Annotated in this window: 59 protein-coding genes and 1 pseudogene (2 of these 60 only partly in view); 23 read left to right on the top strand and 37 right to left on the bottom strand. The window is 72.1% G+C overall.

Translation table 11 applies throughout. The features are described 5' to 3' along the window. A protein-coding gene (locus Vlu01_RS16405; RefSeq protein WP_204000011.1) for an acyl-CoA-like ligand-binding transcription factor crosses the window boundary here: on the bottom strand, positions 1–233 show its 5' portion. Its footprint begins 382 nt before the window's first position; 233 of the gene's 615 nt are visible here — the first part of the coding sequence; it begins with the start codon at positions 231–233; the stop codon falls past the left edge of the window. A gap of 139 nt (positions 234–372) precedes the next feature. Between Vlu01_RS16405 and Vlu01_RS16400 the strand changes: the two genes are divergently transcribed. The 8 genes from Vlu01_RS16400 (at position 373) to Vlu01_RS16365 (ending at position 8,840) form a co-directional block, all read left to right on the top strand. Then, positions 373–714, top strand: coding sequence for a PadR family transcriptional regulator (locus Vlu01_RS16400; protein ID WP_204000009.1), 342 nt, complete (start codon positions 373–375; stop codon positions 712–714). Continuing rightward, the gene (locus tag Vlu01_RS16395) at positions 711–1,655 is read left to right on the top strand and encodes an HAAS signaling domain-containing protein (protein WP_204000007.1); all 945 of its coding nucleotides are present in this window, start codon (positions 711–713) and stop codon (positions 1,653–1,655) included. Before Vlu01_RS16400 ends, Vlu01_RS16395 begins: the two co-directional genes overlap by 4 nt. A gap of 71 nt (positions 1,656–1,726) precedes the next feature. Continuing rightward, positions 1,727–2,323 (top strand): LemA family protein, encoded by a 597-nt coding sequence (locus Vlu01_RS16390; RefSeq protein ID WP_204000004.1) that lies wholly within the window; start codon positions 1,727–1,729, stop codon positions 2,321–2,323. Positions 2,324–2,339: 16 nt separating this feature from the next. Continuing rightward, a complete protein-coding gene (locus tag Vlu01_RS16385) occupies positions 2,340–4,322 on the top strand; it encodes a M48 family metallopeptidase (RefSeq protein ID WP_204000000.1) in 1,983 nt (660 codons plus the stop codon). Between the two features lie 593 nt (positions 4,323–4,915). Beyond that, positions 4,916–6,130, top strand: coding sequence for a sensor histidine kinase (locus tag Vlu01_RS16380; RefSeq protein WP_239095941.1), 1,215 nt, complete (start codon positions 4,916–4,918; stop codon positions 6,128–6,130). Beyond that, positions 6,127–6,807, top strand: a complete 681-nt coding sequence (locus tag Vlu01_RS16375) for a response regulator (RefSeq protein ID WP_203999994.1) — start codon at positions 6,127–6,129, stop codon at positions 6,805–6,807. Before Vlu01_RS16380 ends, Vlu01_RS16375 begins: the two co-directional genes overlap by 4 nt. Positions 6,808–6,888: 81 nt before the next feature. Beyond that, positions 6,889–7,782 (top strand): ABC transporter ATP-binding protein, encoded by an 894-nt coding sequence (locus Vlu01_RS16370; protein WP_203999991.1) that lies wholly within the window; start codon positions 6,889–6,891, stop codon positions 7,780–7,782. After that, positions 7,779–8,840 (top strand): ABC transporter permease, encoded by a 1,062-nt coding sequence (locus Vlu01_RS16365; RefSeq protein ID WP_203999988.1) that lies wholly within the window; start codon positions 7,779–7,781, stop codon positions 8,838–8,840. The genes Vlu01_RS16370 and Vlu01_RS16365 overlap by 4 nt, the downstream gene beginning before the upstream one ends. Positions 8,841–8,954: 114 nt before the next feature. Here Vlu01_RS16365 and Vlu01_RS16360 read toward each other — a convergent pair whose 3' ends face one another. Beyond that, positions 8,955–9,578, bottom strand: coding sequence for a ribonuclease FAU-1 family protein (locus Vlu01_RS16360; protein WP_239095932.1), 624 nt, complete (start codon positions 9,576–9,578; stop codon positions 8,955–8,957). A gap of 11 nt (positions 9,579–9,589) precedes the next feature. Beyond that, a complete protein-coding gene (locus tag Vlu01_RS16355) occupies positions 9,590–9,733 on the bottom strand; it encodes a protein-tyrosine phosphatase family protein (RefSeq protein WP_204000109.1) in 144 nt (47 codons plus the stop codon). 7 nt (positions 9,734–9,740) lie between these two features. Between Vlu01_RS16355 and Vlu01_RS16350 the strand changes: the two genes are divergently transcribed. After that, the gene (locus tag Vlu01_RS16350; protein ID WP_239095931.1) at positions 9,741–9,941 is read left to right on the top strand and encodes a hypothetical protein; all 201 of its coding nucleotides are present in this window, start codon (positions 9,741–9,743) and stop codon (positions 9,939–9,941) included. Between the two features lie 87 nt (positions 9,942–10,028). On the opposite strand, the gene Vlu01_RS16345 is transcribed toward Vlu01_RS16350, so the two are convergent. The 3 genes from Vlu01_RS16345 to Vlu01_RS16335 form a co-directional block, all read right to left on the bottom strand. Further along, positions 10,029–10,778, bottom strand: a complete 750-nt coding sequence (locus Vlu01_RS16345) for a YebC/PmpR family DNA-binding transcriptional regulator (RefSeq protein ID WP_203999985.1) — start codon at positions 10,776–10,778, stop codon at positions 10,029–10,031. 222 nt (positions 10,779–11,000) lie between these two features. Beyond that, entirely contained in the window at positions 11,001–11,303 is a 303-nt protein-coding gene (locus Vlu01_RS16340) for a hypothetical protein (RefSeq protein WP_203999982.1), read from the bottom strand. Continuing rightward, positions 11,300–11,935, bottom strand: a complete 636-nt coding sequence (locus tag Vlu01_RS16335) for an NADPH-dependent FMN reductase (protein ID WP_203999979.1) — start codon at positions 11,933–11,935, stop codon at positions 11,300–11,302. The genes Vlu01_RS16340 and Vlu01_RS16335 overlap by 4 nt, the downstream gene beginning before the upstream one ends. A 103-nt stretch (positions 11,936–12,038) precedes the next feature. Between Vlu01_RS16335 and Vlu01_RS16330 the strand changes: the two genes are divergently transcribed. Continuing rightward, entirely contained in the window at positions 12,039–12,887 is an 849-nt protein-coding gene (locus Vlu01_RS16330; RefSeq protein ID WP_239095940.1) for a helix-turn-helix transcriptional regulator, read from the top strand. 290 nt (positions 12,888–13,177) lie between these two features. Here the strand turns inward: Vlu01_RS16330 and pdxT are convergent, their stop codons facing one another. The 6 genes from pdxT to pgsA all read right to left on the bottom strand — a co-directional run bounded on the left by pdxT (position 13,178) and on the right by pgsA (position 18,218). Further along, positions 13,178–13,783, bottom strand: coding sequence for a pyridoxal 5'-phosphate synthase glutaminase subunit PdxT (pdxT, locus tag Vlu01_RS16325; RefSeq protein ID WP_203999973.1), 606 nt, complete (start codon positions 13,781–13,783; stop codon positions 13,178–13,180). A 75-nt stretch (positions 13,784–13,858) separates the two neighbouring features. After that, on the bottom strand, positions 13,859–14,776 hold the full coding sequence (gene pdxS / locus Vlu01_RS16320) for a pyridoxal 5'-phosphate synthase lyase subunit PdxS (RefSeq protein ID WP_203999970.1): 918 nt from the start codon (positions 14,774–14,776) through the stop codon (positions 13,859–13,861). A gap of 199 nt (positions 14,777–14,975) precedes the next feature. Further along, positions 14,976–15,473 carry a hypothetical protein gene (locus tag Vlu01_RS16315; RefSeq protein WP_203999966.1) on the bottom strand — a complete coding sequence of 166 codons (498 nt, stop codon included), beginning with the start codon at positions 15,471–15,473 and terminating at the stop codon, positions 14,976–14,978. A 34-nt stretch (positions 15,474–15,507) separates the two neighbouring features. Next, positions 15,508–16,668 (bottom strand): glycosyltransferase family 4 protein, encoded by a 1,161-nt coding sequence (locus tag Vlu01_RS16310; RefSeq protein ID WP_203999963.1) that lies wholly within the window; start codon positions 16,666–16,668, stop codon positions 15,508–15,510. A 13-nt stretch (positions 16,669–16,681) separates the two neighbouring features. After that, a complete protein-coding gene (locus Vlu01_RS16305) occupies positions 16,682–17,560 on the bottom strand; it encodes a phosphatidylinositol mannoside acyltransferase (RefSeq protein ID WP_203999960.1) in 879 nt (292 codons plus the stop codon). Between the two features lie 25 nt (positions 17,561–17,585). Next, positions 17,586–18,218 carry a phosphatidylinositol phosphate synthase gene (pgsA, locus tag Vlu01_RS16300; protein ID WP_203999957.1) on the bottom strand — a complete coding sequence of 211 codons (633 nt, stop codon included), beginning with the start codon at positions 18,216–18,218 and terminating at the stop codon, positions 17,586–17,588. Positions 18,219–18,516: 298 nt separating this feature from the next. On the opposite strand from pgsA, the gene Vlu01_RS16295 reads away from it, so the two are divergent. Continuing rightward, the gene (locus Vlu01_RS16295) at positions 18,517–20,670 is read left to right on the top strand and encodes an elongation factor G-like protein EF-G2 (RefSeq protein ID WP_203999954.1); all 2,154 of its coding nucleotides are present in this window, start codon (positions 18,517–18,519) and stop codon (positions 20,668–20,670) included. A gap of 52 nt (positions 20,671–20,722) precedes the next feature. On the opposite strand, the gene Vlu01_RS16290 is transcribed toward Vlu01_RS16295, so the two are convergent. From Vlu01_RS16290 to thrS, 3 genes are all read right to left on the bottom strand, one after another. Further along, on the bottom strand, positions 20,723–21,724 hold the full coding sequence (locus tag Vlu01_RS16290; RefSeq protein ID WP_373307410.1) for an aldo/keto reductase: 1,002 nt from the start codon (positions 21,722–21,724) through the stop codon (positions 20,723–20,725). Between the two features lie 448 nt (positions 21,725–22,172). Continuing rightward, on the bottom strand, positions 22,173–22,685 hold the full coding sequence (locus tag Vlu01_RS16285; protein ID WP_204000097.1) for an HIT family protein: 513 nt from the start codon (positions 22,683–22,685) through the stop codon (positions 22,173–22,175). A 195-nt stretch (positions 22,686–22,880) separates the two neighbouring features. Next, positions 22,881–24,887, bottom strand: coding sequence for a threonine--tRNA ligase (gene thrS, locus Vlu01_RS16280; RefSeq protein WP_203999948.1), 2,007 nt, complete (start codon positions 24,885–24,887; stop codon positions 22,881–22,883). A 195-nt stretch (positions 24,888–25,082) separates the two neighbouring features. Here thrS and Vlu01_RS16275 point away from each other — a divergent pair, with 195 nt between their 5' ends. Further along, the gene (locus Vlu01_RS16275; protein ID WP_203999945.1) at positions 25,083–25,961 is read left to right on the top strand and encodes a DUF1775 domain-containing protein; all 879 of its coding nucleotides are present in this window, start codon (positions 25,083–25,085) and stop codon (positions 25,959–25,961) included. A gap of 5 nt (positions 25,962–25,966) precedes the next feature. On the opposite strand, the gene Vlu01_RS16270 is transcribed toward Vlu01_RS16275, so the two are convergent. Further along, positions 25,967–26,887 carry an ADP-ribosylglycohydrolase family protein gene (locus tag Vlu01_RS16270; RefSeq protein WP_203999943.1) on the bottom strand — a complete coding sequence of 307 codons (921 nt, stop codon included), beginning with the start codon at positions 26,885–26,887 and terminating at the stop codon, positions 25,967–25,969. Positions 26,888–26,961: 74 nt separating this feature from the next. Between Vlu01_RS16270 and Vlu01_RS16265 the strand changes: the two genes are divergently transcribed. Further along, a complete protein-coding gene (locus tag Vlu01_RS16265) occupies positions 26,962–27,651 on the top strand; it encodes a response regulator transcription factor (RefSeq protein ID WP_203999941.1) in 690 nt (229 codons plus the stop codon). A 17-nt stretch (positions 27,652–27,668) separates the two neighbouring features. Next, positions 27,669–29,084: a HAMP domain-containing sensor histidine kinase gene (locus tag Vlu01_RS16260; protein ID WP_239095930.1), complete on the top strand. Its 1,416-nt coding sequence runs from the start codon at positions 27,669–27,671 to the stop codon at positions 29,082–29,084. Between the two features lie 241 nt (positions 29,085–29,325). On the opposite strand, the gene Vlu01_RS16255 is transcribed toward Vlu01_RS16260, so the two are convergent. Both Vlu01_RS16255 and Vlu01_RS16250 read right to left on the bottom strand, forming a co-directional pair. Next, on the bottom strand, positions 29,326–30,351 hold the full coding sequence (locus Vlu01_RS16255; protein WP_203999939.1) for an adenosine deaminase: 1,026 nt from the start codon (positions 30,349–30,351) through the stop codon (positions 29,326–29,328). After that, a pseudogene (locus Vlu01_RS16250) lies at positions 30,348–30,809 on the bottom strand (class I SAM-dependent methyltransferase); the annotation flags it as partial. The gene Vlu01_RS16255 and the pseudogene Vlu01_RS16250, both read right to left, overlap by 4 nt. Positions 30,810–30,916: 107 nt before the next feature. Here Vlu01_RS16250 and Vlu01_RS16245 point away from each other — a divergent pair. Both Vlu01_RS16245 and Vlu01_RS16240 read left to right on the top strand, forming a co-directional pair. Further along, positions 30,917–31,900 carry an aldo/keto reductase gene (locus tag Vlu01_RS16245; protein ID WP_203999937.1) on the top strand — a complete coding sequence of 328 codons (984 nt, stop codon included), beginning with the start codon at positions 30,917–30,919 and terminating at the stop codon, positions 31,898–31,900. Between the two features lie 83 nt (positions 31,901–31,983). Beyond that, the gene (locus Vlu01_RS16240) at positions 31,984–32,178 is read left to right on the top strand and encodes a hypothetical protein (protein ID WP_203999935.1); all 195 of its coding nucleotides are present in this window, start codon (positions 31,984–31,986) and stop codon (positions 32,176–32,178) included. Between the two features lie 107 nt (positions 32,179–32,285). On the opposite strand, the gene Vlu01_RS16235 is transcribed toward Vlu01_RS16240, so the two are convergent. The 8 genes from Vlu01_RS16235 to Vlu01_RS16200 all read right to left on the bottom strand — a co-directional run bounded on the left by Vlu01_RS16235 (position 32,286) and on the right by Vlu01_RS16200 (position 38,142). Next, positions 32,286–32,489: a cold-shock protein gene (locus Vlu01_RS16235; RefSeq protein ID WP_011905669.1), complete on the bottom strand. Its 204-nt coding sequence runs from the start codon at positions 32,487–32,489 to the stop codon at positions 32,286–32,288. 286 nt (positions 32,490–32,775) lie between these two features. Next, positions 32,776–33,048 carry a DUF4235 domain-containing protein gene (locus tag Vlu01_RS16230; protein WP_203999933.1) on the bottom strand — a complete coding sequence of 91 codons (273 nt, stop codon included), beginning with the start codon at positions 33,046–33,048 and terminating at the stop codon, positions 32,776–32,778. Then, entirely contained in the window at positions 33,045–33,359 is a 315-nt protein-coding gene (locus Vlu01_RS16225) for a DUF3618 domain-containing protein (protein ID WP_203999931.1), read from the bottom strand. The genes Vlu01_RS16230 and Vlu01_RS16225 overlap by 4 nt, the downstream gene beginning before the upstream one ends. Continuing rightward, on the bottom strand, positions 33,356–33,808 hold the full coding sequence (locus tag Vlu01_RS16220; RefSeq protein WP_203999928.1) for a phage holin family protein: 453 nt from the start codon (positions 33,806–33,808) through the stop codon (positions 33,356–33,358). Before Vlu01_RS16220 ends, Vlu01_RS16225 begins: the two co-directional genes overlap by 4 nt. A gap of 147 nt (positions 33,809–33,955) precedes the next feature. After that, positions 33,956–35,167: a mechanosensitive ion channel family protein gene (locus tag Vlu01_RS16215; protein ID WP_203999925.1), complete on the bottom strand. Its 1,212-nt coding sequence runs from the start codon at positions 35,165–35,167 to the stop codon at positions 33,956–33,958. A gap of 125 nt (positions 35,168–35,292) precedes the next feature. Then, a complete protein-coding gene (locus tag Vlu01_RS16210; RefSeq protein WP_203999924.1) occupies positions 35,293–36,114 on the bottom strand; it encodes a DUF1206 domain-containing protein in 822 nt (273 codons plus the stop codon). Between the two features lie 61 nt (positions 36,115–36,175). Further along, positions 36,176–36,532: a hypothetical protein gene (locus Vlu01_RS16205; RefSeq protein WP_203999923.1), complete on the bottom strand. Its 357-nt coding sequence runs from the start codon at positions 36,530–36,532 to the stop codon at positions 36,176–36,178. A gap of 89 nt (positions 36,533–36,621) precedes the next feature. After that, positions 36,622–38,142, bottom strand: coding sequence for a glycoside hydrolase family 3 protein (locus Vlu01_RS16200; protein ID WP_203999921.1), 1,521 nt, complete (start codon positions 38,140–38,142; stop codon positions 36,622–36,624). 213 nt (positions 38,143–38,355) lie between these two features. Here Vlu01_RS16200 and Vlu01_RS27800 point away from each other — a divergent pair, with 213 nt between their 5' ends. From Vlu01_RS27800 to Vlu01_RS16190, 3 genes are all read left to right on the top strand, one after another. Further along, positions 38,356–38,478 (top strand): hypothetical protein, encoded by a 123-nt coding sequence (locus Vlu01_RS27800; protein WP_275409351.1) that lies wholly within the window; start codon positions 38,356–38,358, stop codon positions 38,476–38,478. 52 nt (positions 38,479–38,530) lie between these two features. Further along, a complete protein-coding gene (locus Vlu01_RS16195) occupies positions 38,531–40,162 on the top strand; it encodes a RecQ family ATP-dependent DNA helicase (protein ID WP_203999919.1) in 1,632 nt (543 codons plus the stop codon). Between the two features lie 86 nt (positions 40,163–40,248). Continuing rightward, positions 40,249–40,752, top strand: a complete 504-nt coding sequence (locus Vlu01_RS16190) for a hypothetical protein (protein ID WP_204000089.1) — start codon at positions 40,249–40,251, stop codon at positions 40,750–40,752. Between the two features lie 94 nt (positions 40,753–40,846). Here the strand turns inward: Vlu01_RS16190 and Vlu01_RS16185 are convergent, their stop codons facing one another. Both Vlu01_RS16185 and Vlu01_RS16180 read right to left on the bottom strand, forming a co-directional pair. Beyond that, entirely contained in the window at positions 40,847–41,611 is a 765-nt protein-coding gene (locus Vlu01_RS16185; RefSeq protein WP_239095929.1) for an ABC transporter permease, read from the bottom strand. Further along, positions 41,604–42,569, bottom strand: coding sequence for an ATP-binding cassette domain-containing protein (locus Vlu01_RS16180; protein ID WP_203999914.1), 966 nt, complete (start codon positions 42,567–42,569; stop codon positions 41,604–41,606). The genes Vlu01_RS16185 and Vlu01_RS16180 overlap by 8 nt, the downstream gene beginning before the upstream one ends. Positions 42,570–42,665: 96 nt before the next feature. On the opposite strand from Vlu01_RS16180, the gene Vlu01_RS16175 reads away from it, so the two are divergent. Further along, on the top strand, positions 42,666–43,472 hold the full coding sequence (locus Vlu01_RS16175) for a TetR/AcrR family transcriptional regulator (RefSeq protein ID WP_203999911.1): 807 nt from the start codon (positions 42,666–42,668) through the stop codon (positions 43,470–43,472). 9 nt (positions 43,473–43,481) lie between these two features. On the opposite strand, the gene Vlu01_RS16170 is transcribed toward Vlu01_RS16175, so the two are convergent. Genes Vlu01_RS16170 through Vlu01_RS16135 form a run of 8 tightly spaced genes read right to left on the bottom strand, consistent with a single transcriptional unit; the run spans position 43,482 to position 52,100 of the window. Then, positions 43,482–44,465 carry a DNA topoisomerase IB gene (locus Vlu01_RS16170; protein ID WP_203999908.1) on the bottom strand — a complete coding sequence of 328 codons (984 nt, stop codon included), beginning with the start codon at positions 44,463–44,465 and terminating at the stop codon, positions 43,482–43,484. Then, positions 44,449–45,402, bottom strand: coding sequence for a glycosyltransferase family 9 protein (locus Vlu01_RS16165; RefSeq protein ID WP_203999905.1), 954 nt, complete (start codon positions 45,400–45,402; stop codon positions 44,449–44,451). The genes Vlu01_RS16170 and Vlu01_RS16165 overlap by 17 nt, the downstream gene beginning before the upstream one ends. Then, positions 45,399–46,094 carry an SDR family oxidoreductase gene (locus Vlu01_RS16160; RefSeq protein ID WP_204000088.1) on the bottom strand — a complete coding sequence of 232 codons (696 nt, stop codon included), beginning with the start codon at positions 46,092–46,094 and terminating at the stop codon, positions 45,399–45,401. The genes Vlu01_RS16165 and Vlu01_RS16160 overlap by 4 nt, the downstream gene beginning before the upstream one ends. Before the next feature lie 17 nt (positions 46,095–46,111). Further along, positions 46,112–47,533, bottom strand: coding sequence for a PfkB family carbohydrate kinase (locus Vlu01_RS16155; RefSeq protein ID WP_373307409.1), 1,422 nt, complete (start codon positions 47,531–47,533; stop codon positions 46,112–46,114). 25 nt (positions 47,534–47,558) lie between these two features. After that, entirely contained in the window at positions 47,559–48,212 is a 654-nt protein-coding gene (locus tag Vlu01_RS16150; protein ID WP_203999899.1) for a D-sedoheptulose-7-phosphate isomerase, read from the bottom strand. After that, positions 48,212–49,429 (bottom strand): glycosyltransferase, encoded by a 1,218-nt coding sequence (locus tag Vlu01_RS16145; protein ID WP_203999896.1) that lies wholly within the window; start codon positions 49,427–49,429, stop codon positions 48,212–48,214. Before Vlu01_RS16145 ends, Vlu01_RS16150 begins: the two co-directional genes overlap by 1 nt. Beyond that, the gene (locus Vlu01_RS16140) at positions 49,420–50,391 is read right to left on the bottom strand and encodes a glycosyltransferase (RefSeq protein WP_203999893.1); all 972 of its coding nucleotides are present in this window, start codon (positions 50,389–50,391) and stop codon (positions 49,420–49,422) included. Before Vlu01_RS16140 ends, Vlu01_RS16145 begins: the two co-directional genes overlap by 10 nt. Then, positions 50,388–52,100, bottom strand: a complete 1,713-nt coding sequence (locus Vlu01_RS16135) for an HAD-IIIA family hydrolase (RefSeq protein WP_239095928.1) — start codon at positions 52,098–52,100, stop codon at positions 50,388–50,390. Before Vlu01_RS16135 ends, Vlu01_RS16140 begins: the two co-directional genes overlap by 4 nt. 218 nt (positions 52,101–52,318) lie before the next feature. On the opposite strand from Vlu01_RS16135, the gene Vlu01_RS16130 reads away from it, so the two are divergent. Continuing rightward, positions 52,319–52,765: an SRPBCC family protein gene (locus Vlu01_RS16130; protein WP_203999887.1), complete on the top strand. Its 447-nt coding sequence runs from the start codon at positions 52,319–52,321 to the stop codon at positions 52,763–52,765. Between the two features lie 92 nt (positions 52,766–52,857). Then, positions 52,858–53,625, top strand: coding sequence for a polyprenol monophosphomannose synthase (locus tag Vlu01_RS16125; RefSeq protein WP_203999884.1), 768 nt, complete (start codon positions 52,858–52,860; stop codon positions 53,623–53,625). A gap of 11 nt (positions 53,626–53,636) precedes the next feature. On the opposite strand, the gene Vlu01_RS16120 is transcribed toward Vlu01_RS16125, so the two are convergent. Then, complete coding sequence (locus Vlu01_RS16120; RefSeq protein ID WP_203999881.1) at positions 53,637–55,250, bottom strand: phytoene desaturase family protein; 1,614 nt, start codon at positions 55,248–55,250, stop codon at positions 53,637–53,639. A gap of 69 nt (positions 55,251–55,319) precedes the next feature. On the opposite strand from Vlu01_RS16120, the gene Vlu01_RS16115 reads away from it, so the two are divergent. After that, positions 55,320–55,748, top strand: partial view of an aldehyde dehydrogenase family protein gene (locus tag Vlu01_RS16115; RefSeq protein ID WP_203999878.1) — the start only. It continues 1,005 nt past the right edge of the window; 429 of the gene's 1,434 nt are visible here — the first part of the coding sequence; it begins with the start codon at positions 55,320–55,322; the stop codon falls past the right edge of the window.

Genomic DNA, 55,748 nt, shown 5'->3' with positions numbered 1-55,748 from the left:
CGCAGCACCCGCACGCGATCGACCTCGGTGTCGCCCACCAGGGCGTCGTCCTTGGTCGGGAAGTAGTTGAAGAACGTACGGGCGGAGACGTCCGCCGCCTCACTGATCTCCTCGACCGTCACCTGGTCGAGCCCGCGTTCGGCGACCAGCCGCAGCGCGGCGGTGGCGAGGGCGGTTCGGGTCTGCCGCTTCTTGCGGTCCCGTCGACCGAGCTGCGGGTCGTCGAAGGTCACGGCGAAACCTTAGGGCCAAACGTGCAGACCACGCAAAGTTTCAGACTGTGACGCTAGACCCGGTGAGCAACACCATGTCGGGCGAGGGACACTGTTGCCTCCTAGACAACACTGTGTGTCGCACAGTATGGTGTGACACATGGCCGTTGACGAAGTCCTACGGACACACCTCCAAGAGCTACGCCGAGGCACGGTCGTGGTGGCGAGCCTGGTCGCCCTGCGCCAACCCGACTACGGCTACGCACTGCTGCAACGACTGGCCGGGCACGGCTTCCCGGTCGACGCCAACACCCTCTACCCCCTGCTGCGCCGCCTCGAGGACCAGGGGCTGCTGACCAGCGAGTGGAACACCGAAGAGAGCCGGCCGCGCAAGTTCTACCGCACCAGTGACGCCGGCGAGCAGGTGCTGCGCCTGCTGCTCGACGACTTCGCCGCCGTGCAGGCCTCCCTGGCCACCCTGATCGAAGGAGACCCCCGATGACGAGCACCCTGACCGACCGTTATCTCTCCGCGACCCTGCGCTCGGTGCCGGTCGCACGACGCGACGAGATCGCCACCGAACTGCGCGCACTGATCGCGGACATGGTCGAGGGCCGGACCTCCACAGGCGAGGACACCGCGACCGCCGAGCGCGAGGTGCTCACCGAGTTGGGCGATCCGGCCCAGCTCGCCGCCCGCTACGCCGACCGTCGGCTCCAACTCATCGGCCCCACCTACTACCTGGCCTGGCAACGCCTGCTGATCCTGTTGCTCAGCTTCATTCCCGCCATCGCCGGGGTGACCGTCGGCCTGGTGGAGGCCACCGTCTCCGACAACCCGGCCGGCGCGATCGGCGCCGGGGTGAGCGTCGCGTTCAACGTCGCGGTGCAGGTCACCTTCTGGGTGACGGCCGTCTTCGCGGTGTTGGAACGTCTCGGCACCCCGCTGAACCTGCCCGCGTGGAACGTCGACCAGCTCCCGGACCGCCCCGTCGAACGGGACGTCACCCTCACCGACGTCTGCGCCTCGATCGTGTTCCTGGTCCTGCTCATCGCCTTCCTGCCGTGGCAGCACTTCCAGTCCGTGATGGGCGCCGGCGACCGGCTGCCGATCCTCGACCCGGCGCTCTGGTCGTTCTGGCTGCCGGCGCTCCTGATCGTCCTGGTCGCCAGCATCGGGCTGGAGCTGGCCAAGTACCGTGCCGGCCGGTGGACCTGGCCACTGGTCGCTGTCAACGCCGTGCTCAACCTGGCCTTCGCGGCGCCGGCGATCTGGCTGCTGATCACCGACCGGCTGCTCAACCCGGAGTTCGTCGACCAGTTCGCCTGGCTGCGCGACGGCGGTTTCGACACGGTCGCCCGGATCTCCGTCGTGTCGATCATCGTCATCACGCTATGGGACGTGGTCGACAGCGCGGTCAAGGCACGGCGTTCCGCGCGCTGAGCAGGAGCGGGTCTGGACCAGCGAACGTACGATGATCAGCGGAAGAACCGACACACACCGAGGGAGCGGCCGTGGAACTGATCATCGGACTGGTGTGCCTGGTGTTGATCGTCGTGGCGGTGCTCGCCTTCGGCGTGTCGATATACAACGGGCTGGTCCGGGCCCGCAACGCGTACCGCAACGCTTTTGCCCAGATCGACGTGCAGCTCGTCCGGCGGCACGACCTCATCCCCAACCTGGTGGAGACCGCCAAGGGCTACCTCAAGCACGAGCGGGAAACGCTCGAAGCGGTGATCAACGCCCGCAACGCCGCCGTCAACGCACAGGCCACCGCCGCCGCGACGCCCGGTGACCCGGCCGCGATGCAGCAGCTCAGCGGCGCGGAGAACGCGCTCAGCGCCACCCTGGGTCGGCTGTTCGCGCTCTCCGAGGCGTACCCGGACCTGAAGGCAAACCAGAACATGATGCAACTGTCGGAGGAACTGACCTCGACGGAGAACCGGGTCGCCTTCGCCCGCCAGGCGTACAACGATGCGGTGATGGCCTACAACAACAAGCGCGAGGTGTTCCCCTCCAGCGTGCTGGCCGGGATGTTCTCGTTCGGGCCGGCAGCGCTGTTCCAGCCGGACGACCCGCAGCAGCGCCAGGCGCCGCAGGTCTCGTTCTGATCGGGTCGGGCAGACGATGAACTTCTTCGAACGGCAGCGCCAGGTACGCCGGCTGTCGACCCGGCTGGTGCTGCTGTTCGTGCTGGCCGTGATCGGCATCGTCGTGGTGGTGAACCTCGCGGCATTGTTCGCCTTCAACGCCACCGCCGCCGATCCCGGTCAGCTCGCCGGCTTCATCGCGATGGTCACCGTCGCCACGGTCGCCGCGATCGGGCTGGCCGCCCTGGTGCGTACGCTCGCGTTGCGCGGTGGCGGCGGGAAGGTGGCCCGCGAGTTGGGCGGGGTGCCGGTACCGGCGAACACCACCGACCCGGAGCTGCGCCGACTGCGCAACATCGTCGAGGAGATGGCGCTGGCCTCCGGCGTACCCGTGCCCGAGGTCTACGTCCTGCCGGAGGAGACGGCGATCAACGCCTTCGCCGCCGGCTGGACCCCGTCGGACGCCGCCGTCGCCGTCACCCGGGGCGCGTTGCAGCGGCTCAACCGCGACGAACTCCAAGGGGTGATCGCTCACGAGTTCAGTCACGTCGTCAACGGCGACATGCGGCTGAACATCCGGCTGATGGGCCTGCTGTTCGGCATCCTCTTCCTGACCGTGATCGGCCGTGGGCTGGCCCGCGCCGGGGTGATCGGCGGCGGCCGGTCGCGGGGCAACAACAGCGGCGGCAGCGCCGCACCCCTGGCGCTGGTGGGTCTGGCCCTGCTGGTGGCGGGTTACGTGGGTGTGCTCGCCGGGCGACTCATTCAGGCGTCGGTGTCCCGCCAGCGGGAATACCTCGCCGACGCCTCGGCGGTGCAGTACACCCGCCAGACCCGGGGCATCGCCGGGGCGCTGAAGAAAATCGGTGGGCTGAGCGACGGGTCCGAGCTGAAGTCGCCGAAGCGCGACGAGGTGGGGCACATGCTCTTCGGCGAGGCGGCCCGTACGTCCTGGTTCGCCACCCATCCCCCGCTGGTCGACCGGATCAAGGCGTTGGAGCCGTCGTTCGACCCGGCCGAGCTTCGACAACTGTCGCAGCGGTGGGCGGCGGCACCGCCATCGGGCCGCCAGGAGGACGTCGCGATGGGCCTGGCACCGGCCGCCGCCGACCGGCCGCGCGCCGCTGAGCAGGCCCCGCCGGCTCGGCCACGGCAGGCTCAGCCCGGGCCAGCGGGGCCCGGCGAGCGGGTACGCGTCGCGCCGGACGAGGTGCTGGGCCAGGTGGCCGCGCCGACCGAGAGTGCCTACACCCACGCTGCCGCGATCCTCGACCGGATCCCGGATCCGCTGCTCGACCAGGCCCGCGACCGGGACGCGGCCGTGCCGCTGCTGCTCGGTCTGCTGCTCAGCGCCGAGCCGGAGATCCGGCAACATCAGTACGTCGCGGTGGCCCAGCGACACGGTCAGCCACTGGCCGACAGCGCGCTGCGTGCCGCCGACGACCTGGTCACCCTCCCCGCCGAGCTGCGGTTGCCCCTGGCCGAACTGGCCTTCCCGGCGCTGCGCGAGCGTCCCGACGCCGACCTGGAGTCGCTGCTGGCAGCCGTGTTCACGTTGATCCACGCCGACGGCGCGATCAACGTGACCGAGTACTGCCTGTCCCGGCTGCTGTTGGCCGAGTTGGAGGAGTCGCTGCGGCCGGACTCCCGGTGGCGTACCGACCGGCGCAAACTCACCGACGCACGCTCGGCGGCGGCTGCTCTGCTGGCCATCCTCGCCCAGGTCGGGCACCCCGAGCGAGCCGAGGCGGAACGAGCCTTCCAGGCCGGCATCGCCGCGCTGCTGCCCGGCACAAATCTGCCGTACGCACCGCCGGAGAACGGCGTGCTCGCCCTGGAGACCGCCTGGCCGGTGCTGGACGGGTTACGTCCGGCGGACAAGGAACGGCTGGTGGCGGCCACCGTTGCAGTGATCAGCCACGACGGGATGATGACCGTGCCGGAGATCGAGTTGCTGCGGACCATCTGCGGTCTGCTGCACTGCCCGCTGCCGCCGATGGCCGGCGTCACCACCGGCTGACCACCGCCCTCCCACCCGCCTGCCCGGCTGCCCGGCTGGTGCGATCCTCGGCGGTGCCACCCACGGTGCGCGGACCCGCCACCCGCCACCCGCCACCCGCCACCCGCCACCCGCGGAGCCCAACACGGAAAGCTACCGTCACTCTCCGTAGCGCCTTCGCGACCAACCCCTATCCTGCTATCCACGCTTTGCTCTGCTTCAACCCACGCACTAGCGCCTGAGCAGGCGCGTGGCAGCGGTTCCGGCCCGCAGGTGCGCTATTCGCTGACACTTTCCGTGAGCATTGCGTCGGTTGAAGCAGAGCAAAGGGAGGATGGAGGTGAGGGTTGGGGGAGGTGGGTCAGCACTGTCCGTGGGCAACGGTGGGCGGTGAGAGGCAACCCGTCGGGGGCGCGGGCGGGCGGCCCGCAGACCGGGCTGAACGGCCGATCTCACCCGACGCGACGGGCGGTCGGCGAGGGGATGGCATGCTGCCGAGGGTGACCACCGAGACCGCGCACGAGTGGCGGCAGCAGACCGAGACCACCCGCGAGCCGCAGGCCGAGGCCGATGACGAATGGCGTCGGCCGGGGCCGACGCCGGAGCAGCGGCGGGTGGACCTGTACGCCGGGCTGGCCGCCACGGCCATCGCCCTGCTCAGCCTGACGTTGGCGCGCAGCACCGGGACCTTCGCGTTAGGACCGCCACCCTCGGGGGTCGAACAGCTCATCTGGACCGTGGCGGTGCCGCTGCCGCTGATCTGGCGACGGCGTTTCCCCGCCGTCAGCGCGCTGGCCGTGTCGGTCGCGTTCATCGGATCGCAGGTCCGTGCCGTGCCCGAGTGGCAGCTTTCCTCCTGGGCGCTGTTCGTCGCCATCTACACGCTGGGTGCCTGGGGCCAGGATCGCCGGCTGTCCCGGCGACTGCGGATCGGCGTGATCGTCGCGATGTTCGCCTGGCTCGGGATCGCCTACATGCTGAGCTACAGCGAGATCACCGCCGAGACCTTCGCCGACGCCGTCGGGCCGGTGCCGCCGGTGCTCGCCGCGATCGTCACCGGCATCCTGGTCAACGCGCTGTACTTCGGGTTCGCGTACTTCTTCGGTGAGACCGCCTGGGTGGCCGCCCGCCGCCAGCACGAACTGGCCGAGCAGGCGGAGCGACTGCGCCGGTCACAGGCCGAGGTACGCGAGCACGCGGTGGTCGGCGAACGGGTCCGGATCGCCCGCGAACTGCACGACGTGGTCGCCCACCACGTGTCGGTGATGGGGGTGCAGGCGGCCGCCTGCCGTCGGGTCCTCGACAAGGATCCGACGAAGGCGCGTACCGCGCTCGCCTCCATCGAGGAGACCGCCCGCCAGGCGGTCGACGAGTTGCGCCGGATGCTCGGCGTGCTGCGGGCCCGCGACGGCGACCCGGAAGGCACCCGGCAGCCGGCCGGAGTCGACCAGATCGCCGCCGTGGTGGACCGGGCCGGTGAGGCCGGGCTCCGCGCCACCCTGGGGGTGTACGGCGACCCGGTGCCGCTCCCGGAGTCGGTTTCCCAGGCCGCGTACCGGGTGGTGCAGGAGGCCGTGACGAACGCGTTGAAGCACGCCACCGGCGCGAGTCTGCTCGACGTCCGGATCCGCTATCTGGCACAGGAGATGGAGGTCGAGGTGAGCGACGACGGTCGGGCCACCCGCCCCGCGAACACCGACGGGCTGGGACTGATCGGCATGCGGGAGCGGATCACCGCCCACGGCGGCCAGCTGGAGGTCGGTCCGCGTACCGGCGGGGGCTGGCGAGTCCGGGTCCGCTTCCCGCTGCCGGCGGGGGGTGTGGTGTGAACCCGATCCGCGTGCTTCTCGTCGACGATCACCACCTCGTGCGTACCGGCTTCCGGGTGATCCTGGAGATCGAGGACGACATCGACGTGGTCGGCGAGGCCGCCGATGGGGAACGGGCCGTCGGCATGACCCGGGCCCTGCGTCCGGACGTGGTCCTGATGGACGTGGAGATGCCCGGTGTCGACGGGTTGGAGGCCACCCGGCGGATCAGCGCCGACGACGACGAGCCGGGTGGACCGGCCGTGCTGATGCTGACCACGTTCGACCGCGACGACTACCTGTTCGCCGCGCTCCGCGCCGGAGCGAGTGGCTTCCTGCTCAAGAACGGCACGCCGGAGGCACTTGTCGACGCGATCCGGGTGGTGGCCCGCGGCGACGGTCTGCTCGCCCCGGAGCTCACCCGACGGGTGATCGCCACCTTCGCCCGCCCCGGCGGCCAGCCAAGCGGTGACGTGGCAGCGAAGACGGCGCTGGGCAGCCTGACGCCCCGGGAACGGGAGGTTCTCGTGCTCGTCGCCGGGGGCGCCAGCAACGCCGAGATCGCCGCCAGCCTCTACCTCGGCGAGGCGACGGTGAAGTCACACGTCAGCCGGGTACTGGCGAAGCTGGGTCTGCGGGACCGGGTGCAGGCGGTGGTCTTCGCGTACGAACACGGGGTGGTCCGGCCCGGCGGGTGAGCATCTCCTCCGCGAGGTGGAGCCCGGATCTCCGTCCCCGGACGGACGGCGAAGCATGATCGACAATTTAGCGTGTACCCCGTGACCAACGTGCTTCGCCTCGACGGCGTCGACCGCAGCTTCGGCGACCGTCAGGTACTCCGGAACGTCTCCTTCGACGTCGTCGCCGGCCGGATGACCGGCTTCGTGGGCGGCAACGGCGCCGGCAAGACGACCACCATGCGGATCATCCTCGGGGTGCTCGCCGCGGACGCCGGCCAGGTGACCTGGCAGGGTGCGCCGCTGACCCGGGAGGTACGGAGCCGCTTCGGATACATGCCCGAGGAACGCGGGCTGTATCCGAAGATGAGCGTCCGCGAACAGGTGATCTACCTCGGCCAGTTGCACGGGCTGACCAGCGAGGCCGCGCGCCGCGCCACCGACGGGCTGCTTGAGCGGGTCGGTCTCGCCGAGCGGGGCGACGATCTGCTCGAGACGCTGTCCCTGGGCAACCAGCAACGCGCCCAGATCGCCGCCGCGCTGGTGCACGACCCCGAGGTGCTGATCCTCGACGAGCCCTTCTCCGGGCTGGACCCACTGGCCGTGGACACCGTCGTCGGCGTCCTGCGGGAGCGGGCCGTCGCCGGTGCTCCGGTGCTCTTCTCCAGCCACCAGCTCGACGTGGTCGAACGGCTCTGCGACGACCTGGTGATCATCGCGGACGGCTCGATCCGCGCCGCCGGCAGCCGGGAGCAGTTGCGCTCGGCGTACACCACGCCCCGCTATGAGCTGGTGGTGGAGAGCGACGCCGGCTGGGTGCGCGACCACCCCGGGGTGAGCCTGGTGGACCTCGACGGCGCGCGCGCCGTCTTCGACCTGGCCGCCGGCACCGACGAACAGCCCGTGCTGCGCGCCGCGCTGGAGCGCGGTCCGGTCCGCGCGTTCCGCCCGGTCACCCCCACCCTCGCCGAGATCTTCCGAGAGGTCGCCCAGTGAACGTCATGCAGGCCACCCGTCTGGTCGCCGCCCGGGAGATCCGGGTCAAGCTGCGCGACCGCACCTTCCTGATCAGCACGGTGGTCTTCCTGCTGATCGCTGCGGCGGCGACGATCCTGCCGCCACTGCTGTCCGGCGGCCCGTCCACCGTGGCGGTGACCGAGGCAGCGGCCGGCCCGTTGCGGGCGGCAGGGTTGGAGGTGCTCGCCGTACCCGACGATGCCGCTGCCGAGCAGGCGGTGCGCGACGGCGATGCGGACGCCGCGGTCGTCGCCGGCCCGGAGGTGCTCGCCATGAACGACGCCCCCAACGACGTCGTCGCCGCGTTGAGCACCGAACCCCCGGTCCGGCTGCTGAACCCGGACGCGGTGGATCCGGTGGTGGCCTTCCTGGTGCCGTTCGCCTTCGCCTTCATCTTCTTCATCACCTCGCAGACCTTCGGGGCGCAGATCGCGCAGAGCATCATCGAGGAGAAGCAGACCCGAATCGTGGAGATCCTCGTCGCCGCGGTACCGGTCCGTGCCCTGCTGGCCGGGAAGATGATCGCCGGTACGATCCTCGCGCTCGGGCAGATCGCCCTGGTGGCCGTGGTGGCGGTGGCCGGCATGGCGTTCGGCGACAACACTGCGTTGTTGTCGCTGCTCGGACCGGCGATCGGCTGGTTCGTGCCGTTCTTCCTGCTCGGCTTCGTGCTGATCGCGTCGATGTGGGCGGCGGCCGGCGCGCTGGTCAGCCGGCTGGAGGACATCGGCGGCGTGTCGATGCCCGTCCAGCTCGCGGTGATGCTGCCGTTCTTCGGGGTGATCTTCCTCAACGAGAACGTCACCGCCATGCGGGTGCTGTCCTACCTGCCATTCTCCTCGCCGACGGCGATGCCACTGCGGCTGTTCAGCGGCGATGCCGCCGGCTGGGAGATGGTTGCCTCGCTGGCGCTGCTCCTGGTCGCGGCGGCGGGCTTCCTGCTCGCCGGCGCCCGGGTGTACGAGGGCTCGCTGCTGCGGACCAACGGCCGCACCTCGATCCGCACCGCCTGGCGCGAACGCGAAACCCTCGGCTGACCCGGCCGCTTGATCGTCTGCGGCAGTCCGCGCTTTGAGGCAGCAGTATCCCCGAAGTTGCTGCCTCAAAGCGGCGCGATGCCGCAGTTTCCCCGAAGTTGCTGTCTCATTCGATCATGGGTGGGGCGGGATGGCTGCCCAGTCGGCTGGCAGGCGGGGGGTGGGCCAGGTGGGGTCGGGTTGCCAGGTCTTCCAGGATTCGTCCCACCAGCGCTCACCGGCGTCGAGCAGGGCGGCGATCCGGTCACCCTCGGCGCGGATCGCCTCGCCCATGCCCGGGTAGCGTCCCTCCACCAGCCGCTGGGCGAAGATTTCGACATCCTTGAAGACGTACCGGTCGGCGTCCGCCGCCCACCACAGGTCCAGCTCGTGGTCGAGCGTGTCCACCCCGATCGGGGTACGCCGGAACGGATCCTGAAGGTTGAAGTACCACCCGGCGAAGGCGCGCTCCGGACCGGTCCAGAACACGTCGATCGAGTGCGCCTCGCCGGGCCGCTGCAGCATCAGCTTGCCGTGCCCGGTCCAAGCGGTGTGCCCGGCGAGCTGCCACGGATGCCGACCGCACGGGAACTCACCCTGCTCGGGAAAGCCGAACTCGGCGCCGGGCGGCAGGTAGAGCGCGAGCAGGTCGGCTGAATCCTCGACACAGACGGTCGGCACCGCGAACCACGCCTCGCCGTGCAGGACCTCCCGCCGGACCACCAGGTCTCCGGGTGTGAACCGTTGCGTTGCCGTCACCGCTCCTCCAGTCAGTCTCCCGCCAACTCCGGTCGATGTTCCCTGATCCACGCCTCCACGTCCGACTTCCGCCACACCTTGCCCTGCATCAGCTCTGCGATCGGCTCGCCGGATTGGACGTGCCGGGCGTGCACCGCGACCTGGCCCTGCCCCACGGCGCGGATGCTGCTGCGGCACGAGTACGGTCCCGACCGGGTCGGCCTCTCGGTGTACCTGGCCGGGATGCTCTTCGACGCCACCGGGGACCTGCTGCGCCTCGCCGGAAGCCCACCACCTGCCCCGGACGAACTCTTCGAGCGCTTCCTGGCCTGGGTCGCGCCACGGATCCGGGTCGACTACCACCGCGATGTCAGCGGCAACTGACTCGTCGCCCGGCGACCGGCAGGAGCACCTCCGATACGAAAGAGGTGCCGACCAGCACGGTCGGCACCTCTCATGCTCGTCGCCGGGTCAGCCGACGGCGGCCATGACCTCGTCTGAGACATCGAAGTTCGCGTAGACGTTCTGCACGTCGTCGCTGTCCTCCAGGACGTCGATCAGCTTGAAGATCTTGCGTGCGCCCTCCTCGTCGAGGGGCACGGTGACACTGGGGATCAGCGAGGATTCGGCCGACTCGTACTCGATGCCGGCGTCCTGCAGCGCGGTCCGCACGGCGATCAGGTCACCCGGCTCGGAGACCACCTCGAACGCCTCGTCGAGGTCGTTGACCTCCTCGGCACCCGCGTCGAGGACGGCCAGCATCACGTCGTCCTCGGTGGTGCCGGCCTTGGGCACGATCACCACACCCTTGCGGGAGAACATGTATGACACCGAGCCGGCGTCGGCGAACGAACCGCCGTTGCGGGTCAGGGCGGTGCGTACCTCGGTGGCGGCGCGGTTGCGGTTGTCGGTCAGGCACTCGATCAGCAGCGCGACACCGTTCGGGCCGTACCCCTCATACATGATCGTCTGGTAGTCGGCACCGCCGGCCTCCAGGCCGGAGCCGCGCTTGACGGCCCGGTCGATGTTGTCGTTGGGGACCGAGTTCTTCTTGGCCTTCTGGATCGCGTCGTAGAGGGTCGGGTTGCCGGCCGGATCACCGCCGCCGGTACGCGCCGCGACCTCCACATTCTTGATCAGCTTGGCGAACATCTTGCCGCGCTTGGCGTCGATGACCGCCTTCTTGTGCTTGGTCGTCGCCCACTTTGAGTGGCCGGACATCTGTTACCTCCGTTGCTACCCGCCGCCTGCATCGACCGCACCGCGCACGCCCCGCTCCGCACCGGCGCACACGGTGGTGCCGGTCAGCTCTGGTGGAAGCCGTGGACGGGCAGATGGCTCCGCCGAATCTCGACAATCCTACCGACGGACGGCGGGTGAACGTCACCCGCCGCACGTCGGCCGCCGGCCCACTCTCCCCCGATCGACACAAAGCGGACGAAGTCACTCCCCCATGCCATACGACCCCAACACTGTGAACTCGGCAGTGCTGCGCTGCTCGCAGCGCTCGTCGAGCTCCGCCCGGAAGCGGCCGAACGACTCCAACGACGGCAGCGGTCCGGGCAGATCCGGGCCCATGACGACGTCGATGAAGCTGAGCCCGTCGTCGAGCCGCAGGGTCTGATAGCGGAACCCGGGCGGGCGGAGCCGGGCCAGGTCCCGGTACACCGCGTCGAGCAGGGCCAGATGTTCGTCGAGGCGGTCGGCCCGGAGCCGGTAGCTGATCAGGAGGGTGTCCACGCTCATCGCACCGGGACCGGCAGCGGTACGGCGTCGCGGAAGGCGTCCACCAGTTCGGTCGCCATCAGCGCCAGTTCGGCGCCGCGCTCCGGCGCGGGTGCGATGCGGGCGTGCGCGGTCGGGTCGGCGGCGCTCTCGGCGGGCCACTGGAAGTCGGTGAAGAGCTGCAACTCGACGTGGCCCGACACGACCGTCATGCCCACCTCGCCCAGGATCACCCGGAGGTGCTCGGCCGCCTGCCCGCCTCCGCGAGCGCCGTAACTGAGCACTCCGGCCGGCTTGCCGCGCCACTCGGCATCCAGGTAGTCGATGGCGTTCTTCAGCACCGCCGGGACCGAGCTGTTGTACTCCGGGGTGACGAAGATGAAGGCGTCGCAGGCCGACACCACCGACGACCAGCGGCGGGTGTGGTCGTGACGGTAGTCGCCGAACCGGGCAGGCACCGGTTCGTCCAGCATCGGCAGCCGCTGCTCGGCGAGATCGACAAGCTCGACGGTCAGCTCACCCGCCCGCGCCGCCGGATGCCCGGCCATCGTCTCGGCCACCCATTTCGCCACCGCCGGGCCACGCCGCCCCGGGCGACTGCTGCCCACGACCAGGCCCACCGTGATCGGTCCGTTCTCGTGCGTTCTGTTCATGACCCGATCCCACAACCGCCGGCAACACTCGGGGAGACCGGCGTGAGGGTAGCCCCGGTGGGGACATGCTCCGGGACGGCGATCGGGGCAGACTGGACGCGTGATGGACGGCGAGTTGGGCGCGTTCCTCCGCAGCCGCCGCGAGGCGCTACGACCTGAGCAGGTGGGGTTGCCCACCAACGGCCGACGGCGTACGCCGGGGCTGCGGCGTGCGGAGTTGGCCACGTTGGCCCAGGTCAGCGTGGAGTACCTGACCCGGCTCGAACAGGGCCGGGACACCCGCCCGTCGCCCGGCATCCTCGCCGCGCTGGCCGAGGCGCTGCGGCTCGACGACGCCGACCGGCGGCACCTTCAGCAACTCGCGTCGGTCGACCAACGCCGGGAGCTGTGCGCGGGCGGGCGGCCGTTCGTGTCGCGTACCGTCCGTCCGCAGGTCAGGACGCTGCTGGAGGCACTGCGGGACCGGCCGGCGTACCTGCTCAACCGGCTCGGTGACGTGCTGGCCTGGAACGAGTCGTTCGACCGGTTGGCTCGCCCGCTGGGACTGCTCGACGACGAGCAGCCCAACCTGGTGTGGTTCGTCTTCGCCGACGGACGGGCGCCGGAGCATTTCCCCGACTGGTCCGACCTCGCCGACCAGCAGGTCGCCGACCTGCACCGGTTGCGCGGGGGTGACCCGGCCACCGACGCGTTCGCCGAGCGGCTCGACCGTACCGTCGGGGTTCCGTTCCGGTCGCGGTGGCAGCGCCGGCCGGTCGCGGTGCAGTCCAGCGGGGTGCGCTGGCTGCGGCATCCGCAGGTGGGGGCGCTGCGACTGTCGTACGAGACGCTGGACCTCGCCGACGACCAGCAGCGACTGGTGGTGCAGCAGCCCGCCGACGCGGACAGCGCCGCCGCGCTGGACCGCCTGCTGGGTCGCCGCCCCGGCGGTCTGCGCTCGGTCGCCGGCTGAAGCCGAGACCCCCCACCCCACCGCCGCCGCACCCGCCGCACCCGCCGCACCCGCCGCGAAGATCCGAGCAGTTTCGGGGATGTTGCTGCCTCGAAGTGAGTTGAGGCAGCAACATCCCCGAAGTTGCTGCCTCACGTGGCCCGGCGGGCGACGCGGGCGCGGCCCCGCGGACGACGCGGGCGCGGCCCCGCGGACGACGCGGGCGCGGCCCCGCGGGCGACGCGGGCGTGGCCCGGCGGGCGGCGCAGGAGGGATGGCGGGTGGCAGGAGCGTGGGGTGGCGGGGTGTGATCAGCGGAGGGCGCGGACCAGGTTGACGAAGTAGGTGTGCAGGCGGTGGTCGCCGGTGAGTTCCGGGTGGAAGGAGGTGGCCAGCAGGTTGCCCTGGCGTACGGCGACGATCCGGCCGGTCGCCGGTCCGTCGGCCACCGTGCCCAGTACCTCGACGCCCTCGCCGACCCACTCGACCCAGGGCGCGCGGATGAAGACCGCGTGCAGCGGGCCTCCGGGAATGCCGGCGATCTCCACCGGCGCCTCGAAGGAGTCGACCTGCCGACCGAACGCGTTGCGCCGGACGGTCATCGCGATGCCGTCGAAGCCACGCTGGTCCGGACGGCCGTCGAGCACCTCGGTGGCCAGCATGATCATTCCGGCGCACGAGCCGTAGACCGGCATCCCGTCCGCGATCCGTTTGTCGATCGGGCCACGCAGCTCGAAGATGTCGACCAGCTTGCTGATCGTGGTCGACTCCCCGCCCGGGATCACCAGGCCGTCGATCGCGTCCAGTTCCGCCGGCCGGCGTACGGTGTGGGCCTGTGCCCCCGCTGCGGTCAGGGCGGTGACGTGTTCGCGTACGTCGCCCTGCAGGGCGAGGACACCGATGACGGGTGCCGTCACGTGCGTTCCCTCCGAGGTGTTAGTAGGGGCCCCCTGCTATACACGAGGCGTTAACAGGGTGCCCTTCCTTACACGTCACCAGCCGCGGTCGGCGAGGCGGTGCGGGACGGGGATGTCGTCGACGTTGATGCCGACCATCGCCTCGCCGAGGCCCCGGGACACCTTGGCCAGCACGTCCGGGTCGTCGTGGAAGGTGGTCGCCTTCACGATCGCGGCGGCCCGCTGGGCCGGGTTGCCGGACTTGAAGATGCCGGAGCCGACGAAGACGCCCTCGGCACCGAGCTGCATCATCATCGCCGCGTCGGCCGGGGTGGCGATGCCACCGGCGGTGAAGAGCACCACCGGCAGCTTGCCGGTCTCGGCGACCTCCTTGACCAGCTCGTACGGGGCCTGCAGCTCCTTCGCCGCGACGAACAGCTCGTCGGTCGGCAGCGAGGACAGGCGGCGGATTTCCTGGCGGATCTTCCGCATGTGGGTGGTGGCGTTGGAGACGTCGCCGGTGCCGGCCTCGCCCTTGGAGCGGATCATGGCCGCGCCCTCGGTGATCCGGCGCAGCGCCTCGCCCAGGTTGGTGGCACCGCAGACGAAGGGCACCGTGAAGGCCCACTTGTCGATGTGGTTGGCGTAGTCGGCCGGGGTGAGCACCTCGGACTCGTCGACGTAGTCGACCCCGAGGGACTGGAGGATCTGCGCCTCCACGAAGTGGCCGATGCGGGCCTTGGCCATCACCGGAATGGAGACCGCGTTGATGATGCCGTCGATCATGTCGGGGTCGCTCATCCGGGACACCCCGCCCTGGGCGCGGATGTCCGCGGGGACCCGCTCCAGCGCCATGACGGCGACCGCGCCGGCGTCCTCGGCGATCTTGGCCTGCTCGGCGGTGACCACGTCCATGATCACGCCGCCCTTGAGCATCTCGGCCATGCCGCGCTTGACACGGGCGGTGCCGACGACCGGGGTGGCGCTGGCGTTCGGGGAAGTCGTCTCGGACACGTCGTCGCTCCTCAGGCGTCCTCGGGAGGTGGCAGCGCAGATGCTACGCCCGAGCCAACGCCGCTCCGACAGCCAATCAGACCCGTGGTGGCCTGCTGTGTGGTCGCCGTCACGTGCCGGAGCCGTCGCCCGATCGTCGAAGGGTCGGCGGCGGTGATCCGGGGTGCCCCTGGGGGCGCGGGCGACTCGGCGGACGCGGTCAGCGGCTGGACACGTCAGCGGCGGGGATGGCGAGGGTCGGGTCGTCGATGTCGAAGTAGCGCGGCCAGGTGTGCCGGCGTCCCATCCGTAGCAGCCGCACCAGGGGCCGGCCGCGCGCCGACCGGGCGTCGCGGACCAGGTCGGTGTGCACCTGGCGGGCCAGGGCGAGTCGCCGGCTGGCCGCGATGACCGCCTCACAGTCGGCGTCGGTGGGGTCGAGCTGGATGCTCCGCAGTTGCCGGGTGAGGTCGTTCTCGGCCGCCTCCCGCTCGTCGGGCTGGGCGTCGAGGGCGATCCGCGCCGCCGCGTACAGCTCGACGCCGTCGCGGCGCTCGGCGAGCACCGCCGCGGCGGCGGCCCGGCGCAGCAGATGGGCGTCCAGGGCACGGGCGGCGAGTTGGGCGCGGTCCTGGAGCCGCTCGACCCGGCCGGCGGTCCAGATCAGGTACACCGCCACCAGGGCGACGACCACCGTCGCGCCCACCACCCACCACATGCCCGGCATCGTAGTGCTGCTCCGTTCCGCCCGATCAGGTCAACCCCACCCACTCCTGGTCGATCACCCGCCCGTCGGTGGCCTCGATTGCCGCTGCGTATACCTCCAGAACCCGGCGGGCAACCACGGGCCAGTCGAAATTCGCCACCACCTGGTCACCGCAGGCGGTCAGCTCCGCCCGCTGAGCGGCGTCGTCCAACAACTCCGACAGGGTCGTACGGAGGACCACCGCGTCGCCGGTCGGAAAGAGCCGGCCGGCCCGGCCGCCGTCGAGCACCCGGCGGAAGGCGTCGAGGTCGCTGGCCACGACGGTGGTGCCGGCGGCGAGCGCCTCGGTGAGGATCATCCCGAAGGACTCGCCGCCGGTGTTCGGCGCGACGTAGAGGTGCACGCTGCGCAGCATCCGCGCCTTGTCCTCCTCGGAGACCATGCCGAGGAAGGTGACCTGGTCCCGCAGGTCGGGCGGGAACCGGTCGAACAGATCGTCCGGGTCGCCGGGACCGGCGACCAGCAGGCGCAGGCCGGGACGTTGCCGGGCGAGCTCGACGAAGGCGTCACGCAGGATCGGGAACCCCTTGCGGGGCTCGGTGAAACGGCCCAGGAAGCCGAGGGTGCCCCCGGCGCCCGGCTCGCACTCCCCCGGCCAGCCGGGCAGCGGCTCGACCCCGGCGAACTTGGCCACCGCCACCCCGTTGGGAATTTCCACCGCCCCGCCGTCCAGGTGCTCGACCTGCACCTTGCGGGCCAGGGCGCTCACCGCGATCCGCGCGGTGATCCGCTCCAGCACGATCTGGAGCACCCCCTGTGCGGCGGCGAGCACCCGGGAGCGGGTCATCGCGGTGTGGAAGGTGGCCACCACCGGGCCCCGGGCGGAGAGCACGGCGACCATGGACAGGCTCAGCGCGAGCGGTTCGTGCACGTGCAACACGTCGAAGTCGCCCCGGGTGATCCAGCGGCGTACCCGGGCGGTCGAGACCGGCCCGAACGCGATCCTGGCCACCGAGCCGTTGTACGGCAGCGGCACCGACCGGCCGGCCGACACCACGTACGGCGGCAGCGGCGAGTCCTCGTCCGCCGGGGCGAGGACGCTCACCTCGTGCCCGAGCCCGATCAGCGCCTCCGCCAGGTCCATGACATGGTTCTGCACCCCGCCGGGTACGTCGAAGGAGTACGGGCAGACGATGCCGATCCGCATTGCGCCCGTCCCCTCAGTCCAGCCACATCCGTTGCAGCATGTGCCAGTCTTCCGGATGCCGGGCGATGCCCGCCGCGAGACCGTCGGCGATCAGCTGGGTCAGCGACCGGACCCGCACGTCGAGTGCGCCCGCCTCGGGCCCCGGCACCGGCAGCGGGCCCACCAGCGAGGCGCACGCCGCATCCGGTTCGTACCACATCGACGCCACGTACAGCGGCGCGCCGGTACGCAGCGTCAGCAGCGCCGGACCGGCCGGCATCCTGGTCCGGCCGCCGAAGAAGTCCACCTCCACGCCCCGGGCGGAGAGATCCCGGTCGGCCAGCAGCGGCACCACCGCCCCGGCGGCCACCCGGTCGGTGAGCACGTCCAGCGGCGGCCGGACGCCGCCGGTGGTGGGCAGAATCTCCATCCCGAGCCGTTCCCGGAACGCCGTGAACCGCCGGTAGACGCCCTCCGGCTTGAGCCGTTCCATGACGGTGGACAGCGGCCAGCCATTGGCGGCGACCCAGGCCCCGGCCGCGTCCCAGTTACCGGCGTGCGGCAGCGCCACCACCGCACCCCGCCCGGCGGCGACGTCCGCGGCGAGTACGTCGGCGCGGTCCAGCCGGAACCCGGCGAGCATCTGCTCGCGGCTCAGCGACGGCAGCCGGAACGCCTCCATCCAGTAGCGGGCGTAGGAGCGCAGGCCCCGGCGGACCAGGTCGTCGAGTTCGGCCTCGGGCAGCTCGGGCCCGACCACCCGCCGGAGGTTGGCGCGTAGCCGTTCGACACCGGGGCCACGACGACGGTGGGCGCGGTCGGCCCCGGCGGCGAACGCGGCGGCGGCGACCGGCCGGGGTAGTACCCGGACCAGCCGCCAGCCGGCGACGAAACCGAACTCGGTGAGGTTCACCGGGTACCCCGCCCGGCTGTGCCGCTCACCCGGTGCCGCCCGGCACGTCGGCCTGCTGCGCCTGCCGGTACACGTGCCGCATCCGCTGCCCCACGGTGAACAGGGACACCGCCGCGAGCAGCCAGAGCGCGATCGGCAGCGCCACCGGGTGGAGCAGTTCGGCGAGCAGGCCGCCGACGCCGACGATCAGCAGTCGTTCCGTACGCTCGGCGATGCCCACGTTGCAGGTCATCCCGAGCCCTTCGGCGCGGGCCTTGACGTACGAGACGAGCCCGCCCGCGGCCAGGCAGATCAGCGCGGCGGCCAGCCCCGCGCGATCGCCCTCGGTGGCCAGGTAGAAGGCGACCGCGCCGAAGACCGCGCTGTCGGCGACCCGGTCCATGCTGGAGTCGAGGAAGGCACCGAACCGGGTCGACCCGCCGCTCATCCGGGCCATCGTCCCGTCGAGCAGGTCGGTGAGCGCGAAGACCGTCACGATCAGCGCACCGGCGACCAGGTGACCGCGGGCACCGAAGCCGAGCGCGCCGACGAGCACCCCGAGGGTGCCGGAGATGGTGACCGCGTTGGGGGACACGCCTGCGCGCAGCAGGCTACGGGCGATCGGCTCGACGACGCGGGTCATCCCCGCGCGGGCCGACACTTGGAAGATCTTCGCCATGGCGGTCCCACGATAACGGTCGGCGCTCGGCCGGCGACACCGCCCGCCTGACCAGCAACGCTCAGCCGGCGCGGCGTGCTCGACGCAGACCGGCTCAGCGCCGCGCCCGGGGAGGGTTGTGTGCGGTCGCGATCGGGTGTGAGATCGGACCAAGAGGGTGACCCAGCTCACCCCACCGGCTGTTGACCGCCCGGTTCCCCGCGCAGCACCGGAGGATATCGCCGCAGCACCCCGCCCGGGCCGCATCCCCGTCGCGCGCGGCGGTCGCCACCACCACCGGCTGAGGGAGGTGCGCCCGATGGCGCAGAAGAGTCAGGACAAGGGAGCCACCGGCGGCGTACCGGTGGTGACCGACCCGGCGAGGATCCGCAACGTGGTGCTCGTCGGGCACTCCGGAGCGGGCAAGACAACCCTGGTCGAGGCGTTGCTCGCGGCCTCCGGCACGATCGCCCGGGCCGGCTCGGTCACCGACGGCACCACCGTCTCCGATCACGATCCGGCCGCCGTACGCCAGCAGCGTTCGGTCGCCCTGGCCTGTGCGCCGCTGCTGCACAACGGGATCAAGGTCAACCTGCTCGACACGCCCGGCTACGCCGACTTCGTCGGTGAGTTGCGCGCCGGGTTGCGGGCCGCCGACGCCGCGCTCTTCGTGGTCTCCGCCGTCGACGGGATGGACGCGGCCACCGCGGCGCTGTGGGAGGAGTGCGCGGCGGTGGACATGCCCCGGGCGGTCGCGGTGGCGCGGCTGGACCATCCCCGCGCCGACTTCGACGAGGCGGTGGCGCTGTGCCAGCGGGTCTTCGGTGACAACGTGCTCCCGCTCTACCTGCCGATGCTCGGTGACGACGGTGAATCCACCGTCGGGCTGCTGGGGTTGATCACGCGGCGGGTCTTCGACTACACGGGGGGCCTGCCATCGCAGGTACGCGAGCCCGACCCGGAGCACCTGCCGGCCATCGTCGAGTCCCGCAACGAGCTGATCGAGGGGATCATCGCCGAAAGCGAGGACGAGACCCTGATGGACCGCTACCTGGAGGGCGAGGAGATCGACTCGGCCATCCTGGTGGAGGACCTGGAGAAGGCGGTCGCCCGTGGCCACTTCTACCCGGTGGTACCGGTCTGCGCGGCGACCGGGGTCGGCGTCGACGCGCTGCTGGAGGTGCTCACCGCCGGGTTCCCCGCCCCGCCGGAACACGCGCTGCCCGCGGTGACCGGGGTGGACGGCTCCCCACGGCCCCCGTTGACCTGTGCCCCGGATGGCCCGCTGGTCGCCGAGGTGGTGCGGACCAGCATCGACCGGCATGTCGGGCGGGTCTGCGTGGTCCGCGTCTTCTCCGGCACGCTGCGCGCCGAGCAGACCGTGCACGTGTCCGGGCACGGTCTGGCTGAACGCGGCCACCCCGACCACGACGCCGACGAGCGGATCGCCCACCTCTACAGCCCGCTGGGCGCCACCCTCCGGGAGGTCGGCGTGGCGGTGGCCGGCGACATCTGCGCGATCACCAAGTCCGGCAGCGCGGAGACCGGTGACACCATCTCGGCCAAGGAGAACCCGCTGCTGATCGCCCCGTGGGAGATGCCGGAGCCGCTGCTGCCGGTAGCGATCGTGGCGAAGTCCCGGTCCGACGAGGACGCCCTGGCCCGCAACCTGGCCCGGCTGGTGGCCGGTGACCCGACGATGCGGCTGGAGCGCAACCCGGAAACCCACCAACTGGTGCTGTGGTGCATGGGCGAGGCGCACGCCGACGTGGTCCTCGACCGGCTGCGCGCGGGTGGTGTGGAGCTGGACACCGAGCCGGTGCGGGTGGCGCTGCGGGAGACGCTGACCGTGCCGACCCGGGGGCACGGCCGGCATGTCAAGCAGTCCGGCGGGCACGGACAGTACGCCGTCTGCGACATCGAGGTGGAGCCGCTGCCGCGCGGCGGCGGCTTCGAGTTCGTCGACCGGGTGGTCGGCGGCGCGGTCCCGCACAACTACATCCCCTCCGTCGAGAAGGGGGTCCGCGCCCAGATGGAGCGCGGCCTGGTCGCCGGCCACCCGGTGGTGGACCTGCGGGTGACCCTGGTCGACGGCAAGGCACACAGCGTGGATTCCTCCGACGCGGCGTTCCAGACCGCCGGAGCGCTGGCCCTACGCGACGCCGCCGAACGGGGGCAGCCGACGCTGCTGGAGCCGGTCGACGAGGTGACGGTTCGGGTGCCCGACGGCAACGTGGGCGCGGTGATGGGCGACCTGTCCGGTCGACGCGGCCGGGTGCTCGGCACCGAACCCGACCCGGACTCCGAAGGGCGCACCCTGGTACGCGCCGAGGTGCCCGCCACGGAACTGCTGCGCTATGCCGTGGAGCTGCGCGCGATGACCGCCGGCGCCGGCACCTTCCGCCGCCACTTCGTCCGCTATGACCCGATGCCCGCCCACCTGGCCGACCGGATCCGCAAGGAGCAGAGCTGACCTGGTCGGACCCGACACCGGACGGGCGTCGCGGCAGCCCGACCTGGTCAGGTCAGGGGCGGGCGGTGGGGAGCATCGGGCTGGGCCAGTAGGGGCGGTCGGCCGCTCGCAGCGCCGCGGCACGCAGGGCGGCGAGCTGCCGCTCCACCTCGGCGAAGTGGTCGGGGGCGAGCGGGCCGAGGGCCAGCGCGGCGGCGTTCTCCTCGACCTGCGCTACGGTGCGGCAGCCCGGGATCGGGATGGCCCGGTCGCTGCGCGCCCAGATCCAGCCCAGCGCGCCCTGGGCCAGGGTGCGCCCGTCGGCGGTCAACGTCGCCCGGACCGCGTGTACCCGGCGCAGCCACTCCGGCGCCGGTCGCCCACCCCGGAACCACTCCAGCCAACCCGAGGTCATCCCCCGCACGTCGTCGCGGGGCAGGGTCGACCCGGGGTGGTACTTGCCGGTGAGCAGCCCCATGCCGAGCGGGCCACGGTTGACGCTGGCCAGGTCGTACTTCTCGCAGACGGCGAGCAGGTCGGGTGCGTCACGCAGCACCGACAGGCTGTGCTGGACGACGGCGGCGTGCGGGGCGTCGTGCCCGAAGGCCGCCGCCCGGTCGGCCCGGTCGGTGCTCCAGCCGTACGCCCGGACCAGGCCGTCGGCCACCAGCTCCTCCAACGCGCCGATCAGCTCGTGGGCCCGGGGCACCGGCAGGTCCGCCAGGTGCAGCTGGTAGAGGTCGATCCGGTCGGTGCCGAGACGCCGCAGCGAGTCCCACACCGCCCGCCGCAGGTACTCCGGTGAGGCGTCGGGCCCGATGGCCTGCCGGGTCCGCTCGTCGAACGTGTATCCCCACTTGGTGGCGATGACCGCCTCGTCCCGGCGGCCGGCCAGGGCCCGCCCGAGGACCCGTTCACCGTGTCCCGCGCCGTAGCTGTCGGCGGTGTCGAAGAGCGTCACGCCGAGGTCCAGCGCCCGGCGGACCGCCCGCACCGACTCCTCGTCGTCGACCGCCCCCCAGCCCAGCGGGATACGTCCCTCGGCCCACGGGCCGGCGATCGCCCAGCAGCCCATGCCCAGGGCGCTGACCGCGATGCCGCTGCGGCCCAGTGTCCGCGTCGACTCTCCCACCGGCGCATCGTGCCATCTTCCGGACAGACGTTGACAGACATCCAGCACGATCATCCGTACGGGCGTCGGTGTCGTACGGATCACCCCGGCGGGCGGCGGATTCCGGCGCCGTCTCGTCCGCTGCCCGCCGTGTCGCGGGCGACCTGCGGCTGGCTGAGGAATCCGCTCCTCGCCGCGCTCCCTTTGCTCTGCTTACCGATACGCATCAACTTCGCTGCGTAACCGTCGCGTGGGTTGAAGCAGAGCAAAGGGAGCGGGTAGCGGGTGGCGTCGGCCCGCTGCGCCGCCACCCGCTGCCGCGTGATGGCGGCGGAGCCGAGCGCGGCAGGTCGGGTGCGAGGATCCGATGGTGGTGGCGGGAGCGGCCGGGACGGGAGCGGTGGCGGCCGGGTCAGGCGGGCCAGGCGCGGGCGAGCAGGTCGCGGGTGTCGGCCAGCAGCTGCGGCAGGACCTTCGTCTGACCGATCACCGGCATGAAGTTGGCGTCACCACCCCAGCGGGGCACCACGTGCTGGTGCAGGTGGGCGGCGATCCCGGCGCCGGCCACCCCGCCCTGGTTCATGCCCAGGTTGAAGCCGTGGGCACTGCTGACCTTACGGACCACCCGCATGGCGGTCTGGGTGAACGACGCCAGCTCGGCCGTCTCCGGTCCGTCCAGCTCGGTGTAGTCGGCCACGTGCCGGTACGGGCAGACCAGCAGGTGCCCCGGGTTGTACGGGTACAGGTTGAGCACCACGAACACGTGCCCGCCGCGCGCCACCACCAGGCTCTCCTCCGGTGACCGGGCGGGGGCCAGGCAGAACGGGCAACCGGAGGGTCGCTCGTAGCCGCCCTCCGGTCGGTCCTCCCCGGAGATGTACGTCATCCGGTGGGGCGTCCAAAGCCGGTCCAGCCCGTCGGCCATGTCCCTGCCGGTGTGCTCCTCCGCCCCAGTCACACCGGCGATCCTACGACCTCGCCCCGTCGCACTCGACGCACGGGCCGTCGCCCGGACGCCCCGCACCCGCCGCCCGCACCCGCCGCCCCGCGCTCGCCCCCGGCCGACGGGTGTCAGGAAGGGGCCCTTCCTATACCGCAGGCGTTAAAAAGGTGCCCTTCCTTACATCTCGGCGGAGGGGCCGGTGTTGGTGCGGGAGCGGATCACGTCGAGGACGTGGGTGACCGCCTCGGCCAGCGGTACGCCGTTGCGCTGGGAACCGTCGCGATAGCGGAAGGAGACCGTGCCGGCGGCCACGTCGTCGTCACCGGCGAGCACCATGAACGGGATCTTCTGCTGTTGCGCGGTGCGGATCTTCTTCTGCATCCGCTCGTCACCGGCGTCGACCTGGGCGCGGATGCCCTCGGCGCGCAACGCGGCGACGAAGCCGTGCAGATAGTCGGCGTGGTCGTCGCGGATCGGGATCCCCACCACCTGCACCGGGGCCAGCCAGGCCGGGAACGCCCCCGCGTAGTGCTCGGTGAGCACGCCGAAGAACCGTTCGATCGAGCCGAAGAGCGCCCGGTGGATCATGACGGGTCGCTGCCGGGTGCCGTCGGCGGCCTGGTACTCCAGACCGAACCGCTCCGGCTGGTTGAAGTCGACCTGGATGGTGGACATCTGCCAGGTCCGGCCGATGGCGTCCTTGGCCTGCACAGAGATCTTGGGGCCGTAGAAGGCGGCACCGCCCGGGTCCGGCACCAGTTCCAGGCCGGAGGTCTCGGCGGCGGTGCGCAGCGCCTCGGTGGCCTCCGCCCAGTCGGCCTCGGAGCCGATGAACTTCGGGGAGTCGTCGCGGGTGGACAGCTCCAGGTAGAAGTCGTCCAGACCGTAGTCGCGCAGCAGGTCGAGCACGAACGACAGCAGGGTGGTCAGCTCGCCGGGCATCTGCTCACGGGTGCAGTAGATGTGCGAGTCGTCCTGGGTGAGGCCGCGTACCCGGGTCAGGCCGTGCACCACACCCGACTTCTCGTACCGGTAGACGGTGCCGAACTCGAACAGCCGCAGCGGCAGTTCGCGGTAGGACCGTCCGCGCGACCGGAAGATCAGGTTGTGCATCGGGCAGTTCATCGCCTTGAGGTAGTACTCCGCCCCCTCCAACTGCATGGGCGGGAACATCGTGTCGGCGTAGTACGGCAGGTGGCCCGAGGTCTGGAAGAGCTGCGCCTTGGTGATGTGCGGGCTGTTGACGAACTCGTACCCCGCCTCCTCGTGCCGGCGACGCGAGTAGTCCTCCAGCTCCCGGCGGATGATGCCGCCCTTGGGGTGGAAGACCGCGAGACCGGAGCCGATCTCGTCGGGGAAGCTGAACAGGTCGAGGTCCGCGCCGAGCTTGCGGTGGTCGCGGCGGGCCGCCTCCTCCAGCAGCTTCAGGTACGCCTTCAACCCGTCACGGGTCGGCCAGGCGGTGCCGTACACCCGCTGCAACTGGGGGTTCTTCTCCGACCCGCGCCAGTACGCGGCGGCCGAACGCATCAGCTTGAACGCGCCGATCAGCCGGGTGTTGGGCAGGTGCGGCCCCCGGCACAGGTCCGACCAGCAGACCTTGTCCTCGTCGGCGGTGAGGTTGTCGTAGATGGTCAGCTCGCCGCCGCCGACCTCCATCACCTCGGAGGAGTCCAGCCCTTCGCCCTTGACGTCGATCAGCTCCAGCTTGAACGGCTCGGCCGCCAGCTCGGTCTTCGCCTCGTCCAGGCTGTCGAAGCGGCGGCGTCGGAACCGCTGACCCGACTTGATGATCTCCTGCATCCGCTTCTCGAGCTTGGTCAGGTCGTCGGGCTGGAACGGCTTGTCCACCGCGAAGTCGTAGTAGAAGCCGTTGTCGATCGGCGGACCGATGCCGAGCTTCGCCTGCGGGAAGATGTCCTGCACGGCCTGGGCCAGCACGTGGGCCGTGGAGTGGCGCAGCACGTTCAGCCCGTCCGGGGAGTCCAGCGCGACCGGCTCGACCGTCGTCTCCTCGGCCGGACGCCAGTCCAGGTCACGCAGCACGCCGTGCGGGTCGCGGACCACCACGATCGCCCGAGGGCCGTTGGCGGGCAGCCCGGCCGCGGCCACCGCATCGGCCGCCGTCGTCCCGGCGGCGACGACGACGGGGTCGGCCACGGCGGGGGTACGGGGTGCGGACACGGATGACTCCTCGCAGCAGATGTGACGGATGGTGCCGATACCGGCTCACTGATGCTATCGGTCGCCCAGGGAGCACCGTCGTCGACACCGACGGCAGCCGATTCCCGCCACCGTTGAACCATTTCGGCCCGGGATCCGAACTACCCGGTGTGGCCGGAGCCGGTTCCGGCCGCGTGGACACGGATGGGAACCCAGATGGCGATGACGTACGGCGGCAGCCGTCGACGCCGGGGCGCGCTGGTGGCCGCCCTGGCCACCACCGTGGTGCTGCTCTGGCCCGCCACGGCGTGGGCGGACGGGGTGACCTTCACCCCGTCCGAGGCCCAGCAGGGCAACGCGGTGAAGCTCGAATTCGTGGTGCCTGACGAACGGCCCGGTGTCCGTACCGAACGGATCGAGATCAGAATCCCGGCCGATCCACCGATCGCCGAGGTGTACCCGCTGTCGGTGCCGGGCTGGGCGCCGACGATCACCACCCGCAAACTGGACCGGCCGGTCGCGGGCATGCACGGCCCGGCCACCGATGTGGTGACGGCCGCGCTGATCTGGTCGCGGGCGAAGGACGATCCGGGCGAGGGCCCGGCGCGGCTGGTGTTCTCGATGGCACCGCTGCCACAGACCGAACGGCTGACCTTCGAGTTGGTGCAGACGTACGCCGACGGTCTCCAGGTGAGCTGGGGCAGTGGTGCCGGTCAGCGGCCGCTGCCGGCGCTCACACTGCTGCCCGGCGACCCGGCCTACCCGGGCGCCCACGCTGGGCACGGCGCGGCACCGGGCGGCGGAGCGCCCGCCGAGGCCCCGCCCACCACCGCCGCCTCCGACGACGGCCCGAACGCCAACAGCCTGCTCGCCGCCGGGCTGGTCGCCGGCCTCGGCGGCGGCGCGGTGGTGGGTTGGCTGATCAGCCGCCGACGCCGTACCCCGACCGAGGAGATCGACCGCTCGGTACTCGACGAGGAACCGCCGGCAACCGAAGCCGGTGCTGCCACGGCGGGCGAGGCGACCGGAACCGAGGTGACCGGAACCGCGCAGGGCGCCGGCTCCGACGGGGTCAAGGCGGGTGTCCGCCGCTGACGGGGCTAGTCCACCCAGTCGGGTAGCGGCTCGCGGGCGGCCAGCCAGTCGGCGGGCACTCCACCGGCGGTGCCGACTCCGGTGTACGCGGCGACCACCCCACCGGCGATGGCGGCCGTGGTGTCCACGTCGCCGCCCGCCTCGACGCAGGCCCGTACCGCGGCCGGGTAGTCCTCCAGGTGGGTGGCGGCCACCCAGCAGGTGAACGCGACGGTGTCCTGCGCGGTCGTACGGGAACCGTTGCCGAGCGCGTCCACCACCTCCGACAGCGCCCGGCCGAGCAGCCCCGCCGCCCGGCGTACGCCCCGATGCACCTCGGTTGCCGGGTCCACGGCGGCAGCGACGCTGGCGAGCAGGCGACCCGGGTCGGGACGGTCGCCGTCCAGCCGGGCCCGGGCAGCTCGGGCGGCGGCCACCGCCACCGCCACCGCACCGGCGATCCCCTCGGGGTGGGCGTGGGTCACCTCGGCAGACGCCCGGGCCTGGGTGACCGCCCGGCTGGTCGAGTCGGCGAAGTACGCGCCCAGCGGGGCGACCCGCATCGCCGCGCCGTTTCCGCAGGAGCCCTGCCCGTCGAATGCGGACGCGGCGGCCACCGGCCACGGGGTGCCGGTCCGGATCAGGCGCAGGATGCGTACCGCTCCGGGGCCGTAGCCACGGTAGGGCTCACAGCGCTCGGCGAAGTCCAGCGCCAGACCGTCCCGGTCGATCTGGCCCGCCTCGGCCAGCCGGGCCAGCACCGAGCAGGCCATCTCGGTGTCGTCGGTCCACTGCCACGGCGGTGGTGGGAGCCGGTCGGCGGCGAGGTCGGCGGCCTGCCGGCCGGGAACGAAGAACTGCGAGCCGAGGGCGTCGCCGACCGACAGGCCGGCGAGGCTGTCCCGGGCCAGCGCCAGGCGGGTGTCCGGATACAGGGTGAACGTCATGGTCGCACCAGCTTGGCCGGTTCCGGGGTGGGCCGCAATGTCGCCGCACTTGCCGACCCGAGTACCGTGCTTGGGTGGCCACCGTCCTCCTGGTCGAAGATGACCATGTCGTACGCGGCGCGATGCTTCGTTCCCTCACCGACCGGGGTCACGCCGTGCACGCGGTGGGCACTGCCCTGGACGCGCTGCGCCGGGTCGCCGCGGAGACACCGGACCTGGTCGTGCTCGACCTGGGGCTGCCGGATCTGGACGGCTCGGACGCGCTGCGGATGCTCCGGGGCATCACCGATGTGCCGATCATCATCGCCACCGCTCGCGACGACGAGCAGTCCGTGGTCAAGCTGCTGCGGGCCGGCGCGGACGACTACATGATCAAGCCGTTCACCGGCGTGCACCTGGACGCCCGGATCACCACCGTGCTGCGCCGCGCGGGCCGGGCCAGTCGCTCCGCCCAACCGGCCGTGCACAGCGTGGGTGGGCTGCGGGTGGACGTCGGCGAGCGCAGCGCCCACCTGGACGGTGCGGCGCTGGCGCTGACCCGCAAGGAATTCGACCTGCTGGCGTATCTCGCCGCCCGCCCGGGCCGGGTAGTGTCCCGGCGGGAGCTCTTGGAGGAGGTATGGCGGCAGCCATCGGTCGGCGAGGACCAGACCATCGACGTTCACCTGTACTGGCTACGCCGCAAAATGGGCGAGTCCGCGGCGAAGCCGCGCTACCTGCGCACCGTGCGGGGGGTGGGCTTCCGACTGGTGGCGCCGGACTGAGGAGGGCGCTGGCCCTGTTGACGGCCGGCGTGGGCACCCTGCTGGCACTGGCCTTCCTCGTACCGCTCGGGTTGACCCTCGGCGGCCAGGCCCGCGAGGAGGCGATCGCCGACGCGGCCCGCCGCAGCGCGCTGGTGACCGGTGCGCTCGCGATCAGTACCGAGGCGACGGCGGTGACCCGGGCGATCGAAGCCAGCGGCGACGATCCGGCCACCCGGCCGGTCGTGCACGGGCTCGACGTGGACGCCTCCGCCGGACGAGCCGACCCGGTGCAGCTGGACCAGGCCCGGGAGCAGGGCCGCTCGCTGGTCGTCGACGTCGACGGCGGGCTGCTGCGGCTCGATCCGGTGGTACTGGGCGAGCAGACCGCCGTGGTGGAGGTCTTCATCCCGGACGCCGTGCTCGACGCGGGTCGCGGTGGTCGGTGGCTGCTGCTGGCCGGGGTGGCCGTCGCGTTGGTGGGCGCCGCGATGCTGGTGGTGGACCGACTCGCCGTCCGCGCGGCGGACGCGAGCCGGGGCCTGGTGAAGGCGGCGCTCGCGATCGGCGACGGCGACCTGGGCGTACGCGTCGAGCCGCACGGCCCGCGTGAGCTGGTCGAGGCCGGCCACGCGTTCAACCGGATGGCGGAACGGTTGGTGGCGGCGCGCACCGAGGAGCGGGAACTGGTGGCGGACCTGTCCCACCGGCTGCGTACCCCGTTGACCGTGCTGCGGCTGGACGCCGAGGCGTTGGAGTCCGACGACACCAGCGTGGGCTCGTTCAGCCAGGCCGAGCTGGACTACCGACGCGGTATCCGGCGCATCCGGCAGGCGATCGTCACCCTGGAGGGTGAGATCGACGTGCTGATCAAGACGACCCGCAAGACGGTGGCGACCGAGGCCGCTCCGGCGATGTGCGACGTGAGCGAGGTGGTCCGCGACCGGATGGTGTTCTGGGCGGCCCTCGCCGGTGACCAGAATCGCCCCCACCGGGTCTCCGGTGCCCAGTTGCGCATTCCCGCGCCGGTGCCCCGCGCCGAGTTGGCCGCCGCCCTGGATGCCGTCATCGGGAACGTGTTCCGGTACACCCCGCAGGGCACCGCGTTCGAGGTGGCGGTGTCCCGCCGCGACGGGTACGTGGCCATCCGGATCGACGATGCCGGTCCGGGTATCGCCAATCCGGACCGGGCCCTGCGGCGCGGTGCCAGCGACCAGGGCTCCACCGGGCTGGGGCTGGACATCGCCAAACGGGTGGCGTTGCAGGCCAACGGATCGGTCAGCATTGACCGGGCTCGGCTGGGCGGGGCGAGCGTGGTGATGTTGCTGTCCGACCCGGAGGCGACGCCGCGCCAGGTCAGCCGGTTCGGCCTGGTGGGCCGGATGGCTCGGGAGGGCCGGGAACAGAAGGCCGGCGGACGCCGCTGGCCCCGGCAGCGCCCGACGGACGGGTAACCACGCTCGTCACTTTCCGTAGCGGCACGGTGGCTGGGCTGTGCGACGGCGCAAGTCTTCCTTAGATCCGAATTAACCCCGTTCCACCCGACCGGTGCGGCTGACAGGATCTCAACGAACCCAGCAGTTCCGCCGGCTTGTCGCTCAGCGCGTTCGGCCGGTGGAGCTGTGCGCGCGGCGGGAGACACGGTCCCCCCACACCTCCTCCCGCCGCGCGCCACCTCGCCCGGTGCCGGCGGCGTCAGCCGCGCCGGTCGGCGAGGTAGGCGTCGATCTCCGCGAGGATCCGCCGCTTGCCGGGCTCGTCGAGGAAGGACGCGGACACTGCGTTGCGGGCCAACTCGGCCACCCCCTCCGGACCGACGTCGAGCAGTCGGGCGGCGACGGCGTACTCGTCGTCGAGGGTGGTGCCGAACATGGGCGGATCGTCCGAGTTGATGGTCACCAGCAGCCCGGCGTCGACCAGGCGGCGCAGCGGGTGCTCGTCGATGTGGGCGACGGCCCGGGTACGCACATTCGACGTCGGGCAGACCTCCAGCGCGATCCGTCGCTCAGCCAGGTACGTGAGCAGTCGAGGGTCCTGTGCGGCGGCGATGCCGTGACCGACGCGTTCGGCACCCAGCTCGTGCAGCGCGTCCCAGATCGTCTGCGGGCCGGTGGTCTCCCCGGCGTGCGGCACGGAGTGCAGCCCGGCCGCGCGGGCCTGGTCGAAGTAGGGCTTGAACTGTGGCCGCGGCACACCGACCTCCGGACCGCCGAGACCGAAGCTGATCAGCCCGTCGGGGCGTTCGTCGAGCGCGATCCGCAGCGTCTCCTCGGCCGCCGGCAGACCCGCCTCGCCGGGAATGTCGAAGCACCAGCGCAGCTCGATGCCGAAGTCGGCGGCGGCCCTCTTGCGGGCGTCCTCGATCGCCTCGCAGAACGCCGGCGCCGGGATGCCGCGCCGCACGTGGGAGTAGGGCGTCACGGTCAGCTCGGCGTAGCGGACCTGCTGGCGGGCCAGTTCCCGGGCTACCTCATGGGTGAGGATCCAGACGTCGTCCGGATCCTTGATCAGGTCCACGACGCTCAGGTACAGCTCGACGAAATGGGCGAAGTCGCGGAACACGAAGTAGTCGGCCAGCAGCTGCGGGTCTGCCGGGACCGGGGTGCGCCCCTCGTGGCGGGCGGCCAGCTCGGCCACGATCCGGGGCGAGGCGGAGCCGACGTGGTGTACGTGCAGCTCCACCTTGGGCAGTCCGGCGATGAAGGTACGCAGGTCGGTCACGAGTTCTCCTGAGCGAAACCGGTGTGGGCGACGAGGAAGATCCGTCGGAACGGGAAGTACACCTGGCCGTGCCGCACCGGGTACGCCTCGGTGAGGCGTACCGCCAGCGCGGCCCGGAAGGCGGACCAGCCGGCGGCGTCCAGCGCGGCGCGGACCGGGCGCAGGGCGGCGCCCTTCAGCCAGGTCAGCACGGGGTGGTCCGCGTCGGGGCCGGCCGCCAGCAGATGCACGTAGGTAGTCTCCCAGGCGTCGACGGTGCAACCGGCGGCGACCAGCGACCCGGCGTGGTCGACCGGAGCCTCCCGGAGCAGCGGGGTCAACGCCGCCCGCCACGGTGGGCGACCCGCGACCTCGCGCAGCGCCCGGCGGGAGGGTGCGTCGACGTTTCCTGGCACCTGCACCGCCAGCCAGGCACCGGCCGGCAGCTCGGTGGCCCGACGGACGAGCGGGTCCGGTACGCCGCCGGATCCCACATGGTCGCCTCATTTCCCGCAAACCGTACGTCCGTCTTGTTTACCGTACGGCCCGGCACCCGTCGCGGCAGGCGAGTCACTAGGCTCACCGTATGGAGCAACGCACGTTTCCCCGCATGGATCGCCAGGCCGGCGTGGTCGGGCTCGGTGCCTGGCAACTCGGCGCGGACTGGGGCACCGTGTCCGAGGATGACGCGATGGCGGTGCTCAGCGCCGCGGTCGACGCCGGGGTCACCTTCCTGGACACCGCCGATGTCTACGGCGACGGGCGCAGCGAACAGCTGATCGGACGATTCCTGGCGGCACACCCCGACGCCGGGCTGACCGTGGCCACCAAGATGGGCCGGCGGGTGGCGCAGACGCCCGAGGCGTACACCGTGGACAACTTCCGCCGGTGGACCGACCGGTCCCGGACGAACCTGGGCGTCGACACGCTGGACCTGGTGCAGTTGCACTGCCCGCCGACGGCCGTCTTCGCCACCGACGAGGTCTTCGACGCCCTCGACACCCTGGTCGCCGAGAAGCGGATCGCCGCGTACGGCGTCAGCGTGGAAACCTGCGACGAGGCGCTCACCGCGATCGCCCGGCCCGGGGTGGCCAGCGTGCAGATCATTCTCAACGCGCTGCGCCACAAGCCACTCGAACGCGTGCTGCCGGCCGCCTCGGCCGCCGGGGTCGGCATCATCGCCCGCGTTCCGTTGGCCAGTGGCCTGCTCTCCGGCCGGTACGACGAGCGCACCACCTTCGCCGCGGACGATCACCGCAACTTCAACCGGCACGGCGAGGCGTTCGATGTCGGCGAGACGTTCTCCGGTGTGGACTTCGGCACCGGCCTGGCCGCCGTGCGACGGATCGCCCCGCTGGTCGGCGAGGGGCGCACGATGGCCCAGTTCGCACTGCGCTGGGTGCTCGACCAACCGGGCGTCACCGTGGTCATCCCGGGTGCTCGCGACGCGACCCAGGCCCGCGACAACGCCGCCGTGGCCGGCCAGCCACCACTGTCCACGCAGGAACTGGCCGAGGTCACCGCGGTCTACGACGATCTGATCCGCCCCCAGGTGCACCACCGATGGTGAGCGGCGAGCCGACTCCAGGCGGGCCGACCGGGGCGACCGGCGGCGGGGCGGCCAGCGGCGGGTCACCACAGAGAGAGACCGCGATGAACGGTTGGTTCCGGCTCACCCTCGGCCTGCTGGCCGTGGTCGTGGGAGCGGTGTGGACGGTCCAGGGCCTCGGCTACGTCGAGGGCAGCGTGATGACCGACCAGCGGATCTGGGCGGTGCTCGGGCCGTTGCTGGTGTTGGTCGGGTTGGCGCTTGTCTGGCTCGGCGTGCGCGCCCGCAACCGTCGCTGACGCCCGCACGGCAACGATGCGGAAAGCCCCGCGTCCGGTCGGGACGCGGGGCTTCGCACTGATTCGGGGACTGCCTCGCCACTGGCCGGCGGTCGCCGACCGGTGCCTCAGAGGGGGCGGACCTGCTCGGCCTGCGGACCCTTCTGGCCCTGGGCGATCTCGAACTCCACCCGCTGGTTCTCCTCCAGCGTGCGGTAGCCGCTGGTCTGGATGGCCGAGAAGTGGACGAACACGTCAGCACCCCCGCCGTCGACGGTGATGAAGCCGAAGCCCTTGTCAGCGTTGAACCACTTCACGGTTCCCTGCGCCATGTGTATCTCCTTCTAAAACTGGCGGCCGAGCACACCGTGCGGCCGGTTGGCCGTTTTCGAGCAGCGGTGTCTGAGGCGGCCCCCGACGGAGACTTCTCTCAACCCACGCAATCTCTCAACAGCGTGGAACAGCTTAACCACGTAGGCAAAAATTCTGCACAGCCTCTTCGACGAAATTTCTCCGACATGTGACCTGACGGATGCGTCAGATCGGGCCGTCGGCGGTTGTGGATAAGGCAAAAGGCCCTCTCACCAACAAATGGTGAGAGGGCCTTGACACAGCCCTTCAGTCCGGCCAACTGCCGGTCAGCCGACGGACACCGACCGCGCCGCCCCGGTCCACGGCGGCCCGCACGACCGAGAAGATGGCGCCCTGCAAGGCAGCCGCCGCGAGGACCTCGCCCCAGCGGCGGTCCTCGTCGGTCGGGTTGGGCGCCTCGCCGTCACCAGCGGTCATCTTCCACACCTGACGGAAGAGCACGCCCGCGATCGCACCGGCGGCGAAACCCATCAGCACGCCGACCGGCTTGTAGGCGGCCTTGCCGATTCCCTTGCTCACCCACGCCTCCCTCGGATGATCATCAACACCACGGCGGCGGCGACGGCGCCGGCCGCGAGCGCGATGAACGGAGCCGGTCCCTGCCGGCTCCGTCCCTGCTGATGGTCGAGGCCGGCCTGGGCGCGGACCCGGGCGACGGTCATCGCGGCCTGCTCGCGTACCCGTTCCCGGGCCTGGTCCGCCGAGGACTTCAGCCGCTTCTTCACGTCCGCCTTGGCGGCCAGCGCCTCCATCGTCTCGCCCAGTTCGACACGGGTACGCCGGATCTCCTCCCGCAGCGCCTCCGTGTCACCCATACCGTTGCCCGTCATGCCCGTCCCCTGTCCTTCACCGCGGCGCTGACCACGTCGACGTCGGCCCGCAAGCTGCGCACGGTCGCCTCGGGCACCGGCGGGACCGCGCGGCTGACCCGGCGCTTGCCGATCAGCGCGAGCACTCCGGCGACCAGGAACAGGGCCACCGCCACGATCAGGGCTGCTGCCCACGTCGGCAGCACCAGGGCCAGCAGGAGGATCGCGACGGTCACCAGTGCCCCCACGCCGAAGAAGGCGAGTGCGCCGGCGCCGACGAGCAGGCCGACGCCGATGCCGGCCTGTTTGCCCTTCTCGGTCAGCTCGGTACGGGCCAGGGCGAGTTCGTCCCGCACCAGGCGCGAAACCTGCTCCGTCGCCCGCTGGACCAGTTCGGCGGTGGACGGCTCCATCCCGTTGTGGGACGTACGCCCGTTGTGGGACGTACGGGCGTTCGCCACGTCAGCCATGCTGTCCCCCTCTCGTCATCACCGCGCTGTATGCCCGGAGTCGCCGCTCGTCAATCCTGTTCCCGAAAAAGGGGGCAGTAGCGTCGGGCAGCACGTCCCCGCCCAACGCCGCGACAAACCTCCACATCCGAGTGGATAACGAGATGCTCAACGGCGAGGTTCGGCGGGCTCCCGAAGTTCGACGTTCTCGTCGGGGCCCACGAAGGCTTCGTTGCGGGCCTCACCGTCGTCGCTGCCGCCGAAGAGACGGGCGTCGTCGGGGACCTCGGCCTCGGCACGACGGCGCGCCGAGCGCGGCTGCACCCACTGCCACGGCAGGTCGCTTCCGCCGTCGCCGACTTCGGTACGCAGCCGAGGCATCGCGGTGGGTCGGTGATCGCGTATCCAGGCCACCAGATGTTCCCGCACCCGGCAACGCAGGTCCCACAACGCCCCCGCGTTGCCGGCGCTCACCAGCGCACGAATCTTGATCATGCCACCGGTCGCGTCGGTGACCTGCAGAACGCAGACGCGGCCGTCCCACAGCTCGGTGCTCTCGACCAGCCGGCGCAGTTCCTCCCGCATGGCCTGCACCGGGATCGACCAGTCGACCTCGAACTCGGCCGTGCCGAGGATCGCCGCCTCGGTGCGGGTCCAGTTCTGGAACGGTGTGCTGGTGAAGTAGGAGGTCGGCAGGATCAGCCGCCGGTCGTCCCAGATCTGGACCACCACGTAGCTGAGCGTCAGCTCCTCGATCCGGCCCCACTCCCCCTCGACCACCACCACATCGTCCAGGCGCACCGCGTCGCTGAAGGCGAGTTGCAGCCCGGCGAAGACGTTGCCCAGCAGGCTCTGCGCGGCCAGAGCGGCGACGATACCGACCACACCGGCACTGGTCAGCACGCCGGCACCGATGCCTCGCACGGCGGGGAAGGTCATCAGCATCACGCCGAGGGCGAGTACGACGATCACCACGATCGTCACCCGCCGCAGCATCACCACCTGGGTACGCACCCGCCGGGCGTGGCGGTTGTCCGGCACGTCCACCCGGAAGCGGGCCAGCGCGGTGTCCTCCACCACCACCAACAGCGAGGCGACCAGCCAGGCCACAGCGGCGATGATGGCGATGACCAGCAGATGCAGCACCGCCTGACGCCAGGCGGTGCCGACCGCGTACCCGGTGCTGAACCGGACGGCGAACTGCACCGCGAGCACGGTGGCGACGATCTGGAACGAGCGGTGCGCATGCTCGGTCAACTCGGTCAACAGCAGCGACCGGCGGCCCCAGCGGCGGGTGAGGCGATGCACCACCTCGACCACGGCAAGGGCGATCGCCGCCGCGGCGAGCGCGGCGACGACCGTCACGAGGTAGCTGTGCACGTGTTGCTTCTCCTTCCGACCCGACGGCGGCGTCCGGCGAACGGGCGATCAAGATCCGACAAAGGGGCAATGGTGCCCTGGATCGCCGTTACCGACCACCGTCGGGGTCGCCACGGAGGAGAAGGTCATACCTTGCGGTAGCGGGACTGGACGAAGCAGTAGACGCCGAAGGCGGCGATGCCCAGCGCGATGAGGATGAGCAGGATGGTGCCGAACGGCTGGTCCCGCAGGGTGCGCAGCGCGGCGTCCAGGCCACGCGCCTTCTCCGGGTCGTAGTTCACCGCGGCCAGCACGACCAGCAGGCCGGTGACGGCGAAGGCGCTGCCCCGGGAGACGTAGCCGGCCATGCCGAGCCGACGGGCGAGCTGCGTGGTCTTGGCGTTCATCTCGCCGGTCTTCAGCCGCTTCATGAACTTCTTCTTGGCCCCGTAGATGGCCATGCCGACGCCGATTCCCATGAGCACCAGGCCGGCGAGACCGATCAGCCACCGACCGCCGCTGGACTCCATCATCCGGGCGGTCAGCTCCTCCTGCTGGGAGGCGCTGTCGGAGTTGGCGTTGGAGAAGACCTTCCAGGCGGTCCAGGCCAGCCAGAGGTAGATGACGGTGCGGGCAGCGGAGATGACCCGTTCCTTGAGTCGGTCGTTGCCCCGCTCGGTGCGGTGCCCGACCGCTGCCTCGAGAGCCTGCCAGATCGCCATGGCGAGCATGCCCACGGCGATGGCGATGACCAGGAACTGGCCCATGGGTTGCGCGGCGAGGGTTCGCAGCGCGCCGGACTGGTCGCCGTCGTCGGACGAATTGCCGAACGCGATCTGCAGCGCCAGCCAGCCGAACAGCAGGTGCACGATCCCGTAGCCGATGAAACCGGCCCGGGCGAGGAGTTCCAGCCACCGGCTGTCGGCCGTACGGGCGGCGGTGGCTTCAGCGTTCCGGGTGAGAGACATGGCGCCTCAAATCTCCGAACGCGAAGATTTCCAAACGTGCTGGCCGCCGCCCGATCTGCCGTCAGCCCCCGTTTCGGGCGATCCGCACCTTCACCTCGGAGTCGGTGACGCTGTCCAGGGTGACCGCGAGGCCACCGACGTCGGCCGCCTGCTCGCCGACGGTGAGCGACAGTTGCTCGCCGCCGACCTCGATGGTGACCACGTCGTCCTGCGCCTCGACCAGCCGGGCCTCGACACCGAGGATGTTGGCCCGGGCGTCCACGCCCCGGTCGAAGGTCACCGTGCAGGCGTCCAGCCCGCAGTTGGTGCTGGCCCCTTCCGAGCTGCAACCGGTCAGCAGCGCCGCGCCGAGCGCGAGGCCGGCCAGCAGCACGGCCAGTCGGGTGGGGGTACTGCGGGCGAGGGATCGATTCGTCACAGCGTCCAGCGTACGAAACACCGGCGAATCGACCGGTCCGGCCGTCGAGGTGGACCCGACCTTCCAGGACACGGGCCTGCCCCCCGGAGTCACCAGCTCGGACTGACCGCGCCGCCGGCGAGCAGTTCAGCCGCAGCCCTACCGGCGGCCCGGGTGGCACCGTGTGTGGCGATGTGTACCGCCCCGGTGACCAGGGCGGGGACCCCGAGTTCGACGACCACCGCGTCGGGGCGGGCGGCCAGCGTCCGCTCGACCGCGTTTCGCATCCAGTCGTGCCGGTGCAGGTCGCGTACCACCAGCACCAGCGGCCGGCCGACGGCGTCGGCGGCCGGGTCGGCCGGCACCGAGCTCTCGACGTGCCGGACGTTCGTCGTTCCGGGCACGAGCGCGGCCAGCGGCGCCGCCACCCCCCAGGGGGTTTCCGATCCGATCGCGATGTTGTGTGGCGGCTGAAACTCGACCACGTGCGCCGGGCCGGTCAACGGCAACGACGCGGCGTCGCCGGTGGTGACCCGGACGGCGAGTCGGGCCGCCGCCAGCCCGACGGTCGAACCGGCACCGGCCGTGGCGGCCCGCGTTCCGGCACGGGCGGTACGGGCCGCCGCCGTCCAGGCGGCGAGTTGCCCGACCCGCTTGGCCGCCTCGGCCAGTCGCTCCTCGGGTAGTTCACCGACGACGACCGCGTCGACGATGGCGTCGCGCAGGTGGCGGGCGGTCTCCTCGTCGGCGTGCTCGCCGCCGACGCAGATCGCATCCGCCCCGGCCGCCAGGGCACGCACCGCCGCACCGGCGAAACCGTAGCGGTCGGCCACCGCGCGCATCTCCACCGCGTCGGTCACCACGACACCGTCGAAACCCATCTCCTCGCGCAGCAGGCCACCCAGGATCCGGCCGCTCAGGGTGGCCGGCAGGTCCGGATCCAGGGCCGGCACCAGCAGGTGCCCGGTCATCACCGCCTGGACGCCCGCCGCCACGGCGGCCCGGAACGGGGCCAGTTCGACGGCGTGCAGCCGAGCCCGGTCGGCGTCGATCCGGGGCAGATCGTGATGGGAGTCGACGCGGGTGTCACCGTGGCCCGGGAAGTGCTTCGCGCAGGCGGCGACGCCGCCGGACTGCAGGCCGCGAATCCAGGCGGTGGTGTGTCGGGCGACCAGCGACGCCTCGGCGCCGAACGACCGGACGCCGATCACCGGGTTGTCCGGGTTGGAGTTGACGTCGACGTCCGGGGCGTAGTTCAGGGTGATCCCGGCGGCGGCCAGTTCCTCGCCGAGATCGCGGGCCACCTCCTCGGTGAGGGCCGGGTCGTCCACCGCGCCGAGAGCCAGGTTGCCCGGGCGGGAACTGCCCTGGCCGGATTCGATGCGGGTGACGTCACCGGCTTCCTCGTCAATGGCCACGATCACGTCCGGGCGTTCCGCGCGCAGCGCGGCGGTGAGCGCGGCGACCTGCGTCGGATCGACGACGTTGCGGCTGAACAGCACCACCGAGCCGAGCCCGTCGCCGAGCCAGCGGCAGATCCACGCGGGCGGGACGGTGCCGACGAAACCGGGCTGCAGGACCGCAGCCGCCAGGGCCGCCAGATTTCCGTTGCGCTCGACCCGCTCACTCATGACGGCGCTCCGCTTCGCTGCGTGCCGCCATGAGACACCGCCACGCTGAGTTGATGATTCGCTCGCTGCCGCTCACTCATTCGGCGCTGTACCCCCGCGTGTTCCGCCGTGGACTCCCGCCAGCTGGCGGTGCAGACATGGTCACACCGCGCCACTCAATAGTCAATAAACCTTACAGTTGCCTTGGGAGCGCTGCACCGCGACAGTGCGGGTATGGACCCCCTACTGCGGGCCGACGCGACGAGCGCGGCCGACATCCCCGGCGTACGCCTGCTCGGCCTGGTCGTCGGCGGCCTGTTGCTGCTCCTCGCCATCCGTGCCATGTTCCGCCGCTGAGCCGGTCCGGCCGGGTTTCGGCGCGGAGCCTCCCGGGTACCTGCGGCCTTCGATGAAGCTGACCACGCACTCGATGTCGTTGCGCCGAGCCGCGCGCAGCCTGTTCGGTTGGACCGCCCTGCGGCCCAACCAGTTGGCCGCGATGCGAGCCGTGATGCGCCGCCGTGACGCCCTGGTGGTGCTGCCCACCGGCGCCGGCAAGTCCGCGATCTACCAGATCCCGGCCAGCCTGATCCCCGGCCCGACCGTGGTGATCTCACCGCTGCTGGCGCTCCAGCAGGACCAGATCGCCGCGCTCAACGAGCGGCAGCGGCCGGAGCTGCGAGCGGTCCGGATCAGCTCGGACGAGACGCCGGCCCAGCAGGCCGAGGCGATCGCCGAGATCCGCGAGGGGCGGGCCGAGTTCCTCTTCATCACCCCGGAGCAGTTGGCCAACCCCGACCGGCTGGCCGAGGTCCGAGCGCTCAAGCCGGCGCTGGCGGCAATCGACGAGGCACACTGCATCTCCGCCTGGGGCCACGACTTCCGGCCGGACTACCTGGCCCTCGGGCAGCTCATCGAGGGCATCGGCCGACCACCGGTGGTCGCGCTGACCGCCACCGCCTCCCCACCGGTACGCGACGACATCGTCAACCGGCTGCGGTTGCGCAAGCCCGAGATCGTGGTGTCCGGCCTGGACCGACCCAACCTCTTCTTCGAGGTGGCGCACTGCCCCACCGAGGACTACCGGTGGCGACGGCTGATCGCGCTGCTGCGCGAGGACGAGCGGCCCGGCATCATCTACGTGCCCACCCGCCGCGCCGCCGAGGAGTTGGCCGCCCGGCTGACCGATTCGGGCTTTCCCGCGCAGTACTACCACGGCGGAATGCCGGCCAACGCCCGGACCCGGCTGCACGAGGCGTTCCTCGCCGATCAGGTACCGATCATGGTGGCGACCTCGGCCTTCGGCATGGGTATCGACAAGCCCAACATCGCCTGGGTGGTGCACATGGCCCTGCCCGACTCGCCGGACAGCTACTTCCAGGAGATCGGCCGCGCCGGCCGCGACGGGCAGCCGGCCCGGGTCCTGCTGCTGTGGCAGGCCGAAGATGTCGGGTTGCAACGCTACTTCAGCGGCGGTCTGCCCGACGCCACCGAGCTGCGCGATCTGGCCGCGCTGCTGCGCCACGGACCGACCACCCGCAAGGAGCTGCGGGAGGTGACCGGGCTCGGCCCTCGCAAGCTCGGGCAGTATCTCGCGCTGCTGGAGCAGGTCGGCGCGGCTCAGCAGGCGGCGGGGCAGCGGGTCAGCGCGCCCCGCTACGCCCCGAAGCCGGTGGACGCGGCGGCGGCCGCGGTGGCCGAGGCGGAACGGCAGCAGAGCCTGACCCGGTCACGTACCGACATGATGCGTGCCTTCGCCGAGACCAGTGCCTGCCGGGGGCAGACGTTGCTGGCCTACTTCGGCGAGCAGATGACCGAGATCTGCGGGCACTGCGACAACTGCCACGCGGGCACCAGCGTGCCCGACGACGGCTCGGTCGGCCCGTTCCCCGTACACAGCCAGGTGCGGCACGCCGAGTGGGGTTCCGGCCTGGTGCTCAGCTACGAGGAGGGCCGGATGACGGTCCTGTTCGACGAGGTCGGGTACAAGACGCTGTCGGTCAGCGTGGTGTCCGAACAGGGTCTGCTGACCCTGGACTAGCCTGAGCCGGCTGCCGGCGATCGGACCGGGCCGCCGCGCGTGGCGCGGTTGACGAGAACGTGAACGATGAGCGGGAGGGGCGGGTCGTGATCGAAGAGCCGGCGTACACCGGTTTCGGTTTCTCCGACGAGGAGTGGGGGCTGCTGGTCGGCCTGCCGCAGTCGGTGCTCACCGCGGCGAGCGCCGCCGAGTCCGACGGCACCAAGGCGACGATGGCCGAGGGGGCCGCCGGCCTGGAGACCATCGCCGGCGGACGGGAGTCGGCCAGTCCGCTGGTGGCCGCCGTGGCCGGTGAGATCGTCACTCGGGTCGGTGACCCGGAGGCCGGTGAGGAGCTGCCGGTCATCGAGCCCGCCGACCCGCGCGGCTACGCCGAGGACGTGCTGGGCCGGGCGAAGGAGGCGACGGCACTGCTGGCGGCCAAGGTGGACGAGGGTGAGGCGGGCGCGTACCGGCACTGGCTGGTGGAGATCGCCGATCAGGTGGTCGGGGCGGCCAGCACCGGCGGCGTGCTCGGCCTCGGCGGCACCGAGGTCAGCCCGTCCGAGCGCCGCTTCCGCGACCGTCTCTCCCAGATCCTCAACGACTGATCCGCCCTCCGCCCCACCTGACCCGTCGATCATGAGGTTGGCGGCAGTTTTCGAGACCGCCGTCAACCTCATGATCAAGGCGGGTGGGGTGAGGTCAGGCGACTCGGCGGCGGAAGAGCACGCCGGACAGCAGGACGGCGAGGGCGAGCAGGCCCACGCACCAGGCCACCGCCTGGGTGGGCGCGGTGCCGACCGGGGTGTCCAGCAGCAGCCCGCGCAGGGACTCGATGACCGGGGTGACCGGCTGATGCTCGGCAAAGCCACGCAGCCAGCTGGGCATGGTCTCGACCGGTACGAAGGCACTGCTCGGATAGGGCAGGAACATCACCAGGAAGGTGTAGCCGTTCGCCGCCTCCGGGGTCCGGGCCAACAGCCCGAACGCCGCTGACAGCCACGACACCGCCAGGAGGAACAGCAGCAGCACCCCGGCGGCGGCCAACCAGCGCAGCGGCGCGACGGCCGGCCGGAACCCGATGGCAACGGCCACCCCCAGCACCAGCACCGTGGAGACCGCGTTGCGGGCCACGCTCGCCACCACGTGCCCGGTGAGGATGGAGGTGGCGCCGACATCCATCGTGCGCAGCCGTTCGATCATGCCGTTGGTCAGGTCGGTGGTGACGCTGACCGCGGTGCCGGCCGCACCGAAGCCGGCGCAGAGCAGCAGCACGCCGGGCACCACGTAGGTCACGTACGCCGAGCCGGTCTCGATCGCCCCACCGAAGAGGTAGACGAAGAGCAGCATCAGGATCACCGGCAGCAGCAGCGAGGTGAGCAGCGCGTCGACGTTACGCCGGGACAGCCGCACGCATCGGCCGATCATCACTGCGGCGTGCGTCGGTCGGAGAGTCAGCTCAGACACCGGCCACCTCCCGCTCAGGGCTGGCCGGACGACCGGTGAGGGTGAAGAAGACATCGTCGAGGGTGGCCTCCCGGACGGTGAACCGGACCACCCCGTGCCGGTCCGGATCGACCTCGTCGAGCAGGGCGCGGACCTGTGGCGCGCTGCCCTCGGTGGCCACCGACAACGACAGCCGGGCCGGCTCGCGGTGGGTGACGCGGTCACCCAACCGTCGCGTCGCCTCGGCCAGTCCGGCGGCGTCGCGCCAGGTCAGCTCCAACCGCTGGGCACCGAAGCGACGCTTGAGGTCGGCGGCGGTCCCCTCGGCGACGAGCGCGCCGCCGTGCAGCACCATGATCTGGTCGGCCAGGCGGTCGGCCTCCTCCAGGTACTGCGTGGTGAGCAGCACCGTCACCCCGGCACCGGCCAACTCGCCGATCACCTCCCACAGCGCCTGCCGACTGCGCGGGTCCAGGCCGGTGGTGGGCTCGTCCAGAAAGATCACCGACGGGGCGCCGACCAGGCTGGCCGCCAGGTCGAGACGCCGCCGCATCCCACCGGAGTACGTGATCACCTGCCGGCGGGCGGCGTCGGCCAGGTCGAAGCGGTCCAGCAGCGCCGCGGCCCGGGCACGGGCCGCCGGTGCCCGTAGCCCGGTGAGCCGGGCCAGCATGGTCAGGTTCTCCACCCCGGTCTGCCCGTCGTCGAGCGCCGCGTGCTGACCGGCGAGGCTGATCGTCCGGCGCACCCGCCGCCGCTCACGCACCACGTCGTAACCGGCGACCCGGGCGGTACCCGAGTCGGGTCGGGTCAGTGTCGCCAGGATCCGCACCGTGGTGGTCTTGCCGGCCCCGTTCTGGCCCAGCAGGGCGTGCACCCCGCCCGTGGGCACTCGCAGGGTCAGCCCGTCGAGCACGACGACGTCTCCGAAGGACTTGCGTAGGTCGACCAGCTCGACCGCTGGCGGTCCGTGGACCATAGAACACTCTCCGTTATCTGTGTATGTCGTACGCCAATATGCGTAGACCATACGCAGAAGATATGCTGGCGGTCAAACGCCGATCTGGGAGGTGGAGTGGACGGACCCGACGTCGAGCTGCCCGAGAACGTCGCGCTCGCCTGGGGCCTGCGTGACCGCCCGAGCCGTGGTCCGAAACGCAGCCTCAGCCTGGACCAGGTCGTCGCCGCCGGGATCCAGATCGCCCAGGCCGAAGGGCTGGCGGCGGTGTCGATGAGCCGGGTGGCCACCGAGCTCGGCGTGGCGACGATGTCGCTGTACCGGTACGTGCCGACCAAACAGGACCTGCTCGACTTCATGGTGGACACCGCGTTCGGCCCACCACCGACCCCGCGCGGCGTCGACGAGGGCTGGCGACCGGCACTGGCTCGCTGGGGTGAGGGCCACGTCACCGCGATGCGCCGACAGCCCTGGACGCGACACGTGCCGATCAGCGGCCCACCCATCACTCCGAACCAGGTGCGGTGGCTGGAGTACGGGCTCACCGCGCTGCGCGGCACCGGCCTGCGGGGCACCGAGCGGGTCTCCGCGATCATGCTGGTCAGTGGGTACGCCCGCAGCTGGGCCACGCTCACCGCCGACATCGCCGAGGCCGCCGCCCGGACCGGACAGACGCCCGAGCAGGTGGGCCTGCGCTACTGGCGTCATCTCGCCGTGGTCACCGGCTCCGGCCCCTACCCGGCGATCCACGAACTGCTGGCCGAGGGCGAGGAGTACGACGACGAGGACGACATCGACCTCGAATGGCGGTTCGGGCTGGACCGGATCCTCGACGGCGTGGCCGTCATGATCGACGCCCGGACCGCCGGCCCCACCCGCGATGCCGACCCGTCGACACGCGACAGCCCGACCAACGGTGGTTGACGCCCCCGGTCAGGCCCGCGCCAGCAGGGTCAGCACCGCCCGCTCGGCCTGCTCCGGAGAGGTCCCCTCGGTCACCGGGGCGACCACGCCGTCATGGAACAGATCCACCACCCTCGGGTCCACGTACGATGCGCGAGCCACCGTCGGCGTGTTGCCGAGCAGTTCCGCCACCTGCCTCATCACCGCCGCCACCGCCCGGCGACGGGCGGTCACCGACCGGGCGGCAGCGAACCCGGCCAACTCCGTCGCCGCCCGTACCGTCGCATGCCAGGTGCGGAAGTCCTTCGCGGTCATCTCGCCGCCGCTGGCCTCGCGGAGGTAGTCGTTGACCTCGTCGGCCCGTACGTCCCGCCACTGCTGCCCGTCCCAGTAGCCGAACAACCGGTCCGCCGCCCGCCGACGCCGACTCAGGTCGGTCAGTACCCGGCACAACTGCGGATCGGAGATCAGCCGTACCTGCTCGATGCCACCCTTGGCCGGGAACTCGAACAGCACGCAGCCCCGGCGCAGCCGGGCATGCTCAGGCCGCAGGGTCGCCACCCCGAACGTCGGATCCTCGCCCGCCGCGTACTGGTCGCTGCCGACCCGGAAGGTGCCCATGTCGAGCAGTCGGGTCACCGTCGCCAGTACCCGCTCGCGGCGCAGCCCCCGCACCGTCAGGTCATGGTCGACCCGCTCACGCAGCAACGGCAGCCGGCCCGCCACCTCCAGCACATGGTCGAACTTCGCCTCGTCCTGCCGCTGCCGCCACAACGGGTGGTAGAGGTACTGCTTGCGACCGGCCGCGTCCACGCCGATGGCCTGGATGTGTCCGTTGGGGTACGACGAGATCCACACGTCCTGCCAGGCCGGCGGGATGACCAGTGCCCGCAGCCGGGCCAGCTCGTCGGGGTCGCGCACCGGCTCGCCGCGCGGGTCCAGGAACGACCAGCCCCTGCCGCGCCGACGTCGCCGGTACCCCGGCCGACCCGGATCGCTACGCCGCAACCGCACGGTCCACCCGCACCGCCCGCTCCACCTCGTCGACGGCGGCCAGCACCTCGTCCACACCGAGGGCGACCATTGTGGGATGGTCACCTACCCCGTTCCACTCCGGCCATGCGCGCGTACCGGCCCAGAGCGCCCGGTGCCGTCGGCGCTCCGGCGGGGGGCCCCACCGAGTGGGTGGAACCGGACCGAACAACACCACCGACGGGGTGCGGTAGCCGGTGGCCAGATGCGCCACTCCGGTGTCCCCACTGATCACCAGGCGAGCCCCGGCGATCAGCGCGGCGAGCTGGGCCAGGTTCGTCCGGCCAGCCAGCACCGAAGCGGCGGGCAGTCCGGCCTGGTACGCGATGCGGGCGGTCACGGCCCGCTCCGCCGCGCTGCCGGTCAGCACCACCCGGTGTCCCCGCCCGGTCAGCTCCCGGGCCAGTGCCGTGTACCGGCCGGCCGGCCAGCGCTTGGCCGGCTCCTTCGAGCCGGGGTGCAGCACCGTGACACCACGGACCGCCACCTCCGGGCCCGGTCGGCGGAGCTCCAGGTCGGTCGGATCGGCCGGAATGCCGTACCCACGCAGCAGCCGGCACCAGCGCGACACCTCGTGCTCGTCGTCGTCCCACTCCGGCCCGTCGGCGTGCGGCACCTCGGCGTTGGCGAAGGCGAGCAACCGGCCGGGGCGGACGGCGGCCAACAGCCGGTGCGACTGCGGACCCTGACCGTGCAGGTTGACCGCCACCTCCACCCGCCCGACGGGCCGGTCCAGCCGCTCCAGGCCGTCGGTGGGCAGCAGCCGGTCCACCCCACCGACCAGCTCGACCAACGGCCCGAGCCAGGCCGGCGCGGCGAGCACCAGTTGCTCGTCCGGATGGGCCGCGCGCAGCGCCCGCAACGCCGGGACCACGGTGGCGAGGTCACCGACGCCGAGGGCACGCAGCGCCAGGATCACGGGTACGACGTCTCCTGATCGGCGCAGACCACCATCTCGCGGATCGCGCAACCGGCCGGCTGGGACAGGGCGAACATCACGGCGGCGGCGGTGTCGGCCGGCTCGTTGAGGATCGCGTCCGCTCCGGGCCGGTACTGCGGGTCACGCTCGTCGAAGAACGCCGTCCGCATCCCACCCGGGATGAGCAGCGTGACACCCACCGTGCCGGCCATCTCGGCGGCGAGCGCCCGGGTGAACCCCACCACCCCGAACTTCGCCGCGCAGTACGCCGTCGCGTCGCTGACCGCCTTGACGCCGAGGGTGGAGGCCACCGTCACGACGGCGCCCCGGGAGGCAACCAGGAACGGCAGTGCGGCCCGGACCACCGCGGCGGTGGCCAGCAGGTCGACGGCGATGATCCGTTCCCAGGTCTCGCCGGGCACGTCGGCGAGCCGGCCCGGCACGTCGATGCCGGCGGCGGTGACCACGCCGTCCAACCCGCCCACCCGCTCGGCCAGCTCGCGGGTGGCCGCCTCGGCGCTGCGGGTGTCGGCCAGGTCGCACTCCACCCAGGGCACCCCGTCGGCCGGCGCCTGCCGGTCCAGCACCAGGGGTCGCCCACCGGCGGCGGCCACCGCCGTCACCACCGCCGCGCCCAGTCCGCTGGAACCGCCGGTGACCAGCACGGTCCGGCCGGCACCCGGCGCACTCACCGGCTCACTCCGCACGCTCACCGCCGCACCTCCAGCACGTTGCGGTTGGCCGTCGCGGCGATCATCTCGGTGGTGGAGCGCCCGTCCAGATAGGGCACCACCACCGTGTGACCGCCCCACCGACGCAGGATCTCCGCCTCCGGGAGGCCGTCACCGGCACCACCGCCGGTGGCATAGTCGCCACCCTTGACCCAGATGTCCGGGCGTAGCCAGGACAGCGCCGCCGCCGGCGTCGGCTCGTCGAAGATCATCACCGCGTCGACACAGCTCAGCGCGGCCAGTAGGCGACTCCGGTCGTCCTGGCGCATCACCGGCCGGTCCGGCCCCTTGAGCCCGGCGACGCTGACATCGGAGTTGAGGCACACGACCAGGCAGTCACCGAGCTGCCGGGCGGCCTGCAGCGTCGCCACGTGGCCGGCGTGCAACAGGTCGAAACAACCACCGGTCGCGACGACCGTCCCACCGGCGGCGCGGACCCGGGCGACCACGGCAGCGGACGCGGCCACCCCCACCCGGTCGCCGGCGACCGCGGCGTGCACCGCCTGCGGGGCACGCCGCACCGGCGTCGGCAGGGCCGTCGCCACACCACCGTCCGCCACGTACGCCGAAGCCTCCGCCACCGCCTCCTGCACCGCCTCGGAGACCAGCGCGCCACGGGCCAGGGCGAGGCCGGCGGCGACGGCGAACCGGTCGCCCGCGCCACAGGTGTCTCCCTCGGCGGCCACCGGGGCGGGCACCATCAGCGGTGTCGACGCGGCGTGGCTGAGCAGCGCGCCGTCGGCACCGAGCGTCACCGCGACCGCCCCCGCCCGCCACCGCTGCCGCAGCCGCTGCGCCCCCTCGGCGGCAGTGGCCAGCCGGGTGGCACCGACCGGCGCCTCCATCAGCTCCCGCACCTCCGCCTCGTTCGGGGTGACCAGGTTCGCCCCCGGTACCGCGGCCGGCCCACGGGGGTGGGGGTCCCACACCAGCGGGGCGCGGATCGAGGTCAGCGCCGCCCGCAGCGCCGGCTGCCGCGCCACCGCGCGGCCATAATCGCTGACCAGCACCACCGACGCCCGGTCCAGGACCCGCAGCACCGCATCGCTCGGCTCCCCCGACTCCCCCATCCCGCCACCCCGGTCGTGACGCAGCAGCACCCGCCCCCCGGACCGCAGCCGGATCTTCTCCGGGGTCGCACCGGCCAGTCGCAACGGGTACACCTGCACCCCGGCGGCGGCGAGCAGCACACTCAGCCGAGCCCCACCGGCATCGTCGGCCAGCGCGGTCACCAGGACCACCTCGGCACCCTGTGCGGCGGCGAAGACGGCGGAGAGGCCCGCGCCTCCGGGCCGGTCCACGTGCGCGATCTCGTCGAGCACCGGCACCGGCGAATCCGGACAGAGCCGGTTGACCACCCCCTCGACGTCCCGGTCGAGCAGGGTGTCGCCGACCACCACCACGGGTCCCGTCACGCTTGCCTCCTCACGCCTGCACCGGCCGCACGGCACCACCGTCCAGCACCACCTCGACACCGGTCCGCACCGCGTCGGCCGCCGGGGCAGCCGGTGCGAGCTGCTCCGCCATCGCCTGCTCGACGTACTCGCAGAGCAGGTGGCTGGAGACCAGGTGCAGCTCCTGGACCACCTGGGTGTCCGGGGAGTCCACGGCGAGCACCTCGTGACACGCCTCGGCGAGCGGGTTCGGCGTCGGCCCGGTGAACGCCCAGCAACGCAGTCCCGCCTCCTGGCCGGCCCGCGCGGCGGCAAGCAGGTTGCCGCTGCCGCCACTGGTGGACAGCAGCAACAGCACGTCGTCGGGACGGCCGTGCGCGCGGACCTGCCGGGCGAAGACCTCCGCGTAGCCGTAGTCGTTGCCGATCGCGGTCAACGCCGACGTCTCGGCGTGCAGCGCGATGGCGGACAACGGCTGGCGGTCGTCGCGGAGCTTGCCGACCAGCTCGGCGGTCAGATGCTGCGCCTCGGCAGCGCTGCCACCGTTGCCGGCCACGAGCAGCCGACCGCCGTCGGTGAGTCGTCGGGCCAGCGTCGCGCCCCACCGGGCGAGCAGCGGCTCACAGCGTCGGAACGGCGGCAGCGCCGCGGTCAGGTGGGCCAGATGCGCGTCGAGCAGACTCATCAGGCCACCACCCGGGTCGGTCGGTGCACGGCGGCGACCTCGCCGTACACCTCGGCGAGGCGCTGGGCGGTGACCGCCCACGAGTAGTGCCGGCGGGCCCGGGCACGCGCCGCACCCGCGTACGCGAACCGACGGATCCGGTCGTCGAGCAGTGCCCGCAGCGCCTCTCCCAGCGCGCGCGGATCCCGCGCCGGCACCAGGTCCCCGGTCACGCCGTCGACCACCGTGTCACGTAGCCCGCCCACGGCGGTGGCCACCACGGGCACCCCGCACGCCATCGCCTCCAGCGGGGTCAACCCGAACGGCTCGTACCAGGGCGCCGCCACCAGGATGTCCGCCGAGCGGTACCAGCGGCCCATCTCCTCCCGGGGCACCGCGCCGACCAGTCGGACCCGGTCGGCGACGCCGCAGCTACCGGCGAGCGCCCGCAGCCGTCGGGCGTACGGATCGGTCTCCAGCAGACCGGCCGGCGGGCCACCGACCACCACGCACTCGGCCTCCGGTACGTGCGCCATCGCCCGGACCACCGTCTGGAAGCCCTTGCGTTCCACCAGCCGTCCCACGGTGAGGATCCGGGCGCGGCCGGGCTCCCGCTCGGTGGCCGGGCCCAGCGGAGCGAAGGTGGCGAGGTTGACACCGGACGGGATCACCGTCATCGCCGTGCGTGGGACGCCCATCCGGACCAGCTCACCGACCTCGTCGCGGCACTGCGCGATCACCCGGTCCACCGAACAGCCCAGGTGGCGCTCGTAGCCGATCCGCCGGGCCGGGCTGGTGTCCTGCACGCCCTGGTGGCGACGCTTCACCGTGCCGAGCGCGTGATACGTCTGCACCACCGGTACCCCGGTGCGCCGGCCGGCCTCCAGCGCGGCCAGCCCACTCATCCAGAAGTGCGCGTGGATCACCTCGGGGGCCCAGTCGCCGCCCCGCCACCGGTCGATCAGCCAGGCGCCGAACGGACGCATGTGGGGCAGCAGCGCGTCCTTCGCCAACGGCTCGGCCGGCCCCGCCGGGACGTGCACCACGTGGTAGCCGTCCGGACTGCGTACGGTCACCGGAAGGTCCACGGCGTCGCGGCGGGTGTAGACCCGCACGTCGTGCCCGGCGGCGACGAGCGCGGCGGAGAGTTCCGCGACGTGCGTGTTCTGGCCACCGGCGTCCTCGCCGCCCAGGATGGCGAGCGGGCTGGCGTGCTCCGAGATCATCGCTATCCGCATACTTCCTCCTCCAGCAGCCGGTCCCAGTCGGTGAGGAAACGGTCGAGGCCGTACCGTTCGCGGGCGGCGACGCGCGCCTCGGCACCCGCCCGGCGCGCCCGCTGCGGTTCCGCGACGAACCGGCTCGCGGCCTCCAGCAGCGCGTCCACCCGGGTGGAGAGGGCGCCGGCACCCGGCGGCACCGCCATCACCGCTTCGGTGGTGGCCAGCGCCACCACCGGCATGCCCATCGTCATCGCCTCGATCAGGCTCAACCCCAGCGACGTCCACCGGCAGAGGTGCAGGTACGCCCGGCGGCGCGCCAGCTCGGCGTGCATCCGGTGTTGCGGCACGTCGTCGTGGCTGGTCACCCGGTCGGCCGGCAGACCGAGGTGCTCCGCCAACCCGGCCACCTTCATGCCGAAGACGTCCAACGGGGCGATCTCGGCGAACCGGGGCAGCAGGTCGGTGCCGGTGACCCGCCAGCGACGTACCGGCTCGTTGATCACGACGGCCAACCGGTCGAGTTCTCCGGTCCAGGTCACCGCCGGTGTCACGATGCCGTGGTCGACGACGGTGGTACGGGTGGCGCCGGTGTCCCAGAACAGCTCGTTGAAGGCGGTCACGTGGGCGATGAGCAGATCGTCCCGGTCGGCCATCGGGTGGCGGCTGTCGGGGACCTGGCCGTCCTTCGGCGTGTTGTGCTCCACGTAGATCGCCGGCAGGTCCCGACCGGGCCGGCGACCGAGCCACTCCTGCGCCAGGTCGAGTTCCTCGGGGCGTTGCAGGATCACCAGGTCGACCTCGGCGTCACGCAACTGCTCCGGGCTCACCTCCGCGGCGCTCTCCGGCCAGGTGTACGTCCGGGCACGGCCCAGCCCGTACGGCCCCCGGTCGGGAGTGGCCGGAATCAGGTAGCGGTGCTTTCCGTGCACGAACGAGGTGGTCCAGGAACCGTGCACGTGCCAGAGCAGGATGTTCATCGGACGCCCCCACCGCCGACGGTGGCCACCTCGGGTGCCGACGATCTGGTCGGCCCGGTGGGCGACCGGTCCGGCGGCACACCCAGCAGTCGCAACGCGTCCAGGACGGCACCGGGCTCGACATTGCTGAGGCAGGGATGCCCGGGTACCGGACACCGCGCGGCCCGGGTGTCGCGGCAGGCGGCGGTGGCGTCGCCGAGGCGTACCGTCGGCACCCGCCACGGCCCCCACTGCCCGAACGGGACGGTGGGCGCGAAGAGGCTGACCACCGGCACGCCGTACGCGGCGGCCAGATGCGCCGGCCCGGTGTTGCCGACCACCACCGCACCGGCGGCGGCCACGATCCCGGCCAGCTCGGCCAGGCCGGTACGGCCGCCGAGGTCCCGGCAGTGCCGCCCGGCGACCCGCGCGGTGAGGTCCCGCTCGTGCGGACCACCGGTGACCACCACCTGGTGGCCGGCGGCGCTCAGCTCGTCGGCGATCCGTTCGGCCAGTTCGGGCGGGCAACCCCGGGCCGGGGCCGCCGAGCCGGGATGCAGCACCACGTAGCCCGGTTCGCCGGCCTCGGGCGGTGCCGGCGGTACCGGGCGCAGTCGCAGGTGCGGTTCGTCGCCATCGCCGAGCGCAAAGCCCGCGGCGGCGGCCAGCGAGAGCGCCCGCTCAGCCTCCGGCACCCCGACCGGCACCCGGTGTCGCACGTCCAGCAGGCTGCCGGGGTAGTCGTCGCTGATCGCCGCGATCCGGGCGACCCCGGCCATCCGCAGCAGCAGAGCCAACGGCAGCGGCGACTGGTGGAACGAGGTGAAGATGACCGCCTCGTCGGCGGCCACCGCCGCCAGCCGGGCGACCAGGGTGGCCATCTCCTGCGGATCCACCGGCGCGGGGGCCGGGTCGATCCAGGGCAGCCGGTGCTCGACCACCTCGTCGACCCCGGGCAGCAGGTCGGCGGCGGCCCGTCCCCGGGGCCCGCAGAGCAGCACCACCCGCTCGGCCCCGGCGGCGACCGCCCGGATACCCGGTCCGGTCACCAGCACGTCCCCCGCCGAGTCCGAGCGCACCACCAGCACCGTGCGACCGCGTCCCGCGTGGGCGCGCCGGGCATCCGTGGGACCGGCTCGGCTGCCGACCGACATCGGCTCCGCCGGGCTGAGGGCGGCCTGACGTCGAAGGATCTCCGCCACGGCCGAGGACAGGTCGGCGGCGACCCAGGGGGCGGCCGCCACCTCCTCGGCGCGGGTCACCGGCGTCGGGACCAGGATGCCGGCCGCACCGGCGGCCAGCGCCGCCGTGACGTCGCGGCCGATGTCACCGATCATGACGCAGCGGGTGGGTACGGTGCCCAGTTCCCGGGCGGCGGCGTGCACCAGGCCCGGTCTCGGTTTGCGACACGTACAGTCGTCCCCGTCGTCGTGGGGACACACCTGCCAGGAGTCGAACGGGCCGAGCAGCGCCTCGATCCGGCGGTGCACCTGGTGCAACTGCCGCTCGGTGAACAGCCCCCGGGCCAACCCGGACTGGTTGGTCACCACGGCGAGCTTCAGCCCGGCCGCCCGCAGCCGGTCCAGCGCCGCGCGGGCTCCCGGCACCGGTCGCACCTTGTCCGGATCCGAGTTGTACGGCACGTCCTCGACCAGGGTGCCGTCGCGGTCCAGCAGCACCGCGTCGAACAGGACGGGACGGGACACGGCCCGGTCGGCATCGGCCAGCACCCTCGCTGACCTGCGCTGACCCGGCTCCCCCTGATCCTGTCGCACGGGCGGCGGGTTCCCTGCGCCCCGGTGAGTAAACGTCACCGGCGACCCGGTCGACGACACCGCGCACCGGGCGGCATCTCGCACGGCCGCCCGCGGTGGCCTTACCCGCGGTCGCCGAGAAGCTAACCCGGCCGCACCGTTAGCAGCCGCCGTGGGCCGGGTACCGAAGGGCGGTGGCGGTTGTGGAGCGAGTGATCGAGGCGCCGGCCCGGCAGGTGTGGGCGGTGCTGGCGGACGGATGGACCTACAGCGACTGGGTGGTGGGCACCGCCCACATGCGCGACGTGGACGCGGACTGGCCCCGGGTCGGCACCCGGCTCTACCACCGGGCCGGCCCCTGGCCGTTCTCCCTGGAGGACTGCTCGACGGTGCTGGCCTGCGAACCGGAGCGCAAGCTGGTGCTCCGCGTCCAACTCTGGCCGGCCGGGGAGGCGGTGGTGGTCTTCACCCTGGAGCCGGTCGGCACGGACGCCACCCGGGTGACGCTGGCCGAGGACTTCGCCGCCGGACCGCTGCGCTGGATTCGCACCAAAGTCAACGACCTGGTGCTGCACCAACGCAACAAGGAGACCCTGAACCGGCTCTCCGACATCGCCCGCCGGCAGAAGACACCGGACTGACCGGGGCGCCAGCGGCCGGAGGCCATTTCCCCCCGGAAGGGACAAGTAGCTACGCTCTCGGTAGCCCTGTCCGCAGACCGAGGATGTCCCCCATGATCGAACCCGTCCAGTTACCCTCGCCGTGGCGGGACGTTCGCCTGACCGTCGTGGTCCCGACCTACAACGAGGCTGGCAACCTGCCGCTGCTGGTCGAGCGTCTCGTCGCGCTGCCACTTCCCGGCCTGAGGATCCTGGTCGCCGACGACAACTCCCCCGACGGCACCGGCGAAGTCGCCGACAAGCTCGCCATAGAGCATCCGGAGCGGGTGGAGGTCGTGCACCGGCCAGGCAAGGAGGGACTCGGCCGGGCGTACGTGGACGGGATCGGCCGGGCCCTCGACGGCGGTGCCGAGTACGTGGCCCAGATGGACGCCGATCTGTCCCACCCGCCGGAGGCGCTGCCGGGAATGCTCGGCGCTCTGCTGTCCACTCAGGCCGGCGTGGTCATCGGGTCACGCTACGTGCCGGGCGGCGAACTGGACGAGAACTGGCCGCTGTACCGGCGCGCGCTCAGTGGCTGGGCGAACCTGTACGTGCACACGCTGCTGCGGGTACGGATCCGGGACCTCACCGCCGGCTTCAAGATCTGGCGCGCCGACGCGTTGCGCGACATCGGTCTGGAGCGGGTGCAGTCCAACGGTTACAGCTTCCAGGTCGAGATGCACTACCTGGCCACCAAGCTGGGGCACACCATCCTGGAGGTGCCGATCCGCTTCGAGGAGCGGCGCGACGGTGCGTCGAAGATGACCACCGCGACCAAGATCGAAAGCGCTCTGATGCCGTTCAAGCTTCGTACCCGGCACCGCAACATCGGGCCCTGACCCGGCCGGCGTCACGCGTAGACGGCCCGGTGTGCGGTGGCCATCGCCCGTTGGTACAACCCACCGGTGAGCGCCCGGTCGCGGGCCAGGGCGGCGCGGGCGGCGTTCGCGCCGGGTGCCCCGTGCACCCCGCCGCCGGGGTGCGCCGACGCGCTGGCCAGGAAGAGCCGGTCCACCGGAGTGTCGGCGCGCCCGAGGCCGGGTACCGGCCGCAGGAACAACTGCTGGTAGGGGGCGGCGGTGCCGCCGCCCAGCGCGCCGCCGACCAGGCTCGGGTTGGCCTCCTCCAGCTCGGCCGGGCCGGCCACCTGCCGGCCCACCACCAGGCTGCGGAAACCGGGCGCGGCGGCCTCCAGCACCGCCTCCATCCGCTCGACATGGGCCATGATGTCGTCGGCCCGCCAGTCACGCCGAAACGGCAGATGGGTGTACGACCAGAGCGACTCGGTACCCGGCGGCGAGTGACTCGGATCGGCCACCGACATCTGCCCGACCAGCAGGAACGGATCGGGTGGCAGCTCGCCCAGGGCCAACCTGGCGGCGTACCCGGTCAGCCCGTTGAGGTCCGCCCTCAGGTGCACGGTGCCGGCGGTGGCCAGCTGACGGTTCGTCCAGGGCATCGGGGCGGACAGCGCCCAGTCCACCTTCAGCGTGGACCCGTCCCAGCGGAAGTGTTCCAGATCGGCCACCAGTCGCGTCGGCAGCACGGCGGGACCGACCAGATCCAGGTACAACGCGGGTGCGGGCACGTCGGCGAGCACCGCGCGGCGGGCCCGCCAGTTGGTGCCACCGACCGTGCGTACGCCCACCGCCCGGCCCCGGGCGGTCAGCACACGCTCCACCCGAGCGCCGTAGAGGATCCGGCCGCCCCGCTCGGTCAACCGGGCCACCAACGCGTCGGTGATCTTCTGCGCACCGCCCTCCGGGACCGGCCAGCCGACCTGCTGCCCGAGCATGGCGAGCAGCCAGCCGTAGACACCGGAGCCGGCCTCCTCGGTGGACAGATCGGTGTGCAGGGCGCACCCGGCCAGCAGCGCCGTCCCGCCAGCACCGGCGAACAGTTCCGCGCCGAGCCGACTCACCGGCAACACCAGCCGCCGGGCCAACCGCAGTGAGCCGCCGACGCGCAGCCGGCGCAGCAGGCCCAGGCCACCACGTACCGGCGGGAACGGAGTGGTGATCAACTCCAGCATCGGGTCGGCGACCTGCTGCCACTGCTCGTACGCGGTCAGCCAGCGCTCACCGTCGCCGGGGGCGAAGGTCTCCAGCGACGCCGCCGTGACGGTGGGGTCGCGGTTGAGCACCGCGGCCCGGTCGTCGGGGAACAGGTGGGCCAGCACGTCGGGGGCGTGCCGCCAGGTGAGCCCGTACCGGGTCAGGTCGAGCCCGCGCAGCACCGGCGAGGCGAAGCCGAGCGGGTAGAACGAGCTGAAGAGGTCGCTGAGGTACCCGGGCGCGGTCACCTCCGCCGAACGCACCGCCCCGCCGGGTACGCCGGTCGCCTCCAGCACCAGCACGTCCCAACCCGCGTCGGCCAGCAGGTTCGCGGCGACCAGGCCGTTGTGTCCGGCACCGACGACGACGGCGTCGGCCCGTTCGGCACCGAGGGAACCTGGCGAGCTCATCCGAGGACGCTACCCCGAGTCGTACCGACGAAACGTTTGCCGAGGCCGGGCCCGGGCATGCAGCGCGCCATGTACACGGTCACGCAACTCATCGGTGGGGTCTGGGGTGCCGGCGGGGAGGCCGGCGAGTTGGTGGTGCACGACCCCGCAGACGGCCGGCCGGTGACCAAGGCACCGATCGCCACGGCCGACGAGGTCGACAAGGCGGTGGCGGCGGCACGCGGCACCGCGTCGGAGTGGGCCGCGACGGCCCCGGCGGAGCGGGCCGCGACACTGCACCGGATCGCCGACGCGGTCACCGAGGCCGCCGACGATCTCGCGCAGGCGACGACCGCGGAGATGGGCAAGCCTCTCGCGGACGCGCGGGGCGGCGTCGAGGCGGGCATCGCGACCCTGCGGCAGTACGCCGAACTCGCGCCGGCCCGGGGCGGGCGCACCCTGCACGGCGATCCCGCCGCGCTCGACTTCATGACGCCGCAGCCGCGCGGCGTGGTGGCC

Origin of the sequence: Micromonospora lutea (assembly GCF_016863535.1) — a bacterium.
Taxonomy (GTDB): Bacteria; Actinomycetota; Actinomycetes; order Mycobacteriales; family Micromonosporaceae; genus Micromonospora; species Micromonospora lutea.
This window is presented reverse-complemented; position numbering and strand designations above follow the sequence as displayed.

Coding starts and splice junctions, on each gene's coding strand:
- Vlu01_RS16400 (WP_204000009.1), top strand. CDS start 373: ATGGCCGTTGACGAAGTCCTACGGACACACCTCCAAGAGCTACGCCGA.
- Vlu01_RS16395 (WP_204000007.1), top strand. CDS start 711: ATGACGAGCACCCTGACCGACCGTTATCTCTCCGCGACCCTGCGCTCG.
- Vlu01_RS16385 (WP_204000000.1), top strand. CDS start 2,340: ATGAACTTCTTCGAACGGCAGCGCCAGGTACGCCGGCTGTCGACCCGG.
- Vlu01_RS16350 (WP_239095931.1), top strand. CDS start 9,741: ATGCTGCTGCGGCACGAGTACGGTCCCGACCGGGTCGGCCTCTCGGTG.
- Vlu01_RS16345 (WP_203999985.1), bottom strand. CDS start 10,778: ATGTCCGGCCACTCAAAGTGGGCGACGACCAAGCACAAGAAGGCGGTC.
- Vlu01_RS16340 (WP_203999982.1), bottom strand. CDS start 11,303: ATGAGCGTGGACACCCTCCTGATCAGCTACCGGCTCCGGGCCGACCGC.
- Vlu01_RS16335 (WP_203999979.1), bottom strand. CDS start 11,935: ATGAACAGAACGCACGAGAACGGACCGATCACGGTGGGCCTGGTCGTG.
- Vlu01_RS16330 (WP_239095940.1), top strand. CDS start 12,039: ATGGACGGCGAGTTGGGCGCGTTCCTCCGCAGCCGCCGCGAGGCGCTA.
- Vlu01_RS16315 (WP_203999966.1), bottom strand. CDS start 15,473: ATGTGGTGGGTGGTGGGCGCGACGGTGGTCGTCGCCCTGGTGGCGGTG.
- Vlu01_RS16310 (WP_203999963.1), bottom strand. CDS start 16,668: ATGCGGATCGGCATCGTCTGCCCGTACTCCTTCGACGTACCCGGCGGG.
- pgsA (WP_203999957.1), bottom strand. CDS start 18,218: ATGGCGAAGATCTTCCAAGTGTCGGCCCGCGCGGGGATGACCCGCGTC.
- Vlu01_RS16295 (WP_203999954.1), top strand. CDS start 18,517: ATGGCGCAGAAGAGTCAGGACAAGGGAGCCACCGGCGGCGTACCGGTG.
- Vlu01_RS16290 (WP_373307410.1), bottom strand. CDS start 21,724: ATGGGCTGCTGGGCGATCGCCGGCCCGTGGGCCGAGGGACGTATCCCG.
- Vlu01_RS16285 (WP_204000097.1), bottom strand. CDS start 22,685: ATGGCCGACGGGCTGGACCGGCTTTGGACGCCCCACCGGATGACGTAC.
- Vlu01_RS16275 (WP_203999945.1), top strand. CDS start 25,083: ATGGCGATGACGTACGGCGGCAGCCGTCGACGCCGGGGCGCGCTGGTG.
- Vlu01_RS16270 (WP_203999943.1), bottom strand. CDS start 26,887: ATGACGTTCACCCTGTATCCGGACACCCGCCTGGCGCTGGCCCGGGAC.
- Vlu01_RS16245 (WP_203999937.1), top strand. CDS start 30,917: ATGGAGCAACGCACGTTTCCCCGCATGGATCGCCAGGCCGGCGTGGTC.
- Vlu01_RS16240 (WP_203999935.1), top strand. CDS start 31,984: ATGAACGGTTGGTTCCGGCTCACCCTCGGCCTGCTGGCCGTGGTCGTG.
- Vlu01_RS16235 (WP_011905669.1), bottom strand. CDS start 32,489: ATGGCGCAGGGAACCGTGAAGTGGTTCAACGCTGACAAGGGCTTCGGC.
- Vlu01_RS16225 (WP_203999931.1), bottom strand. CDS start 33,359: ATGACGGGCAACGGTATGGGTGACACGGAGGCGCTGCGGGAGGAGATC.
- Vlu01_RS16220 (WP_203999928.1), bottom strand. CDS start 33,808: ATGGCTGACGTGGCGAACGCCCGTACGTCCCACAACGGGCGTACGTCC.
- Vlu01_RS16210 (WP_203999924.1), bottom strand. CDS start 36,114: ATGTCTCTCACCCGGAACGCTGAAGCCACCGCCGCCCGTACGGCCGAC.
- Vlu01_RS16200 (WP_203999921.1), bottom strand. CDS start 38,142: ATGAGTGAGCGGGTCGAGCGCAACGGAAATCTGGCGGCCCTGGCGGCT.
- Vlu01_RS27800 (WP_275409351.1), top strand. CDS start 38,356: ATGGACCCCCTACTGCGGGCCGACGCGACGAGCGCGGCCGACATCCCC.
- Vlu01_RS16195 (WP_203999919.1), top strand. CDS start 38,531: ATGAAGCTGACCACGCACTCGATGTCGTTGCGCCGAGCCGCGCGCAGC.
- Vlu01_RS16180 (WP_203999914.1), bottom strand. CDS start 42,569: ATGGTCCACGGACCGCCAGCGGTCGAGCTGGTCGACCTACGCAAGTCC.
- Vlu01_RS16150 (WP_203999899.1), bottom strand. CDS start 48,212: ATGAGTCTGCTCGACGCGCATCTGGCCCACCTGACCGCGGCGCTGCCG.
- Vlu01_RS16145 (WP_203999896.1), bottom strand. CDS start 49,429: ATGCGGATAGCGATGATCTCGGAGCACGCCAGCCCGCTCGCCATCCTG.
- Vlu01_RS16140 (WP_203999893.1), bottom strand. CDS start 50,391: ATGAACATCCTGCTCTGGCACGTGCACGGTTCCTGGACCACCTCGTTC.
- Vlu01_RS16125 (WP_203999884.1), top strand. CDS start 52,858: ATGATCGAACCCGTCCAGTTACCCTCGCCGTGGCGGGACGTTCGCCTG.
- Vlu01_RS16120 (WP_203999881.1), bottom strand. CDS start 55,250: ATGAGCTCGCCAGGTTCCCTCGGTGCCGAACGGGCCGACGCCGTCGTC.